This window comes from Methylobacterium sp. 092160098-2, assembly GCF_028920805.1.
GTDB lineage: Bacteria > Pseudomonadota > Alphaproteobacteria > Rhizobiales > Beijerinckiaceae > Methylobacterium > Methylobacterium fujisawaense.
In genome coordinates, this window is sequence record NZ_JAQPZJ010000001.1 from 1,472,904 (window position 1) to 1,530,111 (window position 57,208).

Here is a 57,208-nt window from a genome sequence, read left to right on the forward strand (position 1 = left end):
GATGAGGCTGGCGCCCGCCACGACCTGGTAGGTGTCGCGCAGGGCCTCGCTGAGCGCATAGAACCGTGTCCCCGGCAACCCGACGGCGCTGGCGCCGAACCTGTTGGCGCCTCTCGGATTCGCCAGTCCGAAGATCGCGCCCTGCCCCAGCCGGGCGCTCCGATCGAAATCCTGCTCGCCGTACGATCCGAAAAAGGCCGAGCGCCATTCCGGCGTCCAGTAATGCAGAAACGACGCGACCGCCGAGAAGGCCCGCGACTCCCGCAGCTGGCCGGTGAACGGGTCGATCGTCGCATCCGAGAAATACTGATTAAATTTCTGTCCATGATATCCGGCGCTGGCTTGCGTATAGCTCCCGGCGAAGGCCGAATATCCGGCATAGATCTGCGCGCCATTGCTGTAGGCACTTTGCAGGTAGAGGGCGTCACCCAGCGCGATGAACGGGGTGTTGATCTTCAGGCCGCCCTGGACCGCCCAGCCATACGCGGTGCTGGTGTGCGGGATGCTGAGGTTGGAGCCGGTGCCGATACCCGCGCCGTTCTGTACGTTGCCGACGTTCAGCTCGTGGACGGCGGCCGAGACCTGAGCCGAGCCCCAGGCCTGGTCGAGGCGCAGGGCGCCGACGATGTCGGGCACGCGCGAGCGCTCAATCGCGTCGACGAAGCTGTACCGCGAGGGTAGACCGTCGGTGTAGCCGATGAACACCGGCGCGGGTGCGCTGGTTTGCGCGAAGTTCGCGAGCGTCGCATTGTTCTGGAGACCCGCCGGATTGTTGGTCGGCGAGAAGATCGGGCTGCGACGGTAGACCGGATCTTCCGCCGAGACCGTGGCGGACAGGCCGTTGCCGAACGTCGCCGTGTAGGCGAGCAGGTTCGTCGAGGCGACGTCGGAGCCAGCGGTGGCACCGTAGATCTCGAAATCGTGGGCGTAGAAGTCAAAGAACGAGGATGCACGCCCGGCGGTCAGCCCTGCGAACTGGATGAACGCCTTGTCGGCATTCACGTGCTGCTGGTCGCGGCCGAACTGGTCGATGCCCAAGCCCGGAAAAGCGTTGCCGATGCGCTGCTGGGTCCCGGACGTGATGTAGCCCGTCCGCGCGATGGCATCGAGGCGCGCGAAGGCGCGGAGCGTGCCGTAGGCGGTCTGGGTGCGGGCATCGAGGTTGATGCGCATCTGGCCCTGAAATCCGGCCGTGTCGCCGAGGTTCGTGCCGAACTGCCGCCCGTAGCTGGTTCTGTAGCCGCCCTCGAAACGGGCGCGCCCCGAGAGCCGCAGGCAGGTGTCGGTGCCGGGGATGAAGAAGAAGCCGGGGCCGTATGCGCCGCAGACGCGGACATACGCGACGGGCACCGCCGTCCTGGCCGGCAGGTCGGCGGCCTCTGCGACACCCACCGTCGTGATCACCGCCACGGCCCCGAGAAATACCGATTCCAAATAGTTCATTGAGACCCCCCCCGATCCCTCAATATTTACGACACAACGAAAGAGTAATTATCTCCCCCTTGGGAAACACGGAGTCCAATCCGGGTCTCCGTTCACTGATTTCGTCCCAAGCCGAGCAGATACGTCGACAACACTGTGCGCGTGATCATATCTTGGCAACAATAAATCTCTCATTGGAGCAACAGTTTCGTTTTTGTTGTAGATCAGCAACATTTTATATTTTAATACTGAAGTCGTATTGGATTTTTACTTTGTTCATTCCGCAAAATAATCGAGTGTCTTCTTCTCGATGGACGCCATCTCATCGATGAAAGACACCGCAGAGGCGCGCGAAATCCCTCCGTCCGAGGCGGCTGCAAACGCCAGTTCTGGACACTCCGCGTCGCCGGAGCAGCCGCGACGGACCGGGCCGAAGGCCGCTACGGACCCGCAGCGCGGCGTGATTCCGGGGCGCCGATTCGGCGTGCGAGCGGCCCTCGTCCGGGCCGTCGATCAGGATTGAGAAGGGATCGCGGGCCCTGACCCGGCCCAGGGCACGGCCGGTTCATCCCGACACAGGGTCCCGGCTTCGCTCGCGGACGGGGCGGCGAGAGAGGGGATCGTGCGCCGATGGCGCGGCTCTCTCGACCCGGAATCCGCGGTCCCGCGAATCGCCGACGCAGGCGGACCCGCGCTCCGCGTCGGCGTCGAGAGGCGTGCGGCCTGGCCCCGAACAGGCGGCGGGACGGCCCGACGCCTCGGTTCGACGCATAGGGGAAGTTGCAAGCGAGATGGTGCCTGCGTGCGCCGGGACGGGCGCCGGAGGGCGGCCGAATTGCTTCGGCGCCGTTCTCGACAGGCGCGATTGTGGAGCTCGATCAGGCCGCGTGACGACGCGCCGCTTCGCGCGTCCAGAAGGGCGACCACAACGAAAAAGGCCCGGCCGAAGCCGAGCCTTGAGGTTCCTGAAGCACGGGGACCGTTGCCGAGACCGAAGCCCCGGCGCCGGTAAAGCGGCTTAGAAGTCGCGCTGGACGCGGAAGCGGAAGGTGGAGACGCTGTCCGACGTCGTGGTCCGCGGCACGAAGGTGCCGTTGTTGATGCCGGCGACGTTGGCGTAAGCGGTCGGGCTCTTGTCCTTGTCGATCACGCGGCCGTTCTTGACGCCGATCTGGGTGTAGAAGCCCTCGACACCGATATCGAGATCCTTCACCGGCGACCAGATGATGCTGCCGCCCGCCACGAACTGGTAGGTGTCGCGCAGCGCCTCGCTCAGGTTGTAGAAGCGCGTGCCCGGCGTTCCGACTGCGTTGGCGCCGAAGTTGATCAGGCCGAACGGGTTGGCGACCGCGTAGGCGATACCCTGAGCGGCGCGGGCCGCCCCCGAGAAGTTCATCTCACCGTACGACCCGAAGAAGGCCGAGCGCCACTCCGGCGACCAGTAGTGGAGGTACGCAGCCGTCGCGGAGAAGCTCGTCGACTGCTGCATCTGGCCCGTGAACGGGTTGAGCGTCGCGTCGTTGAAGAACTGATTGAACTTCTGGCCCTGGATCGTCGCCGCGTTCTGCGAGTACGAGCCGCTGAACGAGGAGTAACCGGTGTAGAGCTGAGCGCCGGAGCCGTAGGCACCTTGCAGGTAGAGGGCGTCGCCCGGCGCGATGAACGGCGTGTTGATCTTCAGGCCGCCCTGTACCGCCCAGCCGTACGAGTTGCTGGTGTGCGGGATGCTGATGTTCGAGCCGGTGCCGGTACCGGCGCCGTTGGCGACGTTGCCGACGTTCAGCTCGTGCACGGCGGCCGACAGCTGAGCCGAACCCCAGGCCTGGTCGAGACGCAGGGCGCCGACGACGTCGGGCATGCGCGAGCGCTGGATCACGTCGACGAAGCTGTAGCGGGTCGGCTGGCCGTTGGTGTAGCCGATAAACACTTCAGCCGGCGAGTTGGACTGAGCGAAGTTGGCGAGGTTGGCGTTGACCGTGGCGCCGGCCGGGTTGTTCGAGGCCGAGAAGATCGGGCTGCGGCGGAAGACCGGATCTTCGGCCGAGATCGTGGCGGACAGGCCGTTGCCGAGCGTCGCCGTGTAGGCGAGCAGGTTGGTCGAGGCGATGTCCGAACCCGCGGTGGCGCCGGCGAACTCGAAGTCGTGGGCGTAGAAGTCGAAGAACGACGAGGCGCGACCGGCCGTCATGCCGGCGAACTGGATGAACGCCTTGTCGACGTTCACGAACTGCTGGTCGCGGCCGAAGCTGTCGATGCCGAGGCCCGGGTAGGCCTGACCGATACGCTGCTGGGTGCCGGACGTACCGACGCCGGAATAGCCCGTGCGGGCGCCGGCATCGAGGCGGACGAAGGCGCGCAGCGTGCCGTAGGCGGTCTGGGTGCGGGCATCGAGGTTGATGCGCATCCGGCCCTGGTAGCCCGACGTATCGCCGCCGTTGGCATTCTGCCGTGAGTAGCTGGTCATGTAGCCGCCCTCGAACCGGGCGCGGCCCGAGATACGCAGGCAGGTGTCGGTGCCGGGAATGTAGAAGAAGCCGGCGCCGTACGCGCCGCAGACGCGGACGTACTCGATCGGAACCGCCTTCTTGACCGGGAGGTCGGCGGCATGAGCTGCGCCTACCGCCGCGAACGCAGCAGCAGACCCGAGCAATGAGCTCTTCAAGAGCTTCATAGACATCTCCAAAGCTTCGAGACCCAATGATGCGGACGTGCCCGGTTGTCCGGGTCTAGCCGCACGTTCTGTAGGTTTGGCCCGCGTCTTAGGTGGCAGGCTCCTGCGGGCTCTCGCTTGGCGATGCCCCCGTGCACGATCACCATGTGCGAACGGGTTTCGGCGAGCAACGAGGATTCGTGAGCGCCTTGGCAGTTCCAGAGTGATGTTGCGGTCCCGCAACATTCCCCGGGTGATTTAGTCGGCAACGGGTCGCGCAATGTGCACGAATGCTGTCCTGACAGGCCGATGTGCCGCGTCGACAGGCAGGACGCCGCCCGGCTCGGATCCCGGGCCGGGCGGCGCGTCAGCGTCTCGCGATTCGCCGGCGACGGGGCGCCGGCAGATTTTTCTCACATGGGCGGCGTCAGGCCGTCCTTGCCGACGGCGACCCGCCGGGCGGTGACGCGGCCGTCATCCCCGCGCGCAACGATCACGAAGACCTTGGCGCCGGGTGCGACGGCCGACGCGGTGGCAGGCTCGAAGCTGACGACCGGCGCCTGCGGCGGCACGAGGATCTGCAGGGACTGGCCCTGGCCGTAATCGACCGTGAGGGTCCGCTCCGCGCTGCCGCTGCTCGCCTTGACCGTCCCGTTGGTCATCGCGCTCTTCACGCGGGGCGCGTCCGGCGCGGTCGCATGCACGTCCGCCTTCACGGTGCCGTTCGTCATGGCGCTCTTCACCGGCGCCCCGGCCGCCGTGCGGTCGGGAATCATGTCCCAGTCGTAATGCCCCTCGCCGGTGCCGCGCATCGCCTCGGGGAACAGGACGACCTCGAGGGCCACCGGGGGCTCGCCCTTGGTGGCCGTGCCGATGAAGACGCCGTCCTTGATCGCGTCCAGGCTGGACGGGACGACCCAGGAAACCTTCGCGTCGGGGGCGAGCGCCACGGATTCCGACGCGCCGTCCAGGGTCTTCACGGTGAAGCCATCGCCGGAGACCGCTTCGACGGTGCCGCGCAGGCGCTCGATCTTCGGGGCCGCCTGCGCGCCGGTGACGACGGCCAACAGGCTCGCCAGGACGAGCGTCGGTAACTTTGTCATGTCGGGTCCTTTTCCTGCCGCCGGGATCGATGCGACCGGCGGGACGTGGGGCGGCTTGGGGCGAGGTCAGCCCCGGGGGGCCTGTGACATCGCACCCCGGATATCGCGCCCGGGCCCGGGGCGGTTACGTGTCCCCGACCTGCCCGAGCCGCCCCAGGAACGGGGCGGCCGCCGCCTCCGCGGCCGCCTCCACGGCCCGGTACCGGCGGACCACATCGGTTCCGAAGTCCGAGAGACGGGCGCCGCCTCCGGCCCGCCCGCCGGTCTGCGCCTCGACCACGGGCCGGCCGAAACCGGTGTTCATCGCCTCCACCAGCATCCACGCCCGCCGGTACGACATCCCGAGCGCGCGGCCGGCCGCCGCGATGGAGCCGTGCTCGGCGATCATCTCCAGAAGCCGCACCTTGCCGGGACCGAGGCGGTGCCCCGGCCCGAGATCGATGCGAATGCTCAGGCGCGGCCCTTCGCCTGCGGCGGAGGCTCGCCCCGGGACCCTATCGGCCGCCGCACTCAGGCGGGCAGCACCAGAAGGGCGAGACCGGCCGCGGCGAGGCCGGCGCCGAGGGTCGGCGCTGCCCGCGTCGCCCCGATCCGGGCCGCCGCGACGCCGAGGCCGATCCCGGCCGCGTGCAGGAGCGCGGTGGCTGCCAGGAAGCCGAGTCCGAAGGTCAGGCCTGTGGCGGTCTCCGGCATCTCGGTCCCGTGGGCGTAGCCGTGGAACACCGCGAAGACGCCGACCAAGCCGGCCAGGAGGGCGACCGGCGCGCGCAGGCCGATGATGGCGGCAAGGCCGAACACGACGATGGAGAGCGCGATCCCGACCTCGACATGGGGCAGCGCGAAACCGACCATGCCCAGGCCGGCCCCCACGCTCATCAGCGCCAGGAAGGACAGGGGCAGCGCCCAGAGTGCGCGTCCGCCGCGCAGGCTGGCGAGGAGTCCGACCGCCACCATCGCGAGCACATGGTCGGCGCCCATCAGCGGGTGGAGGAAGCCTGCCTCCGCGCCCGTCGCGGCTCCGTGGCCCGGATGGGCGAGCGCCGCCTGGGGCAGCAGGATGAGCGCGGCCGGCAGGAGCGCCAGGGACGCGGCGGGTCGGGAGGAGAGCAGACGCTTCATCGGAAATCCTTCGCTGAATCTGCGAAGATGTAGCGCCGTTCCACCGCGGCTGCGAGGGGCCGGCGGCCATCGCCGCGGGGCGCCTCCCCGGATCAGGCCGCCCCGGGTCGGCGCGTCAGAACGACATCGCCTCGTGGACCGCAGCCGGCTCGAACGGCTCCGTGAAGGCGACCCCGACGCCGTGCGCGAAGTGGCGCATCACCGTCGCAGCCTTGTGCCCCACCTGGATGGTCGCGCCGATCTCCAGTTCGTGGTCGACGAGCAGCGCCACCCCGGAGGCTGAAACGTTGAGCACATGCCCCAGGAAGGCCTGGCCGGAGGCCGTGGTGACCTGGACGATCTTCTGCTTTGGCACGATCCGCTTGTGGGCCCGGATCGGCTCCGGCTGCAGGTCCTGGGCGCGCGCCAGCGTCACGAACTGTCGGGCGAGGTCGGCGAGGATCGCGCGGCCACCCCGGACGCAGGCGACGAATTCCTGACCGGCCACTTGGGCGATGCGCGCTTCCAGAGTCCCGACATGGCGGATGCTGCAGGTCAGATCCTCGCCGATCGCCAACAGCGAGGAGGAGCGGAAGCGGATCCCCTCCGTCGAGACGTCGGCGGTCACGGCGTAGAAGTCGCGACGGCGCTGGTTCCAGCACAACGCAGGCAACATGACGACGTGCCGCCGGACCATCACACCTGCATCATCAATAGGAATACACAGGCTGTCTTTTGCGGCCCAAAATTTTTCCGGGTTGTTCAGGCGATCTATAAAATTGGATCCATCTCGGGCCCTGTACAATCCCTCTCGAGCCGGACCTTCGCATCGCGGACGCGGTCGGCGCCGGGCCTGCGGGGGGCGCCGATCGGATGCGGCGCCGGCCCGATCCGGGAGGCCCGGGCCAGATTGCCACGGAAAACCGAATACAAGATGCAGATTGGCCGCATGGCATGGATGCTGCCTGGGATTGTGCATGCCAGGAGGCTGCGCGACAGTGTCGCCCGTCTCCCGGATCGGCTGCGGCCGATCCGTGCCGCCCTCTCCGCCTGCATCCGGACTGGTCTCATGTTGCGTCTCGCCGCCTGCCTCCTTGCCGGTTTTACCCTCGCCGGGCCCGCCGCCGCGCAGACCCTGCGCTACGGCATGATGGAGGATCCGGACGCTCTCGACCCGACGCTCGCCCGCACCTTTGCGAGCCGGATGGTCTTCGCCGCCCTGTGTGACAAGCTCGTGGATATCGGGCCGGACCTGAAGCCGGTGCCGCAGCTCGCCACCTCCTGGGAGCTGTCGCCGGACGAGAAGGCGCTGACCCTGCACCTGCGTCCGGGCGTGCTGTTCCACGACGGCGAGAAGCTCGACGCGGCCGCGGCCAAGTACTCCATCGAGCGGCATAGGACGATGCCGGGCTCGCAGCGCCGGTCGGAGATCGCGCCGATCGACTCGGTGGACGTGGTCGACGACCTCACCGTCCGCATCAACCTGAAGCAGCCCTTCGCGCCGCTGCTCGCGCAGTTCACCGACCGGGCCGGCATGATGGTCTCGCCGAAGGCCGCCGAGCGGCTCGGCGACAAGTTCGCCTCCGCGCCGGTTTGCGCCGGGCCGTACAAGTTCGTCGAGCGGGTGCCGCAGGACCGGATCGTGGTCGAACGCTTCCCCGATTACTGGAACAAGGACGCGATCCACATCCAGCGGATCGAGTTCCGGCCGATCCCAGACGCCACGGTCCGGCTCACCAATCTGCGGGCCGGGCAACTCGACCTGCTGGAGCGGCTCGCCCCCACCGACGTTGCGCAGGTGAAGCGCGACGCCAAGCTGAAGCTCGAGTCCACCACCGAACTCGGCTTCCAGGAGATCCTGTTCAATCCCAACAAGGCCGGCTCGCCGGTGGCCGACCCGAAGGTTCGCGCCGCCTTCGAGGCCGCCATCGACCGCAACGCCATCAATCAGGTCGTCTACAACGGCGAGTTCCTGGCCGGGAACCAGTGGGTCAACCCGAAGAACCCGAACTACGTCGCCGAATACCCGATCCCGAAGCGGGACGTGGCCAAGGCCAAGGCCCTGCTCGCCGAGGCCGGCAAGCCGAACCCGCAGATCACGCTCACCGTCTACGCCAACAGCGAGTCGCCCCAGGTGGGCCAAGTGATCCAGGCGATGACCAAGGAAGCCGGGTTCGACGTGAAGATCCAGGCCGTGGACTTCACCACGGCGCTCGATGCCGCCGACAAGGGTAATTACGAGGCGCAGCTCTATTCCTGGAGCGGCCGGTCCGACCCGGACGGGAACACCTACAGCTTCCTCGCCTGCAAGGCGGCGCTGAACTATCCCAAATACTGCAGCCCGGAGGCCGACGCGGCCCTCCAGGCCGAACGCGGCACCATCGATCCGGCCAAGCGCAAGGCCGCCTGGAAGGCCCTGGCCGATCAGGTGCTGAAGGACCGGCCCGGCATCTACATTCTGCACCGCAAGCTGCTCTGGGCCTACAGCCAGAAGCTCTCGGGCTTCGTGCCCTATCCGGACGGGCTCGTGCGCTTCACCGGACTGAAGTTCAACTGATGCTGCGGCTCTGATGCTTCGATTTCTGGCCCGACGCCTCGCCCTGGCGATCCCGACCCTGATCCTGGCCTCGATGATCATCTTCGCCCTGCAGCAATTGCTGCCGGGGGACGTCGCCACCGCGCTGACCGGCGAGGAGCGCGACCCGCAGGTGATCGCCTTCATCCGCGAGAAGTACCACCTCGATGAGCCCCTGCCGGTACGCTACGCCTACTGGGCCGGCGGCGTGCTGCGGGGCGATCTCGGCGAGTCGATCCGGCTGCAGAAGCCGGTCTCCGAGCTGATCGTCGAGAAGTTGCCGGTCACCCTCGAACTCGCCTGTCTCGCCATGCTGGTGGCGCTGGCCATCGGCGTACCGATGGGCGTGCTCTCGGCGGTGAAGCGCGGGCAGGCCGCCGACACGATCGCCAACGGGATCGCCCTGTGGGGCCTCTCGGTGCCGAACTTCTGGCTCGGGATCCTGCTGATCCTTCTGTTCTCGGTGGAACTCGGCTGGCTGCCGGCCTCGGGCTACGTTTCGCCGTTCGAGAGCCTGTCGGACAACCTCGCCGCCATGGTGATGCCGGCCTTCGTGCTCGGCAACGCCATCGCGGCGGTGATGATGCGCCACACCCGCGCGGCGATGCTGGGCGTGCTCGGCTCCGACTACGTCCGCACGGCCCGCGCCAAGGGCGTCTCGCCCCTGCGGGTCACCCTGCGGCACGCGCTGCCGAACGCCGCGATCCCGATCATCACCCTGGGGGCGCTGGAATTCGGGCAGCTCCTGTCGGGGGCGGTGCTCACCGAGCAGGTGTTTTCCGTGCCAGGCTTCGGCAAGCTGATGGTCGATGCGGTGTTCAACCGGGATTTCGCCACGGTGCAGGGCGTCGTGATCTGCACGGCCGCCACCTACATCGCCCTCAACCTCGCCGCCGACCTGCTCTCGGCCGCCGTGAACCCGAAGCTCAGGCGGGCATGAGCGCAATGATTGCCCGCGCCTCGCTCTCGCAGTCTTCAGAGCTGCGACTTCGGGAGTTACAATTGAGTGCACAGAGTGAAGCGCGGGTCCCCTCTCCCGAGCGGGAGAGGGAGCGCGTCGCATCTCGCACTGGCCGGCCTGAAACCATCATGGGCTGCGCTGAAAAGCAGTGTGCGCGGATCGTACGCATCGCTGCCAACCCCGCGAGCCCCCGATGAGCACCGGCACCCCCATCGCCGAAGCCACCGGCCTCGCGGCCCCCGCGGGCACGCCGGCCCTCATCCAGGAACCCGGCACCCTCGCGGCCTTCTGGCGGCGCCTGCGGGCGCGCCCGAGCGCCGTCGCGGGCCTCATCATCGTTGGCCTGCTGATCCTCATGGCGGTCTTCGCCCCCTGGATCGCCCCCTACGATCCCACCGCCACCGACTGGGGCAACGTCCGCGGCGCGCCGAGCCTCGCGCACCCGTTCGGCGGCGACGAGGTCGGCCGCGACGTCCTCTCGCGGATCATCTTCGGCGCCCGCGCCTCCCTCGGCGCCGGCCTCGTGTCGGTGGCGCTGGCGGTGTCCCTCGGCCTGCCGCTGGGACTGCTCGCCGGCTACGCGGGCGGCTGGATCGACGGGGCGATCTCGCGCCTTACCGACGCGCTCCTGGCAATTCCCTTCCTGATCCTGGCGATCGCGCTCGCGGCCTTCCTGGGCCCCAGCCTCGTCAACGCGATGATCGCCATCGGCCTCTCGGCGACCTCGACCTTCATCCGGTTGACCCGGGCGCAGGTGCGCGCCGTGGCGGCGGAGGAGTTCGTGGAGGCGGCCCGGGCCATGGGCAACCCGCCCTGGCGGATCGCCCGGGTCCACATCCTGCCCAACATCGTGCCTGCGATCCTCGTCCAGGCGACGCTCACCATCGCGGCCGCCATCATCGCGGAGGCGAGCCTGTCGTTCCTGGGCCTCGGCCAGCAGCCTCCGGAACCCTCCTGGGGGGCGATGCTCAACACCGCCAAGAACTTCATGGACGAGGCGCCCTGGATGGCGATCTGGCCCGGCCTTTCGATCTTCCTCGCCGTCCTCGCCTTCAACCTGTTCGGCGACGGCCTGCGGGACGCCCTCGACCCGAGGCAGCGCACATGACAGCGCCCATGACCAAGCCTCTCCTCGACGTCCGCGACCTCGCGGTCGCCTTCGACACCGACGGCGGCGCGGTCCACGCCGTCAACGGCGTCTCCTACACCCTGCACGAGGGCGAGACCCTGGGGATCGTCGGCGAGTCGGGTTCCGGCAAGAGCGTGCACGTGCTCGCCATGCTGGGCCTGATCCCGCGCCCGCCCGGCCGCATCACCGGCGGGCAGGTGCTGTTCGAGGGGCGCGATCTCCTCGCCCTGAAGGAGCGGGAACTCCGAAAGGTTCGGGGCGGCGCGATCGGGTTCGTGTTCCAGGACCCGATGAGTTCGCTCAACCCCGGCATGACCGTAGCGGCGCAGATCATCGAGCCCCTGCGCATCCATCTGGGCCTCGACGCCCGCGCCGCCCGCGTCCGGGCGAAGGAACTGCTCGACCTCGTCCGCATCCCGAACGCGGGAGCGCGCCTCGACCAGTACCCGCACGAGTTCTCCGGCGGCCAGCGCCAGCGGGTGATGATCGCCATCGGCCTGAGCTGTCGCCCGAAGCTGCTGATCGCCGACGAGGCGACCACCGCCCTCGACGTCACCGTCCAGGCCGAGATCGTGGGCCTGGTGCAGGAGCTGAAGCGCGAGCTCGGCATGGCGATCATCTGGATCACACACGACCTCGGCGTGGTGGCCGGCATCAGCGACACCGTTCAGGTGATGTATGCCGGCCGGATCCTGGAGCGCGGCCCGGTGGACGACATCTTTTCGGATCCCCGCAACGCCTACACGCTGGGGCTTCTGCGCTCCCTGCCGGACCTCTCCGGCGGCCGGGCTGGGCGCCGTCGTCTGCACCAGATCGAGGGGGCGCCCCCGGACATGCGCCACCTGCCGCCGGGCGATCCCTTCGCGCCGCGCAACGCCTACGCGACGCCCCGGTGCCGGACCGAGATGCCGCCCCTGGCGCAGGCGCCCGGCGCCGCCCCCGGCCACCTCGTCGCCGCCTGGTACGACCTGCCGCAGCTTCTGAGCCGGGAGGCCGCGCGATGAGCCCGCAGGACTATCCGGTCGTCTCGGTGCGGGACCTGTCCAAGCACTATCCCCTGCGCTCGTGGTGGGGCGGCAAGGCCTCGGTGTTCCGCGCCGTCGAGGGGGTGAGCTTCGACATCCGTCCCGGCGAGACCCTGGGGCTCGTCGGCGAATCCGGCTCCGGCAAGTCCACGATCGGCCGGGCCGTGACGATGCTCAACCCGCCGACATCCGGCACGATCGCCTTCGAGGGCACCGACCTCGCCAAGCTCTCGGCGGGGGCGATGCGCAGAATGCGCGCCCGGATGCAGACCGTGTTCCAGGACCCCTACGCGGCCCTCAACCCGCGCATGACCGCTGGGGATTATGTCGCCGAAGCGTTCAAGCTGCACCGGCGGGACATGCGGGGCCCGGAGCGGCGTGAGGCCGTCGCGGCGCTGTTCCAGCGGGTCGGGCTCGATCCGCGGTTCATGGGGCGCTACCCGCACCAGTTCTCGGGCGGCCAGCGCCAGCGCATCTGCATCGCCCGGGCGATCGCCCTGAAGCCCAGCTTCATCGTCGCCGACGAGCCGATCGCGGCGCTCGACGTCTCGATCCAGGCTCAGGTGGTGAACCTGCTCCAGGACCTGCAGGACGAGATGGGGCTGTCCTACCTGTTCATCTCCCACGACCTCCGGATGGTCCGCTACCTCTGCCACCGGGTCGCGGTGCTCTGGCGCGGGCGGATCGTCGAGATGGCCGAGGCCGACGCCCTCTACGAGGATCCGCGCCATCCCTACACGCGCCGCCTGCTCGCGGCCGTGCCGGTGCCGCACCCGGCCGAGGAGCGCGCCCGGCTCGCCGCGCGGGACCTCGCCGGCCACGACCAGCCGCCGGACGGGTCGCTCATTGAAGTGGCGCCGGGGCATTGGGTGGCGATGCCCGAGGGTCAGGGCGCGTGACAAGCGCACTTTCTCTTTCCCACCCTCCTCCCTCATCCTGAGGTGCGAGTACAGCGAGCCTCGAAGGAGGGCTCCAGCGAGCCGCACGATCCCTGGAGCCCTCCTTCGAGGCCTCCGCTTCGCTCCGGCAACTCAGGCCGATTTTTGGATCAAGCAGCGTCGTCTCGTCGAGACGATCCATACAGCAGGACATCCCGTGAGAGACTTCTCCGCCCCCGGCCGCTCCCCGGTCTATGCCGCCAACGCCGCCGTCGCGACCTCGCACCCGCTCTCGACTCTCGCCGCCATCGAGGTGCTGCGCGCGGGCGGCAACGCCGTGGATGCCGGCATCGCGGCGGTCGCCGTGCAATGCGTGGTCGACCCGCTGATGACCGGCATCGGCGGCGACTGCTTCGCCCTCTACGCCCCCGCCGGCGCCACCAAGCCCCTCGCCCTGGACGGTTCGGGCCGCGCCCCGGCGGCCGCCACGCCCGACTGGTACGCCGAGCACGGCGTCGCCATCACGCCGACTTCGCCGCACGCCGTCACGGTGCCGGGTGCCGTCGCAGCCTGGGACCTGCTCGTCCGCGAGCACGGCACCCGCTCGCTGGGTGAGCTCCTCCAGCCGGCGATCCGTTACGCGGAGGACGGGTTCGTGATCCAGCAACGGGTCGGCTGGGACTGGCAGCGGGGCGCGGAGCGCGTCGCCGCCGATCCGCACGCCGCCGAGACCTACCTGCCCGGCGGGCAGGTGCCGGCCATCGGCAGCGTCCTGCGCCTGCCGAAGCTCGCGGCGACGCTCCGGCGCATCGCCCAGGAGGGCGCGCGCGGCTTCTACACGGGGCCGGTGGCCGAAGACATGGTGAGCCGGCTCAACGCGCTCGGCGGCCTGCACACCCTGGACGACTTCGCCGCTGCCCGGCCCGACATGGTGACACCCGTCTCAACCCGCTACCGGGGCTACGACGTCTACGAGTGCCCGCCCGCAGGCCAAGGCCTGGCGGCGCTGATGATGCTCAACGTGCTCACGCATTACGACGTCGGCGCCCTCTCGGACCTCGACCGGCTGCATCTCTTCGCCGAGACCTGCAAGCAGGGCTATCATCACCGCGACGTCCTGTTCGGCGACGCCGCCCTCGCCCAGGTGCCGATCGAGCACCTCCTCTCCGACGCCTGGAAGGCCGCCGCCCACGGGGCGATCGACATGGGCCGGGCCCGCGAGCCGGAGATCTATCCCGAGATCAGGCAGGAGATCGCCGAGGGCCGCGCCCACAAGGACACGGTCTATCTCTGCGTGGTCGATCGGGACGGCAACGCCCTGTCGCTGATCAACTCGATCTTCCAGGGCTTCGGCTCCGGCATCCTGGCACCCGAGAGCGGCGTCCTGCTGCACAATCGCGGCCTGTCGTTCCGCACGGAGGGCGGCCACCCGAACAGCGTCGGGCCCGGCAAGCGGCCGATGCACACGATCATCCCCGGCATGCTGATGAAGGACGGGCAGGCGGTCGCGCCGTTCGGCGTCATGGGCGGCCACTATCAGGCCATGGGCCATGTCGAGCTGCTCTCCGGGCTCATCGACCGGGGCCTCGACGTGCAGGAGGCGCTCGATGCCCCGCGCAGCTTCGCCTATGGCGGGACCCTGGAGGTCGAGGGCGGGATCTCCGACGCGGTGATGGCGGGGCTGATCGAGCGCGGCCACCCGGCGATCCGGGCGCCGCTGCCGCTCGGCGGCGGCCAGATCATCTGGATCGACCGCAAGGCCGGCACGCTGGCGGCCGGCTCGGACCCGCGCAAGGACGGGGCGGCGCTGGGGTATTGAGGGGCTTGGCCGGTGGGATGCTCAAGGCCTTCCCACCCACCGCCCTCATCCTGAGGTGCCCGCGTCAGCGGGCCTCGAAGGAGAGCTCCCGCAATCGCAACGGTATCCGGAGACCTCCTTCGAGGCCTCCGCTACGCTCCGGCACCTCAGGATGAGGTGATCGGATTGGACGCCCCGGGGACCGGAACGACAATCGTTCGGATCCCCGGAGGTTCGGATCAGTCGATATCCTCGACCGCCTCACCACCGCCGTAGACCCGCTGGGCGAGCGAGGCCTCCATGAACGGATCGAGATCGCCGTCGAGCACCTCGTCCGGATCGGTGGACTGGGTGCCGGTGCGCAGGTCCTTCACCAGCTGGTACGGCTGCAGCACGTAGGACCGGATCTGGTGACCCCAGCCGATATCGGTCTTGGACGCGGCCTCGGCGTTGGCCTTCTCTTCGCGCTTCTTCAGCTCCGCCTCGTAGAGGCGGGCGCGCAGCATGTTCCAGGCGGTCGCCCGGTTTTTGTGCTGCGAGCGCTCCTGCTGGCACGCCACCACGATCCCGGTGGGGTTGTGGGTGATGCGCACCGCCGAGTCGGTGGTGTTCACGTGCTGGCCACCGGCGCCCGACGACCGATAGGTGTCGATCCGGCAGTCGGATTCCTTGATCTCGATCTCGATCCGGTCGTCGATCACCGGATAGACCCAGACGCTGGCGAAGCTGGTGTGCCGCCGGGCGCTGGAATCGTAGGGCGAGATCCGCACCAGACGGTGCACGCCGGACTCGGTCTTGAGCCAGCCATAGGCGTTGTGGCCCTTGATCAGGAGCGTGGCGCCCTTGATCCCGGCCTCTTCGCCGTCGGTCATCTCGACGACCTCGACCTTGTACTTCCGACGCTCGGCCCAGCGGGCATACATGCGCTGAAGCATGTTGGCCCAGTCCTGGCTCTCAGTGCCGCCGGCCCCGGCATGGACCTCGAGATAGGTGTCGAATCCGTCGGCCTCGCCGGACAGCAGGGTCTCGACCTGCCGGCTCGCGGCCTCCTTCTCGACGGCCAGGATCGCCGCCTCGCCCTCGCGGATCGAGGATTCGTCACCCTCCATCTCGCCGAGTTCGATCAGCGTGGCGCCGTCCTCGAGATCGCGCTCGAGCTTCTTGATCGCCGTGACGGCCTCGTCGAGCTGCTGGCGCTCGCGCATGACCTTCTGGGCGGCCTCGGCATCGTTCCAGAGGTCGGGGTTCTCGGAAGCCGCGTTCAGCTCCGCGAGGCGTTTATCGACTGTATCCCAGTCAAAGATGCCTCCTCAGCAGCCCTATAGACTGCTTGGCGGCATCCGAGGCTTGCTCGATCTCGGCGCGCATCTGGTTTTTCGGGAATGGGGTTTGGGGAAAGAATGGAGGCTCGTCGGGTCGGGGTGATAGCCCCCGGGACCCGGCCTGTAAACGCTTCCGCGTCGCGTCGCATGCCGCCCGTGCGGCGCCCGACCGCAGGGAAGGAGGCGAGCCGGCAAGCCTCGGGCGCGTTGTCGGGCACGAACGACAGGGCCCAGGAGGCAAGCGGATGGCGGACGACGATCACGCGGCGACGTGGGCGGACTTCAACGAGGCCGTCAACATGACGCCCGCGGCGCTGAAGAAGCACCTCGACAGCGAGGCCAGCAAGGAGGTCGGCCAGAAGAAGGGCGGCGGCGAGTCCACCGGCCACGCGATGGGCCGGCGCATCCTGGCGATCAAGGATACGAAGAAGGCGGACCTGACGGACGACGATTACGCCGCCATGCGCAAGGTGGTGGGCTACGTCCACCGCCATCTCAAGCAGGGCGGAGAGGCCCGGAAGGACCCCGACTCACCGTGGCGGTTGTCGCTGATGAATTGGGGCCACGATCCGCACAAGGATTGAGGCTCCGGAACGCCCGGCGGCTCAGTAGCGCGGCGGCACGATGTAGGACGGAGCGATCACGTACTCCTTCGGCCGCTTGCGCGCGCCGAACCGGCCCTCGGTGATCTGGTCGTTGTAATAGTCGAAGCCCGTATAGCCGAAACCGCCGCCGTTCATCACCTCGGCGACCGGGACCGCGGGCTGCGCGAGATCGGGACGGCCCGGCGGCACCACCACCTGGCAGCACCCCTCGGTCTCGAGAACGGTGGGCCCGTTCGGCGCGGTGAACACGAAGGCGCGGGGCTGGTACGGCGCGGGCGGGTAAGCGACGTCGGAGGCCGAGGCGCCCTGCCCCGCCAGGAGGGCGAGCAGTCCGGCGGCGATCAGGGTCTTGGTGCTCACGCGATGCTCCGTCAGGGGGCCGGCCGGTCCGGCATCTGGCCTACAGTCTAGCTGATCGCGGGCGGCTTGTCCGGCCCATCCGAATCGACCGGTTACCGAAATGCCGGCGCGGATCAGCCGCGTGCGCGCAGGACCACCTGCGGGCTCGCCGGCACGGGCCGGCAATCCGTCGTGAAGGCGTTGACCGGCAACGGCTTCGAGTCGCACGCATACACGTCCGCCGGGCCGGGCGCGGGGATCGGATCCCGGGCGATGATCGGGTTCGGCGCACAGGCCGAGGCCGCGGCGGCGAGCAGCAGGGCGGCGATCAGGTTCAGGCGGCGCATGCGACACTCGGGACGCGGGAGGACCCCCGCACCTGACCCTGGCCATCGCGATCCGTCCTGACAAGCGCCGGCGCGGGGCGTCGGCGCCTTTGGCGGAGCCTGTCGCCCCGCGGCAACAATCCGCGCGGGGTCGGCTAGCCGGCCCGGACCATCGGCACGACGTTGTGCAGGGTCTTGTCGGTGCCGTCGAAGAACCGGCGGATGTTGCGCGCGGCCTGCCGGATGCGCTGCTCGTTCTCGACCAGCGCGATGCGGACATACTCGTCGCCGAATTCGCCGAATCCGATGCCGGGCGCCACCGCGACATCCGACTTCTCCAGCAGCAGCTTGGAGAATTCGAGGCTGCCCATCTCCCGGTAGCGCTCCGGGATCGGAACCCACGCGAACATCGAGGAGGCGGGCGACGGGATGGTCCAGCCGGCCTTGCCGAAGGATTCCACCAGCGCGTCGCGGCGCTTCCTGTAGATGCTGCGCATCTCGTGGATGCAGTCGTCCGGCCCGTTGAGGGCGGCGGTCGCGGCGACCTGGATCGGCGTGAAGGCGCCGTAATCGAGGTAGGACTTCACCCGGGTGAGCGCCGCGAGCAGGCGCTCGTTGCCCACCGCGAAGCCCATGCGCCAGCCGGCCATCGAGTAGGTCTTCGACAGCGAGGTGAACTCCACCGTGCAGTCGATGGCACCGGGCACCTGCAGGACCGAGGGCGGCGGGTTGTCGTCGAAATAGACCTCCGCGTAGGCGAGGTCCGACAGCAGGATCAGCTCGTGCTGCTTCGCGAAGGCCACGAGATCCCGGTAGAAGTCGAGGCTCGCCACGTAGGCGGTCGGGTTCGACGGGTAGCAGACGACCAGGGCGACCGGCTTCGGGATCGAGTGGCGCATGGCCCGCTCGAGGGCCGGGAACATCGCCGGGGTCGGCTCGGCCGGCACGGAGCGGATGACGCCGCCGGCCATCAGGAAGCCGAAGGCGTGGATCGGGTAGCTCGGGTTTGGCACCAGCACGACGTCGCCCGGGGCGGTGATCGCCTGAGCCATGTTGGCGAAGCCCTCCTTGGAGCCCAGCGTCGCCACCACCTGCGTGTCGGGGTTGAGGGTCACGCCAAACCGGCGCTGGTAGTAACCGGCCTGGGCCTTGCGCAGGCCCGCGATGCCCTTCGAGGCCGAGTAGCGGTCGGTGCGGGGCCGCCCGGCCGTCTCGCACAGCTTGGCGATCACGTGCTTGGGGGCGTCGAGGTCGGGATTGCCCATCCCGAGATCGATGATGTCGGCGCCCTGCGCGCGGGCGGCGGCCTTGATCCGGTTGACCTGCTCGAAGACGTAGGGCGGCAGTCGCTTGATGCGGTGGAAGTCGGTCATGGGCGTGTCCATCGGCGCGTCCCGAATCTGGCGTCTTTCGTCTGGGCCGGTCGCGCGAACCCCATGCTCTAGCAGAGTTGCGGGCCGCCGCCGACCCACAAATCGGTGCTCAAATCGGTGCTATTGCGGCGGCGCCGGGGCCGGCTTGATGGTGGCCGCAGCGCCCTGCCCGGCGCTCGCCGCCGCCCGGCCGCGGACCTCGTTGCGGCCGCGGGCGCTCTCCAGCTCCGCCTCCAGGGCCTTCTGGCCGGTGACCGACTTGGCCCGGACCGGGCGCTTCGGCGCGTCGACGCCCACCGGCATGAAGTCGGGCTGCGCCTTGCTGCGGGATTCCGCGACGAAATCCGGCGCGGCGACGGTCCGCGGCCCGTAGCCTGCATCGGAGGCCAGCGAGCGGACGACGTCGCCCGAGCAGGCCCCGAGCAGGCTGACCAGCAGCCCGAGGCCGGCCGTGCGGATCAGCGGCACGCTGCGGGACATGCGGGCGACAGGGTTCAAAATGGCACGATCCATCGTCACATGGGTTTGAAAAGAACGGCCGGATGTTTCGGCGACGTCCGCAACCGGGGTGGCGAAAGCTCTGGCTCGCTCCTTATTTTGTCGGAAACGAGGCCCGCGCGATCGGGTCGACAGACGAAACACAGGGAGGCACGTTTGACGAGTCCGCAGGCGCCGGATCGGACCGCCCCTCCGAAGTCGGTCTCGAACGGCGCGATGCCGGACGGCATGGCTGCTCCGATGCCGGATTTCGAGGCGCTGTCCCGCAATGCCGGACAGTTCGTCGAGGCGATGGGGCGCAATATCGCCCGCGCCCTCGGGCCCGAGGGACAGGGAGGCGCCCCCGGAAGCGAGATGAACGAGGCCGCCAAGGTCCTCGGACAGGTGGCCGAGACCTGGCTCGCCGACCCGAAGCGGAGCGCCGAGGCCCAGGCCCGCCTGTCGCAGGCCTTCCTGTCGCTCTGGGGCTCGACCTACCTGCGCCTGCAGGGCCAGCCCGCCGACCCGGTGGTTCTTCCGGAGCCCCGGGACGCGCGCTTCGCCCATGCCGAGTGGTCGACCAACCCGTATTTCGACTTCATCAAGCAGGCCTACCTGCTCGCCGCCCGCTGGGCCGAAAGCCTCGTGGACGAGGCCGAGGGGCTCGATGCGCACACGCGCCACAAGGCGCAATTCTACCTGCGCCAGCTCACCAGCATGCTCTCGCCGTCGAACTTCCTGCCGACCAACCCGGAGCTGATCCGCCATACCCTCCAGGAGAACGGCGCCAACCTCGTCCGCGGCCTGAAGATGTACGAGGAGGATCTACAGGCGGGCGGCGGACATCTGCGCGTGCGCCAGACCGACCCGAGCGGGTTCGAGGTCGGGCGCAACATGGCGGTCACCCCCGGCGAGGTAGTGTTCCGCAACGATCTGATCGAGCTGATCCAGTACGCGCCCGCCACCGAGACCGTGCTGCGGCGCCCGTTCCTGATGGTTCCGCCCTGGATCAACAAGTTCTACATCCTCGACCTCAATCCCCAGAAGAGCTTCCTGAAGTGGATGGTCGACCAGGGCCTGACGGTCTTCTGCATCTCGTGGGTGAATCCGGATTCCCGGCATGCCGACAAGGACTTCGAGTCCTACATGCGCGAGGGGATCGAGGCGGCCATCGACGCGATCGGGGTCGCCACCGGGGAGACCGAGGTCACGGCGGCCGGCTACTGCGTCGGCGGGACGCTGCTCGCCGTGACGCTGGCCATGCAGGCCGCCACCGGAAACCGGCGGATCAAGAGCGCGACGCTGCTCACCACGCAGGTCGACTTCACCCATGCCGGCGACCTGAAGGTCTTCGCCGACGAGGAGCAGATCCGGCAGGTCGAGGCCCGGATGGCCGAGCAGGGCTACCTGGAGGGCGCCCGGATGGCGAACGCCTTCAACATGCTCCGGCCGAACGACCTGATCTGGCCCTACATCGTCAACAACTACATCAAGGGCAAATCGCCCTCGGCTTTCGACCTGCTGTACTGGAATTCCGACGCCACGCGGATGCCAGCGGCCAATCATTCCTTCTATCTGCGCAACTGCTACCTCGACAACACGCTGGCGCAGGGACGGATGGTGCTCGGCAACGTCCGCCTCGACCTCAAGAAGGTGCAGGTCCCGATCTTCAACCTCGCAACCCGGGAGGATCATATCGCGCCGGCCCTCTCGGTCTTCGAGGGCTCGAAGGTGTTCGGCGGCAAGGTCGATTTCGTGCTGGCGGGATCGGGCCATATCGCCGGCGTGATCAACCCCCCGTCCAAGCCGAAATACGGCTACTGGACCGGCGGCCCGGTCAAGGGGACGCTGGAGGACTGGATCAGCGCCGCGGTCGAGACCAAGGGCTCGTGGTGGCCGTACTGGTTCCAGTGGATCGAGGCGCAGGCGCCGGAGCGGGTGCCGGCCCGGAAACCCGGCGGGGATGCGCTCCAATCCCTCGGCCCGGCGCCGGGGACCTACGTGCGCATGCGGGCCTGAGGCGCGCCATCCGCGGCGAACCGGAGCGGGGCACCGCCCGTCGCGGATCGCCCGGGGGAGCCGGGCGCCCCGCGCAGGCGCATCACCATTTCCGCACGAGGGGCGCGGGGGCGGGGGCGGGCGGCGCGCCGAACACGTAGCGGAAGCCCACCGAGACGATGTCGGCGCTGGAATCCACCACCCCCGCGAAGGCGATGTTGCCGACGTTGTAGTCGCGGCCGAGGCCCGCCAGGATCCGCGACCGGTCCAGGAAGAAGTGCGAATAGGCGAGGTTCAGCGTCAGCTGCCGGCTCCAGCGGTAGCTGGCGCCCACCGAGGCGATGTAGCGATCCCCGTCCGGCAGCCGCACCGAACGGTTCCGGAAGTCGATCGGCGAGGTCTCGTAGGCGAAGCCCGTGCGCAGCGTCAGGTTCGGCGAGGCGTCGTACTCGGCGCCGATCGCGTAGGTGAACCCGTCCTTGTAGTTGAGCGGCAGGGTGTTCACCGGCAGGCCGAGGGTCTTCGACACGATCCCGATGGTCCCGAGCCTCGACCAGTTGTCCCACTCGAAGCCGAGGTTCACCCGCGCCACCGGCGAGACCGCCTGGGTCAGGCCGACGCTCAGCTTGTCGGGGGTGTTCAGCCTCGCCCGGACCTGGCCGGCGAGCGGGGCCAGGGCGAGCAGCGGCACGCCGATCGAGCCGTCGATGTCGTGGTGCACCGAGGAGCGGTAGCCGATGCCCAGCACGGTCCCGTCGCGGGGCGTCAGCGTGGCGCCCGCGGTGAAGCCCACCCCCCAGGATTCCCCCTTGAGGAAGGAGCTCGGATAGGCGGTCGGCAGGAGGCCCGGGACCGGCAGCGCCTGCCGCAGGGTCAGGCGGAAATACTCGATGTTCGGCCCGGCCGCGATCGACAGCCATTCGTTGACCTTGAAGCCGATCACCGGGTTGATCGCCAGGGAGAAGATCCGCGACGAGCGTCCGTAGACCTCCCCGGCCCAGACCTGGTTGGGCTTGGTCACGAGCCCGAAGGGCGCGCCGGTCGAGAGGCCGAGCCACAGGCGGTCGTTCAGCTGGTACGAGGTCGCGCCCGCCGGCACGAGGGCGCCCTGACCGAGCTCGCCCGAGCCGCCCAGCCGCGCGAAGCCCGGATTGCTGCCCGGCGCCGGGCGGATCTCCGAGGACAGGCCGATATAGGTGAAGTTCTGCTCCGCGACGAAGCCCGGGTTCATCGTGATGGTCGCGGGGTTCCAGAACATCGACGACACGCCGCCCGATCCCGAGGCCGCACCCGCAAACGCCAGCCCCTGCGCCTGCGTGCTCTGCTCCCGCAGACCGAACGCCCCAGCCTGAACCTGCCCGGCACCGAGGATCATTGCCGTCGCCGCCAGCATTGCAGCGCGCACCGTTCCGCCCATCTCGTCCCCCAAGCGTTGTCGTTCTGGCGGGCGCCGAGGATTGTTAGAGCTTCATCAGGTGGCACCCTTTCGGGCATGGTGCCGGTTGCGGGGACTGAACCGCAATGACCAGGACGGCCTCAGGAGGCGAAAAGAAGATCCGTAGAGGCATCAGGATGCATTGTCTCATCGGGGCCGATGCCCGGCGAAGACCTGTTTTCGATAATTACGCACCCAACTTTTCCTCTTGCGCCGTGCCCTGAACAATAGATCCACTATCATCAGACCATGAACTTTTTTGCAGGCCTGTTGCTTGGCTGCGACACCCGGCGGGGCGCTGCGTGCGGACCGCCGGCCTTGCACCCGGGTCGAGGCCCGGCCATGGTCCCGGCGTCCGGCGCAGACCGGCACAGGGAAGGATGAGGAGTGCGGCCATGAAGCTCTTCCGGCACGGCCCGAGCGGCGACGAGAAGCCCGGCCTCGTGGATGCGAAAGGCGGCCTGCGCGACCTCTCGGGCATCGTGCGGGACATCGCCGGGCCGGCGCTGTCGCCCGATTCGCTGGCGCGCCTGCGCGCCCTCGATCCCGAGACCCTGCCGAATCTGCCGCCGGACGTGCGCCTCGGCCCCTGCGTGGGCGGCACCCGCAACGTCGTGGCCATCGGCCTGAACTTCGCCGACCATGCCGCCGAGACCGGCTCGCCGATCCCGGCCGAGCCGATCATCTTCAACAAGGCGCCGTCCAGCCTGTGCGGGCCGAACGACACGGTGATCATCCCCAAGGGGTCGCACAGCACCGACTGGGAGGTCGAACTCGCCGTGGTGATCGGGCGGCGCGCCAGCTACGTCCACGCCAACGAGGCGCTGAGCTACGTGGCGGGGGCCTGCATCTGCAACGACGTCTCCGAGCGCGAATGGCAGATGAACCGCGGTCCGACCTGGACCAAGGGCAAGAGCGCACCGACCTTCGGGCCGCTGGGCCCCTGGCTGGTGACGCTGGACGAGATTCCCGACCTGAAGAACCTCGCCATGAGCCTCGACGTGAACGGCGAGCGCCGTCAGACCGGCTCCACCGCCACGATGATCTTCGACGTTCCCCAGCTCGTCGCCTACACGTCGCACTTCATGCTGCTGGAGCCGGGCGACGTGATCACCACCGGCACCCCGCCGGGCGTCGGGCTCGGCATGAAGCCGCCGCGCTACCTCAAGGCCGGGGACGAGATGGTCCTGCGGATCGACCGGCTCGGCGAGCAGCGTCAGCAGGTCATCGCCTTCGACGACTGGACCGCCAAGGTCTCCGCCGGCGAGCCGACGGACTGACTGGCCGCGCCGCCGCCCGCATCCGGGCGGTGGTGCCGGTTCCAGGAACAGACACCGGTATCGGTGATCGTCCCGCGCTTCGGCCGGACAAGACTGCGACATCGGATTGTCCGCAGGCCCGCGCGCAGGGTCGGAACCCGAGCCGCCGACGCGCAAGGCGATCGAGATCCGGGCCGACACCGTCAAGCAGGCGGTGCGGGACGAGCCCGACCGGATCCGGTGGATCGCGGCGCAGCCCAATCGCCTCGCGCGCCTGGTCGGGGCCAGCGGCCGGATCCTTGGGGCCTCCGATCAGACTGGATCGCTGACCGGGCGGGCGTCCTGCCAGCCGGACGGTCTCACGAGCGGCGTCGAGCGGGACCGGCACGGGCACGGCCCTCCCCCGGATACCGGGCCGCGAGACGTCGCGCGGCCTCGGTTGGCACGGCCTCGAAGTCCAGACCGATCCGTCCGCGGGGAGTTCGGGCGCCCGGCCCGCTTGATTTCTGTCCGCCGATCCGGCTCAAACACCGGATGAGCGCGACTTCCCTTCCCGGTTCCCCGCAGCCCGACCTCGGCGACATCCGCCACGACTGGAGCGTCGCGGAGATCCGCGCGATCCACGACCTGCCGCTGATGGACCTCGTGTTCCGGGCGGCGCAGGTCCACCGCCGGCACAATGACCCGGCCGACATCCAGCGGGCGTCGCTCCTGTCCATCAAGACCGGCGGCTGCCCGGAGGATTGCGCCTATTGCCCGCAATCGGCCCACCACAAGGGCGCAGGCGTCGCCCGCGAGCGGCTGATGCCGGTGGAGACCGTGCTGGCCGAGGCCGCCGCCGCCAAGGCCGCGGGGGCCCAGCGCTTCTGCATGGGCGCCGCGTGGCGCCAGCCCAAGGACGGGCCCGAGTTCGACGCGGTTCTCGCCATGGTGCGTGGCGTGCGCGGCCTCGGCATGGAAGCCTGCGTGACGCTCGGCATGCTCACGCCCTCCCAGGCCGGACGGCTCGCCGAGGCCGGGCTGACCTCCTACAACCACAACCTCGACACCGGCCCGGATTTCTACGAGGACATCATCTCCACCCGGACCTACGACGAACGCCTGCAGACCCTCGCGAATGTCCGCGAGGCCGGGATCGGCGTGTGCTGCGGCGGCATCGTCGGGATGGGCGAGGGCGTCACCGACCGCGCCGCGATGCTCCAGGTGCTGTCCAACCACGCCCCCCATCCCGAGAGCGTGCCGATCAACGCCCTGGTGGCGGTGCCCGGTACTCCGCTGGAGGACCAGCCGGCGGTCGATCCGTTCGATCTCGTGCGCATGTGCGCCACGGCGCGGATCGTGATGCCGCGATCCCGGGTCCGTCTCAGCGCCGGCCGCAAGAGCCTCACCCGTGAGGCGCAGGTGCTGTGCTTCCTGGCGGGCGCGAACTCGATCTTCTACGGCGAGCGGCTGCTTACCACCGCCAATAACGGGCAGGACGACGACGCGGCCCTGCTGGCCGACCTCGGCATCCGGGTCGGCGAACCGGTCCGGGCCGCGGCGGAATAGGCCCACGGACGCCTTTCCGCTCGCGCCTTGCCGCTGGGACCTTGCCGCGCGCGCTGATGGGGTGGTGACGGCCGCCGCCCACGGCCGATCTCGTCAGCCCTCCGGCAGGACGATCCGGAAGCGCGCGCCGCTCAGCCCCTCGGCCTCGGAGGCATCGAGGGTGAGCGTGCCGCCGTTGATCCCGATCAGCTCGGCGGCGATCGGCAGGCCGAGCCCCGTGCCGCCGGAGCGCATGGAGCCCTGGAACGGCGCGAACAGGTTCTCCCGGGCGCGCGCCGGCAGGCCGGGGCCGTTGTCGGCGACCAGGATCGTGATCCGGCCCGGCGCCCCGCGGGAGGCCACGACGCGGACCGCAGCCTCCGGCACGGCGGCCCCGTCGAGCGCCTGCACGGCGTTGCGGACGAGGTTGGCCAGCGCCCGCGCCAGTTGCTCCGGGTCGGCCTGCACGCTCAGGTCGGCCGCCGCGACCTCCACGGAGACCGGATGCGCCGCCAGCGCGGCGAGATCCGGAAGCTCCGCGAAGATGGGCGCCAGCGGCGTGCTGGCCAGGAGCGGCGTCCGCTCGGAGACGCGCCCGTAAGCGAGCGTCGCCTCGCAGAAGCGGATCGCCCGGGCCAGCGTCCCCACGAGGCGCGGGGCCACACGCTGAACGGTCGGATCCTCGGTACCCTCCAGGCGATCGCCGAGAAGCTGCGCGCCGGTCAGCAGGTTGCGCAGCTCGTGGCTGATCTTGCTGACGGCGAGCCCGAGTTCGGCGAGCCGCCGCTTCTGGCGGAGCTGGTCGGCGAGGCTGCGCTGCATCCGCCCGAGCGCCCGCTCGGCCTGGCCGATCTCGTCGCTGCGGCGGGACGGGGCGATGATCCGCCCCGCATCCTCCGGATCGTCCGCGAAGACCGTGATGCTCGTGGCGAGCCGCCGAACCGGCCGCACGATGAGCACCTGCAGCACCACGAAGACGAGGCCCGCCGCGGCGGCCGCGATGATCAGCGAGGAGACCAGCAGGCGCAGGGCATAGTCGATCATGGCGGTGCGCAGCGGCGCCTCGTCGAGGAGGATCTCGACCCGGTCGAAGCCGATTCCCCCCTCCCCGATCACGCGGATCGGCTCGCGGACCGGCGCCACAAGGGTGCGCCACGCCCCCCGGATCGCCGACAGCGCTGTGACGTCGCGCAGATCGACGATGTCGGCGACCTGCTCGGGCATGGGCTCGATGGCGAGCAGGCGCTGGGCGCCACCGCCGCGAACCGCGATCGCCCGGGCATTCACCCCGGCCAGGAGCCGGCTCTCCAGCGCCTCGGAGACCGGCTCCCCGGTCCGGCCGTCGAGGACCAGGGCGGCGACCTGCGCGGCCGCCAGGCGGTCCGACATCCACTCGACCCGGTAATTGGCCACCGCCGGCACATAGGTCAGCACCTCGGCCACCACCACGAACGCGACGGTGACGAGGAACAGCCGCCCCGACAGGCCGAGGCGGGCCGTGCGCCGCTCCGGCAGATCGCGGCTCGGGGCGGACGCCGGCATCGCCGGTGCCGCGGCCTCATCGGACTCGACGGACACGCCGGTCACGCTCCGCGCGGGCATCGCGGATTCGGATCGGCGGAGGGCGGATTGAGAAAGCTCGAGCCGGGTCCGGCCTTCGCGGGATACATGTTCGCAAGCCACAGATTCGCAGGCGGCAATACAGGCTCTCGGCAGTGAGCACTATACGATATCCACCCGCAGGCGGTTGCATGTGCCCTCAGACACGGAAAAACACAGCCGGCGGAGGATTGCGTATCCCGGGCGTCGCTCTCAGCCGCGTCTGGCGCGCCGGCTCAGCAGCACGCTGACCAGGGCGAAGACGGCTAGCATCGCGAGGCCCGCCACCATCTTGGGCGTGACGAGGGCCCGCAGGGTCAGGGCGTCGTCGCAGCCGCCCGCCCCCGCCGCCAGGCAGGCCGCCTTGGCGGCTTCGTGGGCGGCGACGACGTCCTCGATGCCCGCTCCCGTGGTGGCGTACACGACGGCGCCGGGCAGCAGCCCCAGGAAGGTCGCGAGGACGAAGACCCGCATTTTCACCCCGAAGGCGGCGGGGGCGAGGTTGGTCACCCAGAACGGGAACAGGGGGAGGAGGCGCAGGACCGCGATATAGCCGAAGGCATCGCGCCGGAAGCCTTCGGCCAGCCCGGCGAGGCGCGTGCCGCCGATCCGCCGGAGCAGGTCGGCCCCCGGCCCCCGGCCGATGGCGAACACGAGGGCGGCGCCCGTGGTGGCCGCGCAGACCGCGGTGAGCGCGCCCGGCACGATGCCGAACAGGAAGCCGCAGACCATCGTCAGGATCAGCGTGGCCGGCACCGACACGACCACGGCCCCGACATAGAGGCAGTAGGCCGCGACCAAGGCGCGGAGATAGCCGGCCTCGACGAAGCCGCGCAGCCAGATCCGCGAGGCGAGGAGTCGGTCGAGGCTCAGGAGCTGGGCGGCGCCGGAGACCACGACGATCGCCGACACCGTCAGGAGCAGCACCAGCGGGAGCCAGCGCCGCAGCCGCTTCCAGCGTCCATCACGCCGCTCTTCGCCGACGGGCGCGTTCCCGGTCTCGATCACCCGGGCTTGCGCATCCGCAGGATCTTGAAGAACCCGCCCGGGAAGGTCGGCTTTAATCCCAGGACCTCGACGCCGTTGCGCCGGGCCCAGGCCTCGATCCGCGTCGCCTTGAAGTCCGACGACCAGCCGATCTTGGTGCAGAGCGGGGCCACGATCTCCTCGACCCGGGCGACCGGGCCGTCGCTCTGGCCGAAATGGTTGGCGAGCACGATGCCGCCGCCCGGCCGCACCACCCGCAGGAACTCGGACATCGCGGCCTCGGGATCCGGCACCAGGGTGATGAGGAACTGCGCCACCACGGCGTCGAAGCTCGCATCGGCGTAGCCCAGGTGGCAGACATCCATCACCTGCAGCCCCTTCACGTGGGACAGGTTCCGGCGCCGGACCTTGGCACGGGCGCGCTTGAGCATGTCCTCGGAGAGGTCGACGCCGCAGACGAAGCTCGATGTCGGATAGTAGCCCAGCGCCAGCCCGGTGCCGACGCCGGCCTCTAGGATCCGCGGCCCGTGCTCGGCCGCCGCCTCGACGGCGGCGCGGGCCGCGGGCTCGGTGAGCTTGTCGTAGACCACGTCATAGACGGGGGCCCAGCGGGCATAGGCCTTGCGCATCAGGGCCGTGCTCGGCCCGGCCATCTGCGGCTCGCTCAGCATCGTTCGAAGGTTCCAGAGGTTGAGATCAGGCGGCCTCGCGGGGCCGGGCCGACAACGCGTCGACACGCCGGATGGTGCCGCCACCCAGGACCCGGGCCCGGGGCCCGTCATCCGCGTAGATCGCGCAGGCCTGGCCCGGCGACACGCCGTCCTCGGGCTCGGTGAGAACGATCTCGGCCGTGCCGTCCGGCCCGACCGTGAGTGTCGCCGGGCGCGGCGGCCGGGTCGAGCGCACGCGCACCGCCACCGGCAGGTCGCGCACGGCCTCGGCCGGGCCCTCGCCGAGCCAGTTCAGGTCCGAGAGGCGGATCCGGGTCGTGGCCAGGGCTGTGCGTGGTCCGACCACCACCCGGGCCGCATCCGGCTCCAGGCGCACCACGTAGAGCGGTTCCGGCCCGGACAGGCCGAGGCCCTTCCGCTGCCCCACCGTGTAGTGGACGATGCCGTCGTGCCGGCCGAGGACGTGGCCGGCGAGGTCGACGATCTCGCCGGGCCGCGCCGCATCGGGGCGCAGGCGGGCGATCACGTCGCTGTAGCGGCCCTGCGGCACGAAGCAGATGTCCTGGCTGTCCGGCTTCTCGGCGAGCGACAGGCCGAGATCCTTCGCGAGCGCGCGGGTCTCGGTCTTCTCCAGCTCGCCCAGGGGAAAGCGCAGGAATGCCAGCTGCTCCGCCGTGGTGGCGTAGAGGAAGTAGCTCTGGTCCCGGGCCGGATCGAGGGCGCGGTGGAGCGCCCGGCCGCCGCCCGGCAGCGCCCGGCTCGCCACGTAATGGCCGGTGGCCAGCGCATCGGCGTTCAGGTCCCGGGCGAGGCCCAGCAGATCGCGGAACTTCACCGTGCGGTTGCACTCGACGCAGGGGATCGGCGTCTCGCCCGCGAGGTAGCTCTCGGCGAACTTTTCGATGACCGCGTCGCGGAAGCGGTCCTCGTAGTCGAGGACGTAATGCGGGATGCCGAGATGCTCCGCCGCAGCCCGTGCATCGTTGATGTCCTGGCCGGCGCAGCAGGCGCCCTTGCGGTGGCTCGCCGCGCCGTGGTCGTAGAGCTGGAGCGTCACGCCGACCACGTCGAAGCCCTGCCGCTTCAGCAGGCCAGCGACCACGGAGGAATCGACGCCGCCCGACATGGCGACGACGACGCGCGTCTCGTGGGGGGCTTTGGGAAGATCGAGGGCGTTCATCGCGAGGGTCCGCAGCCGCCGGCCCGGAAGCTTCCTGGCTGCACGGGCCGTCTATAGCGGGACTTCGCCCGGCTTTCCAGGGCGGCCAGCGCCGACACCCGGCAGATCCTGCCGATCGGGCGGCAGGTTCGATCAGGGCCGCGCCGCGCGCCGCGGAAGAGCACTATATTTTTCAGTCTCTTAGCGGGCCACCCCGGTGGCGCACAGCTTGCTGCGGGCGGCCCAGAGGAGTCCGGTATGGCGAGCGGTGCGGCGGATCGTTTGGATGTCACCACCTGGATTCCGTCCGCGCGGAGTGCGTCTGCCCCGCGGTCGGGCTGGGAGGCGGCGGGCGTGGCCGCCCGGGCCGGGGATTCGACGCAGGATCGCTTCGGCGCCGCCCTGACCGCCGCCCAGGCCCGCGACGACGCGGCGGAGACGCGCCCGCACGGCCGACCTGCGCGACCTCGCCGCGTCGGCCCGCACCCGACAGGCCGATCAGCGCGATCAGGCCCAGGCCGCCCGGGCGGCCGGCGACCGTGCGCAGGATTCGGCGCGACAGGCCGAGGCCCGCGCCGCGGACCGGACGGCCGACCGCGCCCGACAGGCGGAGGCGACGGCTCCGGCGGGGCGTACCGGCAAGGCCGACGCACCGCGCGCTGCCGCAGACTCACGCCCGGAAGCGCGGATGCCGGCCGCGGCGCGCGACACACAGACGGGCCAGGCGAAACCCGCCGCACGACAGGGCTCCGAGGCTGCCACGACCTCATCGGATCGCGCCTCCGCCACAGGCGACACGGCGGCTCCCGAGGCGGCGCAGGCCGAGACGACGGTGCAGGCTGAGACGACGGCGCCGCAGACGACGCCGCAGACGGCCGAGCCCGCCGCCCCGCCCGCCGGTTCGGACCCTGCCGCCTCGCTGCTGGCCCTCATCGCCGCGCTGACCGAGGGCGGCGCGGCGACCGGAACGGTCAAGACCGAGGCGCCCGCGGGCACCGGCGCGGCGACCGCGCAGGACGGCGGGACAGCGCTCCTCGGAACGGGCGCAGCCGTGGGCGCTCCCGGCAGCGGCGGGCCGGTCGGCAGCCCCGCGGGTGATGCCGTATCGGGCATCGCCGGCATCCCCTCCGGGGCGAAGGCGGCAGGCGCGGGCAACGAGCCGGGCTCGGTGGGGAAGAGCACCGTCCCGGTGGAGGGCCAGGCGGCCGGCGGCTCCGCGGTCGCGACATCGGACAAGGACGGCCAGGATTTCCTGACTGCCCTGGCCGATATGGGACAGGGCGCAGGTCCGCTCTCAGGCACGCCCCCGGCCCCGCAGGGCGGCCAGACGCCGCCGGTCCCGTCGAGCCCGGCCGTCGGCACGACGAAGGCCGCAGAGGGCACCGCTGCGCCGAACCAGACCGCCGCGCCGGTCCAGACCGATCCGCCCATCCCCATCGGCCAAGTGCCGATGACCATCGGCCTGCGCTCCCTGCGCGGATCGAACGAGTTCCAGATCCGGCTCGATCCGGCCGAACTCGGGCGCATCGACGTCAAGCTGGAGATCGACAAGGCGCATGGCCGGGTCATGACCCACCTCGTGGTCGACCGGCCCGAGACCCTGGCCCTGCTCCAGCGCGACGCCGGCCAGCTGCAACAGGCGCTGTCCCAGGCGGGATTCGACCCCTCGGGCGGCGGAATCAACCTGTCGCTGCGGGGCGACGGAAGCGCCCAGGGCGGCAGCGGCGGCCAGCAGGGGGATTCCCCCCGCAGCAACGGGGCGAACTGGTCCCAGGATCAGGCCGAGGCCTCCCAGGACATCGCCCCGATCCGCCTTCTGCGCGGCTACGGCGGCGTCGACATGAGAATCTAGGCGGCGCGCGCAAGCGCCCGCATCGCGAACCGACACAGACACAGCGCGCATCCAGGCCCGCGCCAGGGCGCAGCACCGGAGAGATCAGCATGACGAGCGGCATATCCAGCCTCACCAGCACGACGGCGACGAAGAGCGCGTCGTCGAGCAGCAGCAGCGGCAACTCCACCGAGATCGCCAGCAACTTCACGCAGTTCCTGACTCTGCTGACCACGCAGCTCAAGAATCAGAACCCCCTCGATCCGATGGACACCAATCAGTTCACCCAGCAGCTGGTCCAGTTCGCCGGCGTCGAGCAGCAGCTCAAATCGAACGACCGCCTCGACAGCATCCTGAGCGCGTCGCAATCGGCGAGTTCGGCCTCGGCCACGAGCTACATCGGCAAGACCGTGACGGCGGATGGAAGCGCGTCGCAGCTGTCCAAGGGCTCGGCCTCCTGGACACTGACGCCCGCCCGGGCCGCCTCCAAGGCGGTGATCTCGATCCTCGATTCCCAGAACAACGTCGTGGCCACGCAGAGCACGACGCTGACCGCCGGAAGCCAGGCCTACACGTGGAACGGCAAGACCTCCGCGGGCCTGACCGCGCCGGATGGGAACTATTCGATCAAGGTCTCGGCCACCGACGCCACCGGCGCCACCGTGGCGGTCGACACGAGCCTCACCGGCACCGTCGACGAGGTCGATCTCAGCGGGACGACACCGGTGCTGATCATCGGCTCCCAGAAAGTGCCGCTGTCCAGCGTGCAGACCATCGGGTTGTCCACAAGTGGCACTTAACGAATCACATCCGAGTGACTCGCTTCAACATCTCTTAAGCGGGCGCAAGTACCTTCAATGCTCGACAGGTCAGTCGAGTGTAGAGCGTATCATGACCGAACCGAGCCGCCCGAGAGTGAAGTACGTGATCGGGCCCGACGGCAGCCCCCTGACGATCGCGGATCTTCCGCCCCCGAGCACCCGTCGCTGGGTGATCCGGCGCAAGGCCGAGGTCGTGGCCGCGGTGCGCGGCGGCCTTCTCAGCCTGGAGGAGGCGTGCAAGCGCTACACGCTGACCACCGAGGAATTCCTCAGCTGGCAGTTCTCCATCGACCAGCACGGTCTCGCCGGCCTGCGGACGACGCGGATCCAGCATTACCGCCACTGATTATCCGACGCCTCTGTCGGGCGCCATCGTTCCGGGATGCTGCAGACGCCCCCGGAACCCCAACACGACCGAGGGTGCCGAAACCCGGCGCGTCGGCGGCTCTGGATGACGGGCTCCGCTTCGCAATCCTGGACTGACGCGATGGCCTCACTCCCGCAGCGACCACGTCGACGGCGCCGGTGGGGTGGATCGCCCGAATCCGAGAACCCACGAAGCCGCGTCCGGATTCCGGGCGCGGCTTCGTGCTGTTCCGGCGCCCGCCTTCGGAGCCCGGTTGCGCGGCATTAACGCCTCGCTAACCACGACCTGGGCAATTTCTGCCGAGCGGGCCGCCGGGGTCCGCCAGCGTTAGAGTGCAGCGAATCCTCCCGTGAAGCCGGTCCTCGATCTCGTCACGAAGTTCGGACCGGCCCGAATCGCCGCCATGGCGGCGGTGACGCTGACCCTCATCGGCTTCTTCGCGTTCATCATCCTGCGGGTCTCGCGCCCCGATATGGGCGTGCTGTTCTCCGACCTGTCGATGCAGGACTCGGCCTCCGTGGTCCGCGAGCTGGACAGCCGCGGAATCCGCTACGAGACCCGGGGCGATGCCGGGCAGACGATCCTGGCTCCCCGCCCCGACCTCGCCAAGCTGCGCATGGATCTGGCCGGCAAGGGGCTGCCGACCCAGGCCGGGGTCGGCTACGAGATCTTCGACAAGGGCGATGCGTTCTCGTCCACCAACTTCGTGCAGAACGTGAATCACCTGCGCGCCCTGGAGGGCGAGCTGGCCCGCTCGATCCGGGCGATCGGCCGGGTCCAGGCGGCCCGGGTCCACCTCGTCCTGCCGGAGCGCCGCCTGTTCGAGCGCGACCGGGAGAGCCCGAGCGCCGCCATCGTGCTGAAGCTGATGGGCGACCTCGACGCCGGGCAGGTTCGGGCGATCCGCCATCTCGTGGCCTCCGCGGTCGAAGGCCTCAAGCCCGACCGGGTCTCGATCGTCGACGAGCGCGGCCGGCTGCTGGCGGACGGCGCCCGGGACGCGGGGACCGACGTCGCCAGCGGCTTCGAGGACCGGCAGGCCGCCCTCGAACGGCGCCTGCGCGGCCAGATCGAGGACGTGGTCGCCGGGATCGTCGGCACCGGCCGGGCCCGCGTCCAGGTCAACGCCGAACTCGACCTCAACCGGATCGAAAGCCGCTCCGAGACCTTCGATCCCGAGAGCCGCGTCGTGCGCTCCGCCCAGACCCGCACCGAATCGGCGGTCACCGGCAATGCCGAGGGGCAGGTCAGCGTCGGCAACGAGCTGCCCGGCGCCAATGGCGGCGACAAGGCGCCCACGCCGAAGGACGCGACGAACAAGAACGAGGAGACCACGAACTACGAGATCTCCCGCGTGACGAAGACCGAGATCGCCGAGGGCGGCCGGATCAAGCGCCTGTCGGTCGCCGTCGTCCTCGACGGGGTGTACGCCACCGCGCCCGACGGAAAGCAGACCTACAGCCCGCGCACGCCCGCCGAGATCGAGCGGATCACCGCCCTGGTCCGCGGCGCGGTCGGCTTCGACAAGGCCCGCGGCGACCAGATCGAGGTGGTGAACCTGCGCTTCGCGGAGGCGCCGAGCGTGCCGCAATTCACCGAGCCCACGCTCATCCAGTCGCTGCTCGCCCCCACCAAGGAGGACGTGCTGCGGATGGCCGAACTCGCCGTCCTGGCGCTGCTCACCCTCATCGTCCTCCTCACGGTGGTCCGCCCCCTGGTGCGCCAGGTGCTCGCGCCGGTGCCTGAGGCGCCGGCTCTGGCCGCGGCCGGCATGGGCTTTCCCGGCGACGCCGTGGTTGCGGGTCCGAGCGGGACCGTGACGGTCATCGACCGCGACAATCCGACCGCGCGGCTGATGGAGTTCGCCAAGATCAACGGCCAGGTCCAGGCCGAGACGGTCCAGCGCGTGGTCGACATGGTCCGGGCGAGCCCGTCCGAGACCGTCGAGGTGCTGCGCACCTGGATCCAGGAAGAGTGAAGCGTAGGGCGTCGAGGGCAACACGATGGCGGCAGGTGCGGGACAGGGTTTGGCGAACACGCTGGCGACGGCGGGCGGCGATTCGTTCGCGGCGATGCCCGGTCCGCAGCGCGCCGCCGCGCTCCTGCTGATGCTCGGTGAGGAGGAAGGCGCGCCGATCTGGCAGGCGCTCGAAGAGGAGGAGATCAAGAAGGTCAGCGCCGCGATGGTCCAGCTCGGCACGCTGGAGGCGACGACCGTCGAGAAGCTGATCATCGAATTCGTGACGAAGCTCGGCAACAGCGGCGGCATCTCGTCGAATTTCGAGCGGACCGAGGCGCTGCTCCTCAAGATCTTCCCGAGCGATCAGGTCTCGCTGATCATGGCGGAGATCAAGGGCGCGTCGGGCAAGCGCGTCTGGGCCTCGATCGCCCAGGTCGACCCGGAGATCCTCGCCTCGTTCCTGCGCAACGAGTACCCGCAGACCGTGGCGGTGGTGCTGTCGCGGGTGCGGGCCGACTACGCCGCCAAGGTGCTCACCATCCTGCCCGAGGATTTCGCCATCGACTGCCTCAACCGGATGCTGCGCATGGAGACAGTGCAGAAGGAGGCGCTGCGCCACATCGAGGAGACCCTGCGGGTCGAGTTCGTCTCCACCATCGCCCAGACCCAGCGCCGCGACGCCCACGAGATGATGGCCGACGTGTTCAACGCCTTCGACCGGCAGACGGAAGGCCGCTTCCTCGCCGCCCTGGACCAGGCCAACCGCGGCTCGGCCAAGCGCATCCGCGAGCTGATGTTCACCTTCGAGGACCTGCTGAAGCTCGATCCCGGCAGCGTCCAGACGCTGATGCGCTCGGTCGACAACGACACCCTGTGCCGCGCCCTGAAGGGCGGCAACGAGAGGACCCGGGCCTTCTTCATGCAGCAGATGTCGACCCGGGCTGCCAAGAACCTCACCGACGAGATGGCCGCCCTCGGGCCGGTCCGGCTCAAGGAGGTCGACGAGGCCCAGGCGAAGATGACCGAGATCGCCAAGGACCTCGCCGAGAAGGGCGAGATCATGATCGCCAAGAATAGCGCCGAGGAGGAGCTGGTCTATTGAGCGCCCAATCCGCCCGGAGCGCCAAGCCGTTCCTGTTCGAGACCGATTTCCGCAGCGCCCGCCCGAGCGCCGAGGCCCAGCGCGCCGCCGAGGCCGCGCTCCGCGCCGAGGCCGAGGCGCATGCCCGCGGCCTGCAGGAGGGACGCGCCCAGGCCGAGGCGCAGGTCCAGGGGCGGCTCGCCGACGCCATGACCCGCCTGGCGCTCGCCGCCGCGGGCCTGATCGCCCAGGCCGACGCCCGCGACACCGAGCGCGAGGCGCAAGCGGTCGAGGTGGCCATGCTGATCGCCCGCAAGGTGGCGGGCGACGCCCTCGATGCCGCCCCGCTCGCCGGCATCGGCGAGGCGGCCCGGACGGCGCTCCAGCATCTGCGCGGCGTGCCGCACTTGGTGGTGCGGGTGCACGACAGCCTCGTCGAGGAGGTCGAGACCCTGGTGAAGCGCCTCGCCCGCGAGCGCGGCTACGAGGGCCGCCTCGTCGTCCTCGGCGACCCCGACATGGCGGCGGGCGACGCCCGCATCGAGTGGGCGGACGGCGGCATCGTCCGCGAGCGCGCCCGCATCGAGGCGGCGGTGCTGGACGCCCTCGGCCTGCCGACGAGCCTGTGAGGAGATCCTGATGTCCGACGATTTCAGCCTGCCCCAGCTCGGCGAGCACGACACCGACTACGCGGCGGGCTCGATCCGCGACGCGCCCACCACCCCGAAGACCGCCGCCGACCTGGAGCAGCTCTTCGACGTGCCCGTCATGGTCTCGGCGGTCCTGGGCTCGGCCCGGATGCCGATCGGCGACCTGCTGCGGCTGGCGCCCGGGGCGGTTCTCGAACTCGACCGGAAGGTCGGCGAGGCGATCGACGTGTTCGTCAACAACCGGCTGGTCGCCCGCGGCGAGGTCGTCCTCGTGGAGGATCGGCTCGGTGTGACGATGACCGAGATCGTCAAGGGTGAATGACCTGGGCGACCGAGAATGTGGCCCGGGCGCCGGCGACGGCCGCAGGCCAGTTCGGCGCGTAACCCGCGCCAGGATGTTTGAGAGGGACGAACCATGCGGCTTCTGATGATCGGGCGGCTCAATGGCGAGCTGATCACCGCCTCGAAGATTTGCATGCAGCGCGGCGCGTCGGTGACGCAGGCCGATGCCGTGCCGCAGGGCCTCAACGTCCTGCGCGCCCGGGGCGCCGACCTGATCATGATCGATGTCGGGCTGCCGATCCACGAGCTCGTCACCGCCCTGGAGGCGGAGCGGATCCGCACGCCGGTGGTCGCCTGCGGCGTGTCGGCGGACGCGTCGGCCGCCGTGGCGGCGATCCGGGCCGGCGCCAAGGAGTACATCCCCCTCCCCCCCGACCCGGAGATGATCGCCGCGGTGCTGGAGGCGGTCGCCACGGATCGCGCGGCCTTCGTCTGGCGCGACCCGTCCATGGAGCGGGTGGTCAAGCTCGCCGAGCAGGTCGCGCGCTCCGAAGCCTCGGTGCTGATCACCGGCGAGAGCGGCACCGGCAAGGAGGTGCTGGCCCGCCACGTCCACCAGAAGTCCAACCGGGCGGGCAAGCCCTTCGTGTCGGTGAACTGCGCGGCGATCCCCGAGGCGCTGCTCGAATCCGAGCTGTTCGGCCACGAGAAGGGGGCGTTCACGGGGGCGGTCGCCCGACGGATCGGCCGGTTCGAGGAGGCCAATGGCGGCACGCTGCTCCTCGACGAGATCTCCGAGATGGACGTGCGCCTGCAGGCGAAGCTGCTGCGGGCCCTCCAGGAGCGGGTGATCGATAGGGTCGGCGGCACGGCGCCGGTGCGGGTCGACATCCGCGTGCTCGCCACCTCGAACCGCAACCTCGCCGAGGAAGTCCGGAAGGGCACGTTCCGCGAGGACCTGCTCTACCGGCTCAACGTCGTCGCCCTGCGGCTGCCGCCCCTGCGGGAGCGTCCGGCCGACATCATCGAACTCGCCACTCACTTCGCCCGGAAATACGCCGCGGTGAACGGGATGCCGGTCCGCCCGCTCTCTCCGGAAGCCCGGACCCTGGTGCTGAAGAACCCGTGGCGCGGCAACGTCCGCGAGCTGGAGAATACCCTTCACCGGGCGGTGCTGCTCGCCTCGGGCGACACGATCGGCCCGGAGGCGATTCTCTCGCCCGACGGCGAGACTTTCGCGGCCGAGGGACCGGCCGCGCGCGCCGCGCAGGTCGCCGAGGCCGCCACCCGCGGGCTGGTGGGGCGGACCGTGGCGCAGGTCGAGTGCGACCTGATCCTCGACACCCTGGATCATTGCCTCGGCAACCGGACTCACGCCGCCCGGATCCTCGGCATCTCGATCCGGACCCTGCGCAACAAGCTCAACGAATACGTCTCGGCAGGGCTCGAAGTGGCCGAGCCCGGGAGCGTCCGGACGAGTGTCGCCTGCGGCTGACGCGCCAGGGGTCGCGGGACCGATCCCCGCTCAGGCGCGCTCCCGCTCGGCGGAAATCCGGCCCGGAATCGATGTGGATGGCGCTGTCTCGACGCGGTCGTGAACGGACCTAGCGCCGCCCGCTCTGCGCCGCCTTATGAGCCTCGGTCTGGGCCGCGAAGGCCGCGTCGAGCTTGCGCAGCGATTCGTAGCGGGCCACGTCGCCCTCCACGTCGCGGATCGTCTCCTCGACCAGGTGGCGCTGGAGGGCCACCCGCGGATCGTCGGCGGGCAGCGCCTCCCGCTCCTGCAGCCGGAGCACGGCCTGCCGCACCACCGTGTAGACCGCCTCGCGCTCCTCACGGGTCATCGACGGCTGGATCGCCTTCGCGACGAGATCGGAGAAATCCGACATGGCGTGTTAGCGTTCGCTCATTCTGGGACGCCCGAAAGGCCGGGCCGCCTCCCTCTACAGACCGCGCCGCCCCGGATCCAGATCCGGGAGCCGCGACCGCGGCTACATCCTCTGGTCGCGGATGCCTGCGAGCAGGAGCGCGGACGAACTCCAGATCACCAGGAAGCAGAAGAACGCCACCAGCAGGGTATGGCCCCGCTCGGGGTAGAGGCTGTCGGTGGGAAGGACCGGAGGCACGAAGGTGGCCAGGAAGATGTGCTGCTTGCTGGCAGAGACGCGGGCCCGGTCGAGGAGGGTGTGGGCTGATTCCTCGAGCTTCTCGGCGATGGTCCGTTCGACCAGCAGGCCCTCGTACTGGAGCAGAGCCTCGGTCAGGTTCTGCCCGCCCGCGCCGGCGGTGGCGCTGGTCATCTCGTCCTGGAGCGTCTTCATCTGCTGGTCGATGGCCGCGATGTTGGCCACCAGCGTCTGGATCGAGCGCGACCGCTCGTCCAGATTGGAGCCGCGCAGGACCTGCAGGTCGTTCTCGGCCTTCAGCTTGTCCTTCCGCAGGGACGTCAGGGCCGTCAGCGTTCCCTCCGCTGACTTGATCGGATCGATCACGCCCCACTGATTGCGGAAGGCCTGCAGCGCGAGATGCGCCTTGCGCAGGCGGTCCTGCGCGACCTTGGCGTCGGCCTCGGCCTGGGCGACCATGTCGGACTGCGCCCGCTTCGAGATGTCGTTGATCAGAGCCTCGGAGCGCAACACCACCGCGCGGGCGATGGTCAGGGCGTCCTCGGGCGTGAAGGCGCGCACGGACAGGCGGATCACGCCTGAGATCGAGTCGATATGCGCCTCGACGTGCTTGCGCCAGTATTTGGTGAGATCCTCGATCGGATCGGTCGGATCGAAGCGCGCCCAGAAGTCCGCCTCGGACCGCGAAAACATCTTGGAAATGCCGATGCTCTTCTCGAGAGCCTCGACCAGGGTCTGACTGTTGATGTAGTCGCGGACGATGAAGCTGTCCTGGCTGTTATGCTTCTGGATCAGGTTCGTGTACTGGCCGAGCGAGATGTTCTCCATCGGCTCGACATTGCCGCGCACCGCGAACTGGGCCTCCGCGACGTACTGGTTGGACGCGAAGGCGAACAGGTAGAGGCCGACCACCAGGGTGGGCAAAAGCACGAAGAAGCCGATCCGGCGGATGATCCGTGCGCCGTAGCTCGACGTGTCCTCCTGCCGCGGGCGCAGACCGGGCAGACGGGTCCAGTCCAGGCGCTCACGGACCGAGGCGACGAGCGCTCGTGCGGTGCGCTTCTCCGGCACCGGCCGGATCGTCTCCGCGCTCCGCCGCAACTCGGTCATCGTCGGTGCGGCGAACGTCACGATCTCGCCTTCGCGCGTGTCGTCCTTGACGTCGTCGAAGCTCATCCGCTCTTTGTTCCTGGGTCTGCGCCGGTTCCGCTGCCGCGGCGCCGGCCGAGGGGCGGCCCGTGCGCGATAACCGGAATCCCGTTCTTTTAGGCCCTTTTTATGGCACCCGGCTTGGCCGCTCCGCCCGTCGCTGCACCGCGGCGACAGGCACCGTAGCCCGCACCGGGTATCGCGTCCTACAGTCTCTGGATGATGACAGAACCCCATGTCCCGGGCGTGGATGGCCGCCCGACCGGCCGTTCGGCCAAGACCAAGCTCACCGAGATCGTCGTCGTCTGTTCCAAATGCGCCAAGCGGCAGGGTCTGCGCGGCCGAGACCTCCGTGCCCTGCTGAAAAAGGCCGGAAAGCAGGCCGTCCAGGACGGGGGAGCCGGCCGCCGGAGGAAGCTCTGTGTCGTGGAATCGGGCTGCCTCGGCCCCTGCCCCAAGCGCGCGGTGGCGGTCGCCACCGGCGCGAGCCTGGCTGCGGGCCGCGTTTTCCTGCTCGATCCCGCCGCCGGCCCGGCCGAAGCGCGTGCCGCCGTACTCGATCCCGTCCTGCCCCGCCGTGCAATCCCCGAATTCGGCCCCAATACCGCTCTAGCGGCGATACCATCCGACGAATCGCCGCCGGTCCGCTGACCGGCACAACCTGGAGCGCGCTCTTGCCCGCCTCTCGACGCGAGGCCCCCGCACCGTGACCGGCAACAACGTTTCCCGGAAGCGGCGGGCAGCCCACGCCGTGCTGCGTCGCCTCCCCTTGATCGGTACCCTGATCGGCCTCGGTCTCGCCGTCTGGCTCGTGGCGACCAACGATCTGGCCGCCGTGGCCACGGCCTTCGGGCGGATCGGCTTCGCGGGCTTCGCCGGCGTCACGCTGGTGCGGATCCTCGTGATCCTCCTCTGCGGCCTCGCCTGGGCGCGCATCCTCGACGGGCTGCCGCCCCCGGCCGGCCCGGCCTGTCTGATCCTGCGCTTCGTCCGCGAAGGCATCAACGTTCTGCTGCCCGTCGCCTCGGTGGGCGGAGACGTCCTCGGGGCACGCCTTCTCACCTTCTGGGGTGTTGCCGGGTCCCTGGCGGCGGCCTCGGTCCTGGCCGACCTGCTTTTCCAGGTCGGAACCCTCGCTTTGTTCGCCAGTCTCGGCGCGGGCCTCCTGAGCCGGGTCCAGGGCGCCGAAGCGGCTGCGCTCGCCAGCTGGACGCTGCGGACGCTGGCAGTGGCCGGTCTGGTGGTCGCGGCGTTCTTCGCCCTCCAGCGGATCGGCATCGTGCGGGTGATCGAGGATCGGCTCACCGCCCTCGGCCGGCGCTTCGTGCGCGAGACCGAGGCGCGCCCCGAGCCGCCCCGGCGGATCCAGGGGGCTCTGGACACGATCTGGGCGCCGAGCCGACGGGGCCACCTGGCCCAATCCTTCGTCCTGCACGCGCTGGCTTGGCTGCTCGGCACGGCAGAGGTCGCCGTCGTCCTCGCCTGCATCGGCGTGGATCATGTCGGCTTGGCCGACATCCTGGTGATCGAGGCGCTCAGCCAGGCGATCAAGGCCGCCGCTTTTCCGGTCCCGAGCGGCCTCGGTGTGCAGGAGGGCGGGCTCGTCCTGGTCTGCGGTCTGTTCGGCATCGATGCCGGCACCGCCCTCGCCCTTTCGCTCGCCCGCCGGGTGCCCGACGTGGTGCTCGGTCTGCCGGCGCTCCTCGTCTGGCAGAACCTCGAAGCGCGCCGGGCCGGGGTGCGTCCGGCCACACCCAGCTGCGACAATCCGTGACCCAGAATCGTCCCGTGCCGCCTCGCCCGGCGGCCCTTGTCCCGAAGCCGCGCCTGCAGCTGCTCGCCCTGGCCGGACTGGCCGGCGGTCTGCTCGCCACCGGCCCCGCCCTCGCGCAGAGCGTCACCCTCGATCTGGGCGCCGGCGGCACCACCGAGCGCGCCCTGCAGCTCGTGGCGCTGATCACCGTCCTGGCGGTGGCCCCGTCGGTGCTGGTCATGGCCACGGCCTTCACCCGCATCGTCGTGGTGCTGTCGATCCTGCGGTCGGCGCTGGGCACCCAGACGGCGCCACCGACCGCGGTGCTGGTCAGCCTGGCGCTGTTCCTGACCGCCTTCGTGATGGCCCCCACGGGCCGCGCGGCCTACAGCGCCGGCATCGAGCCGCTGGTCGCCGGCCGGATCACGCAGGCGCAGGCGTTCGAGCGCGCCTCGGCGCCGTTCAAGACCTTCATGCTGCGCAATGTGCGCGAGAAGGACCTGAAGCTGTTCCTCGACCTCGCCAAGGTGCCGGCGCCGAAGGGCCCGGAGGATGTCGGCCTGGAAATCGTGACCCCGGCCTTCATGATCTCGGAACTGCGCCGTGCCTTCGAGATCGGCTTCCTGCTGTTCATCCCGTTCCTGATCATCGACCTCGTGGTCGCGTCGGTCCTGATGGCCGTCGGCATGATGATGGTCCCACCGGCGACGGTCGCCCTGCCGTTCAAGCTGATCTTCTTCGTGCTGGTCGACGGCTGGACCCTGGTCGCCGGCTCGCTGGTCCAGAGCTACGGCGGATGACGGCAGCCGCGACCGGCCGTCGACGATCCGGGCGAATCCGGACGGCCTCCGCGGCGACACCGCAGGATCGCGCGATGGCGGGGATCGGTGCGCGGAGTCGCCTGACGGGCCGCGCGGCATCGGCCTAGACGCGGCCGGCCTGCGGCCCCTTCCGGGCGATCCCGCTCGACGTGCCGGCGCCCTGCAGGCCGCACAGGAACTCGCGCCGCTCGGCCTTCCGTTCGGGCGTGCAGACGCGACCGTCGTCGGTCGTCAGGAGGGCGTCCGGATCGACGGGCCGGCTCACCCGGGCGGCGCGCCGGGCGATCCGGCGCTGCTCTGCTGGCCGCCCGCCCCGCCTGCCTGCGGAGCCTCCTGGGACGCCTCGCCGCTCGCGCCGGGTGCGTCCGGCCCGCCGCGCGCGGGTGTGGCGGCGTCCGGGTAGCGCTTGCGATACTCGGCCAGGAACGCCGACAGGGTCTGGGCCTTCGTGGCGCGCGCGGCGATGTCCCGGAAGCCCGGCGCCCGGGTCGGGTCCATGCCGGTCAGGAGCGCGAAGGTGCGGGCGTCCGGGCTCGCCGCCATGGCCTCCGAGAACTTCGCCTTGAGCCGCTCCAGGCCGATGGCCTCGTGCGCGAGATCGTAGGCGATCGCGGCGCGGATCACGTCGGCGCGCGCCTGATCGTCCAGCGGCTGGCCGGACTGCCACGAATCGCCGAGCAGCGCCTCATGGGCCTCGCCGGCCTCGCGCCAGCGGCGTGCGCCCCAGTAGATGTCGGCGCGCAGCCGGTCGATATCCGGGCCGCTCTCGCCGTCGATCGTCTCCAGGGCGAGGTCGGTCCGGGTCAGGTCCGACAGGGCACGGGCGCGGATCAGGCCGCGGGCGCGCCTGAGCTCGCCCGGGAGCTCGGGCAGCTCGGTGGCGTCGAGGGCCTTGAGCGCCTCCATCGGCTTGTCGTCCATCAGCCGCACCGTCGCGAGCCGCGTCGCCACGGCGGACCGCGCCGGGCCGGTGAGGCGGTTGTCGATCTGGTACTTCAGGAGGTCGGCGGCGGAATCGAGGAGGTCGAGGCCCACGAGGCGGTCGGCCAGCCGGCGCACCACCGCGTCGCCGCGCCGCCCGATCGGGCTCAGCTCCCGGAAGTCGAAGAAGAGCGCCACGGCCTCGATCCCGGAGAGCTTGTCGCCCTTGTCGGTGAGGTACAGGTTCTCGAAGGCCATCTGCGCCTCCCGCGTCAGGGCCTCCGTGGTGGGGGCGTTGGGCGCGGAGGCATTGGCCCGGCGCACCACCGTGAAGGCGTCCCGCCACCGGCCCGCGTCGAGGTAGAGGCGGGCGAGGCCGGCGGTGATGCCGTCCTCGACCGGGCCGCCGTGCCAGGTCAGGGCGAGCCGCTCCAGCCGCTCCGTGGCGGCATCGAGGGCCAGCTTGCCGGAAGCCCGAGCCAGGAGCGCCCCCCTGAGGGCGGCCTCGCCCGAGACCGGCCGCACGGCTGAATCCTCCAGGCGGGCATAGGCGTCGAGGGCCGCCTCAGTCTGGCCGGTCGCCTCGGCCACGCGGGCGCGGACCAGGGCCAAGCGGTCCCGGATCCAGGGCGCCAGATGACGCTCTGCCTCGGCCCGGGCGGCGGCGGTCTCGGCATCGCCGTTCTCGATCGCCGATTCGGCCGCGCTCGCCCGGATCAGCTGCGCCACATCCGTGGGATAGCCGCTGGCCAGCGGCAGCACCTTGAGGAAGCCGGCTTCCGCCGCCTTCCAGTCGCCCGCACCCGCTGCCGCCATCGCCCGCCACAGGGCGGCCTCGCGATCATCGGCCAGGGGCGGCACGCTGAGGGCCTTCAGCGCCTCCGCGTTCCGGCCGATCCGCACCAGGGCCATGCCCCGCAGGATGGCCGTCTCGCGCTGGGAGGCCAGGAGGGGATCGTCGGCGGCCGCGATCTCGAGGACCGTGAGGCCCTCGTAGTCGAGGCCGTTGGCCAGATCCGCACGCGCCAAAGCGAGGCGGGCCGGACCGCGTTCGGATGGCGTCGCAGCGACGGCCGCGTCGAAGAGGCCGCGCAGGGTCTCGCGGACGTTGCCCATCCGGGCACGCTCCCAGGGCTCCTTCGCGATCGCAAGCGCACCCGCATCCGCGAGCACCGCTTCCGGCTTGCGGGCCGCCATGGAGGCGGCGAGACCGCCCTCACGGCCGATCGAGACGCTCTCGAGCTCGGGTCGCACGGCGAGATCGTCGGCGCCGGCCAGCACCGCGAGACCGTGCCGGCTCGGCAGGATCTCGAAATCGACGAAGCGGCGGCTCTTCGGGTTGCCGATCGGGCGCTGCGCGGCCGAGGTGACCACCGCGATCCGCTCGTTGTCGAGGGTGAGCCACGTCGCCGAACCGGGATGCGGCAGCGCCAGGGTGACGGCCATGCGGCCGGACGGATCGGGTTTGCGGACGGGATCGATCGTGTCGCTCGGACTCAGCGTCTCGCCCGCCGAGAGTTCCCAGGCGACTCCGCTGGCGGTGGTGACGGCGCTGAGATCGACGAGGCGTCCGGGCGGGACGGGAAACCGCATCACCGTGAGCGGGCCGCTCCGGGCGGGCGGCCCCATTGGCGCGAGCCCCTGGCTCGCCGGCGGCAGGGTCACCGGCTCGGCGGTCTCGAAGGCCAGGGTCGCGACGCCGCCGCGCTCGAACAGGACGGCCGGCGGCAGGGTTTGGAACGGGAAGACCAGGCCGCCGCCGGCACGGCGCTTCGGCGGTGCCTCGGGAGGCCGGGGCGGAGCGGCCGGCGCCGCCTGGCGCGGCGGGACCGGGATCGGGATCGGCGGCGACGCTGTCGCAGCGGCTGGCCCCGGCACGTCGACGGCGGTCGTCGCCGGCTCCGGCGGCTTGCGCCGGACCACGTCCACGATGATGGCGCCGTCCTCGCGCTCGGTGCCGATCGTGAAGCCGTCCTCGGGGGTGACGAGCAGGCTCGCCGAACTCGCGTCGATCTCCGTGGCCAGCTTGGCGATGCCCGGCCTCGGACGGCCGCGGGTCTCGCCCGTGTCGATGGTCCAGGCCCCCACCACCCGCACCCGCGTCGCCGGCCCCTCGGCGGTCACCGTTGAGACGGCCTCGGCGGGCAGGCGCAGCGACAGCCGCGTCAAGGTCGGAAGCCGCGCCAGTTCGAGCGACAGCGGCCGGCGCACGGGTTCCGGGATGCGCGCCCTGAGCGCCTCCTCGGCGGCACGGGCCCGGCGGGCGAGTTCGGCGATCACCTCCGGCGGGAGCGGCGGCGGCAGGCCGGACCAGCCCTCCGGCAGCAGGTCCACGAACACCCGCTCGCCGGCCGTCTGGACGTTGACCTGGTAAGGCCGCTGCAGGGCGAGCCGGAGGCCCGTCCCGTCAGGATCGCGGCGGACGCTGGCGACGAAAGCCGGCATGTCGTCGGCGAGGTGCTCGGGCCCGGCCGCGATCCGCTCGCCGTAGCCGACGAGGAGCACGCCGCCGGCGAGCTTGGTCTTGATCGCGACCGGCTTGTCGAAGGTGAACACGATCCGGCCGTAACCGCCGGCACCGTTGCCGCTCTCGCTGCCCTTCGCGCCGATCAGCCGTGCGGCCAGGACCGGGTCGATCGCCGCCAGAAGGGCAAGCAGCGCCAGCGACGCCGTCGTCAGCAGCCGCACGCCACGTCCTCGACCGACCCGGGGTCGCCCGCCCACCGATCCCATCGCCTCGCCGATCCGAACCCGGCGCGCGGCACTGGACGCGCCGCGGCGCGCGGCGCCACATCTCGGCGGGATCCTGCCGCGCTGCGGCTAACGCTGGCTTAACCGTAACCCGAAAAGGCGACGGGCCTCAGCCGCTGAGGGCGACGGCCCGGTCGAAGGCCTGGGGGAAACCCAACAGCGGCACCGAGACGGTGGCCGGTTCGGTGCCCCCCGCCTTCTGACCGGTCACGGTGAGCGCCTTGGCGGTGCGCATGCCGTCGAGGGCCAGCGTCGGGAAGCTGATCGCCACGATGCAGCCCTCGGCACTGCAGGTCGTGTAGGGCGCACCCTTGCCCAGGGTCTGCTCGTCGAGCTTGAAGGTCACGCCCGGCTCGATGGCGAGTCCGAAGGGCATGAGCACGATCCCCTCGGAGCGGCCGTTCGCCGGCGTCTGCAGCTCGATGCCGAATTTGCGCCGGCCGGTCTGCGAATCACCCTGCGCCTGGGCCACGATGCAGGTGACCTTCTCGTTCGGACGCGTGCAGGTCATCGTCCAGTCGCCGTAGCTCTCGCTGACGGTGCTGGCTCCGGTGGGCCACGCGGCGTGGACCGGCGCCGCCGCAGGCGTGGCGGCCGCCTCGGATTTCGCCGCCTCGGCGGGCTTGGCGGCCTCCGCGGGCTTGGCCGCCTTGTGGGGGACGGGCTTCGGCCGGGGCTTGGGACGGGCCTTGGCGGGTGCCTCGGCGGCCGGCGCGGCCTCGGGCTCGGCATCCTGTGCGCGCGCCGCCAGGATCGGGACCGCCGTGAGCAAGGTCGCGATCAGGCTGAGACGCAGATGCGCACGAAATGTCGGCATGGAATCACGATCCCCCGAAGCCATTGGACGGCAGAGCCGCCTAATGCCCTAGCCGGGGCGACGCAATCGTCCGGAGCATCGTCAGTGGGTCGGGGGCCGCCCTCAGAGCGGATTCGGGCCGCCGACGGCGCGGGCCAGGGCGCAGCGGCGCGCGAAGGCGGTCTCCGCTCCGTTGCGCAGGCCACGGGCGACCGCAAAGACGAGGGTGAGGAAGCCGGGATCACGGTCGGCGGTCTCGACGGCCGGGCCGGGGATCCGGGAGGTTATGAGCGCGAGCATGACGGACTCCAAGTGCGAGGGCCCGGGCGTTTCCACGCTCCCCAGTTCCTGCGGTCCTCTCGGTGACCTTGCTGCACTGCAATATGAGCCCTGCACGCGGAGCCTGCCATCCGTTCCAAGGCGGGGGGCGCATGCGTCGAGGTCATGGTTTCGACCGGGCGCGTGCAAGATGCCGTTAACGAAGGCGCGGATCCGCGCGGTTGACCGGCGACGGGCGAGCGGCCATTGAGCGCGCTTCCGGCGACTCGGCCCCTGGACCGCACCGGCACCGCTCCGGCGGCGCGGGCCTGTCGCTGCACTGTCACACGCGCGCCATAACCCGCCCGCGAGCCAGATGAGCGGACGCGCCCGGCATCCGCCAACGAGGATATCCCGCATGACCGATCAGCCGACCCGTCACCCGATCCACGGCCGGATCACCGGCCCCATCGTGATGATCGGCTTCGGCTCGATCGGCCGGGGCACCCTGCCGCTCATCGAGCGCCATTTCGAGTATGACCGGGCCCGCTTCACGGTGATCGACCCGGTCGACACGCATCGCGCCCTCGCCGAGAAGCACGGCCTGCGCTTCGAGAAGGTGGCGCTGACGCCGGAGAACTACCGCGACGTGCTCACCCCGCTCCTCACCGAAGGCGGCGGCCAGGGCTTCTGCGTGAACCTGTCGGTCGACACCTCCTCGCGGGCGATCATGGAGCTGTGCCGCGAACTCGGCGCCCTCTACATCGACACCGTGGCCGAGCCCTGGCCGGGCTTCTACTTCGACAAGACCAAGAGCCAGGGCGACCGCACCAATTACGCCCTGCGCGAGAACATCCTCGATGCCCGCGAGCAGAAGCCGGGCGGCACCACGGCGGTCTCCTGCTGCGGCGCCAATCCCGGCATGGTCTCGTGGTTCGTCAAGCAGGCGCTCCTGAATATCGCCCAGGATACCGGCCTGGAGCGGCCGGAGCCCAAGACCAAGGCCGAGTGGGCCGCCCTGATGAAGGATCTGGGCGTGAAGGGCGTCCACATCGCCGAGCGGGACACGCAGCGCGCCAAGAATCCGAAGCCGCGCGGCGTCTTCGTCAACACGTGGTCGGTCGAGGGCTTCGTCTCCGAGGGCAACCAGCCGGCCGAGCTCGGCTGGGGCACGCACGAGACCTGGAAGCCCGACAACGCCCGCGAGCAGGAGAAGGGCTCGCGCTGCGCGATCTATCTGCTGCAGCCGGGGGCCGACACGCGGGTGCGCACCTGGGTCCCGACCGCCGGCTCGCAGTTCGGCTTCCTCGTGACCCACAACGAGGCGATCTCGATCGCCGACTACTACACGGTGCGCGAGGGCGATAAGCCGGTCTTCCGGCCCACCTGCCACTACGCCTACCACCCGGCCGACGACGCCGTGCTGTCGCTCCACGAGATGTTCGGCAAGGCGGCCAAGGTGCAGGAGCAGCAGCACATCCTCGACGAGACCGAGATCGTCGACGGCATCGACGAGCTCGGCGTGCTCGTCTACGGCCACAAGAAGAACGCCTACTGGTACGGCTCGCAGCTCTCCATCGAGGAGACCCGCCGGGTCGCACCGTACCAGAACGCCACCGGCCTGCAGGTGACCTCGGCGGTACTGGCCGGCATGGTCTGGGCCCTGGAGAACCCGGAGGCCGGCATCGTCGAGGCCGACGAGATGGATTTCCGCCGCTGCCTGGAGGTCCAGACCCCGTATCTCGGTCCGGTCGTGGGCGTGTACACGGACTGGACGCCGCTCACCGATCGCCCGGGCCTGTTCCCGGAGGACATCGACACCAGCGATCCCTGGCAGTTCCGCAACGTGCTGGTGCACGGCTGAAGGCTCTGCCGCGCCCCGTCAGCCGGGGCGCGGATCCGCCGCCTGAACGGCAGCGCAATCCTGCACGCAAAAGGGGCCCCGTCCGGCCCCGTCGTCGTGCATTCGCCGCGCGGCAGCGGTCCGTGACCCGGATCCGCCGCCTGCGCCCGGGATGGCACCAGCCCGGACAGCGTCAGCCGGCTTGGCTACTCGGCCTGCCGCCGCGTCACCAGGGTGCGGCCCGGCTCGACCTCGTTCTTGTCCTGGTACAGCGGCACGATCGCCCGCAGCCAGCCGCGGACCTCGCGGCCGCCGTAATTGCGCTCGACCACGTCGTGGGTGAGGTAGGCCTGGAGGTTCACGGGCCCGAAATTGTAGCCGACGAGACCGCCCACCGCGATCTGCCCCTGCGGGCGGTAGCTCGCCACCCCGGTGGGAAGGTCCGTCGACCCGAACGCCACCGCGCCGACCTGCCACGCGCCGAACTTCTTCGTCATGGTCAGGTCGAGGTTCAGGTAGTCCGGGTACAGGGTGCCGCTGGGCGAGCGCGGGTCGAGGAAGACGCCGTAGAGCAGGTTCGCCGTGAGGTTCCAGCCCTGGCCGGTGTAGCTGACCGCGAAGCGGTGGGTCAGCGAGGCGGACTGGGTCAGGAAGCGCGTCTGGATCGGCAGGTAGCCGCCGAACAGGTAGCTGACACCCACATCCCCGCCGAGATCCCAGGCGAGCTGCGCGGCGAGCAATTGCTGGCCGACGCCGCTCTGGTAGGGCGCCCCTTGGCTGCTCGCGGCCGCGATCGGCTGGGTGAAGAAGAATTGCAGGCGCGCGCCCGCGACGTCCCAGGGCGTCGCCCACGCGAAGGTCGGCAGGTTGACGTTGGTCGCGGAATCCCGCGGGCGGGTGCCGCGCACGCCGAAGCTCGACAGGTTCACGAAATACAGGCCGACGGGAAGCTGATCGCCCACCGGCAGACCGACCGTCTGCCCCGGCTGCGCAGCGGAGGCCGCCCGGGCGCCCGTCGCCGTCGACGCGACGGAGATGGGAGCGGTGACGGCAAGAACCACCGCGGCGAACCCGCGTGACGTCAGGCTAAATCCGACCATGAGAACCCCGAACCAGGCCCCCGGGATGCGGGGCCGATCAGGGTTGGACGGGCGCTCGCTCCGACAACATCCCGCCGTTACGGCCAAGCCGTGCGCAACGGCACAGCCTCGACGGTGCGATCTCTTGGGACGGGACTAAATCACCGGTTCTCGACTTCCACGACGAAATCGCCGCGGTAGGTCGCGCCCTCCACCGGGTTCGAGACCCAGCGGCAGTGCCCGACCGCGAGGTCGTGGCCCGCGTGGAAATGCCCGGAGATCCACAGCGCCGGTCGCGCGGGATCGGAAAGGGCGTCGAGGGCCGTGCTGGCATAGAAGGCCGGCACCCACCAGGGAACGCCGGCCACGTCCCGGAACCGGTCCGCGGCCAACGGGCTCGCCGGGTGATGGGTCACCACGACGGTCGGACCGTCGTGCGGGATCTGCAGCGCCGCGTGCAGGGCGGCCCGCTCGATCCGGTGCTCCGCCATCGCGTCCGCGGGCTGCCAGGGACTGCCGTCGGCCTTGCGGATCGCGCCGAGATATTCCCGCGAGCCCGTCACAGGATCGGTCATGCGGGCGGCCGCGTAGGCCACCGGATCGGCGGGCCGGTCCGGGGCATCCGGGGCGAGCCAGCGCCCGGCGAGGTCCCAGTCGCTCCACAGGGTGGTGCCGACGAAGCGGACGCCGTCGATGACGCAGCTCTGCGCGCGCTGGAGCAGATGGATCCGGGCACCCAGCTCGTTGAGCCGCGTGACCTCGTCTTCCAGGGCGGCGAGCAGCTCCGGTGCGGTGCGCCGGTCCCCGGTCGGGGCATAGCGCTCGTGGTTGCCCGGCACCAGCACGATCGGCCGCCCCTGGGCGAGATGCAGCAGGGCCGCGAGCCCCCGTTCGGGATGCCCTTCGTGGAGGTCGCCGGGGCAGGCGAGCAGGTCGAACGGCTCTGCGGGCGGCGCGATCAGGTCGAGGCGGCGCCGCTCCAGGTGCAGATCCGAGATGGGGAAGATGCGCATGATGGTCGCTGCTGAGGGGCCGCTATCGTGCGGCTCTGCGCTCGGCCGCGGCCGCCTTGAGGATGTCGGCGGCCGAGTCGGCGTTGAGGATCGCGATCCCGGCCGCCACGACGAGGTCGGGCCAGGGGGATGGGTGGAGGGCCGTCACGAGGCCGGCGGCGATGATCGCCAGATTGGCGTAGGCGTCGTTGCGTGCCGAGAGATAGGCCGCCCGGGTCAGGCTGCCCGAGCCGGAGCGATGCCGGGCGAGCATCAGCGCGCAGGTGAGGTTGACGGCCAGTGCCCCGAGACCCGCGAGGGTCAGGGGCAGAGCGGCGGGGGCGGTGAAATCGGCGATCTTGCCGTAGGCCGCCCAGGCGCCCGCCAGCGCCGGCAGCAGCAGGATGCCCGCCATGGCGGTCCCGAGCCGGGCGCGGTTGCGCGCGCTCCAGCCGAGGCCCGCGAAGATCAGCAGGTTGATCGCGGCGTCCTCGAGGAAATCGAGGCTGTCGGCGATCAGCGCCACCGAGCCGATGGCGAGCGCCACCGCGATCTCGATGCTGAAATAGCCGAGGTTGAGCGCCGCCACGCGGGCGACGACCGGGCGCAGGGCGGGCCGCGCGGGCGGGGGCACATCATCGGCGATCACGGGACGCCTCTTCGCCGACGCGCACGGCTCTGTCGAGCGGCTGTTGAGAAAACCCTGTCGGCGGCTCAAGAAAGTTCGAGGCCCTTCAGCCTTTGTCCGGGTGGATTCGGCGCCGGGATCGTGCGACGCCGTTGCCGGAGCCGGCCGCACGAGACGAATGACCGGCCCGAACCGGAGGTCTGCCGCGTCATGCTGCCCGAACTGCGCGTGCTTTATTTCGAGGATCTCGAAGTCGGACTGTCGGAGACTCTGTCGAAGACCATCGCCTCGTCGGATGTGGTGGGTTTCGCCGAGATCACCGGCGACCGCAATCCGATCCACCTGTCCGAGCACTTCGCCGCGCGCACGCCCTTCGGCACCCGCATCGCCCACGGCCTGTACACGGCCGGGCTGATCTCGGCGGTGCTGGGCACGCGCCTGCCCGGACCGGGCGCCGTCTACATCTCCCAGACCCTGAACTTCCGCGCCCCGGTGCGGATCGGCGACGTCGTCGACGTCACCGTGACGGTGGCCGAACTCATGCCCGAGCGGCGGCGGGCGCGCCTCGCCTGCCGGTGCTCCGTCGGGGGCGAGACCGTCCTCGACGGCGAGGCGCTGGTGAAGGTGCCGACCAAGGCCGAGGCCGACCCGCTGGCGAGCCGCACCGAGCGCGCCCAGGGCTGAGGTGACCCCGGACCCGGAAGACCTCGGCGACCCGGACGATCCCCGCCTGGAGCCCTATACCCGGATGCGCGAGCGCGACCTCGTCGGCCGCGCCGGGCGCTTCATCGTCGAGGGCGAGGTGACGCTGCGGCTGCTCCTCGGCCGCCGCAGCCGGTTCCGCGCGGAATCGATCCTGATCGCCCCGGAGCGCTGGCCAAGCCTCGTCGCCGACGTCGCCGCCTGCCCGGAGCCGCCTCCGGTCTATTGCGCCAGCAAGGCGGTGATGAGCGCGGTCACCGGCTTCCCGATCCACCGGGGGGTCCTGGCCATCGGCCTGCGCGGCGCGGAACCCGCGGCGACCGCCCTCGTGCCGCCGCCGCCCGCCCCCGCGCTGGTGGTCGGCCTTGCCGGCCTGACCAATCACGACAATGTCGGCGCCGCCTTCCGCAACGCGGCCGCCTTCGGGGCCGACGCGGTGATCCTCGACGGAGAGAGCTGCGATCCGCTCTATCGCAAGAGCATCCGGGTTTCGGCCGGGGCCGCGCTGATCCAGCCTTTTGGGCGGCTCCCGGCGGGGCAAGACTGGCTGCGGCTGGCCGACGCCCTCGACCTCCAGCCGTTGGCCTTCAGCCCTGGGGCGACCGAGTCCCTGGATGCCGTCACCGCGCCGGCGCGGGCGCTCCTGATCCTCGGCACCGAGGGGCCGGGCCTCGACGCGGCGACTCTGGCCCAGGCGCGGCCGCTCCGCATCCCCATGGCCGCCGGATTCGATTCGCTCAACGTCGCCACGGCGGCGGGCATCGCCCTGTTCACCATCGCCCGCGGCCAGGGGCGCCTCGGTCCGACGTGAGCGCGCGGCGCCGGCGGGTCGGGGCCCGGAATCCGATCTCGGCATCGCCGCCCTGGCCGGGCGCCCGATGCAGGGGGCGGTCGGCAGCGGGACCTTCGGGCGGAGGCCGGCCCCGGCATGGATGGTATCGACGCCTGGGCCGGTGCTGAGGCGCAGGATGTCCGCCGACCGGCGGCTCCCGGATGATGGCCGCGTCTCGGCCCGCGCAGGTCCGCGGCCTGCGGGCCGGCCCGCCCTCGGACGCCTCGGTGGCCGGGACAACGGCGGCCTTGCGCAAATCTTGCGAATGCGTGTCCCTGGTATGATCGTATACAGCGTTCTGCGCGCGACAAACGGCTGCAATTGCCGCGCGATGATGCCAAGCTAGCTTGGCCACATGGGTGTCGGGATTCTGTGAGGAGTCGGGGACGTTGCTTCAGTCTGGGGATGGGTTGCGAGCGCTGACCGGGCGCCGGGTGGCCGTGGTCGGGGCCGGGCCAGGTGGGCTTGCCTCTGCCCTGCTCCTGGCGCGGGCCGGGATCCATGTCACCATCTTCGAGAAGGATTCCCAAGTCGGCGGCCGGACGAAAACCGTTGAGGCGCCCGGCGGATACCGCTTCGATATCGGACCGACGTTCTTCCTCTATCCGCAGATTCTGGCGGACATTTTCGCGAGCTGCGGGGAGCGGCTGGAAGACCACGTCAAGCTCGAGCGGCTCGACCCGCAGTACCACCTCGTTTTCGAGGGGCAGGACGGCATTTCGGGGACGATCAGCGCCACGGGCGATGTCGGGCGCCTGGAGCAGGAGATCGCCCGCCTCGCGCCGGACGACGCCAAAAACGTCAAAGCCTTCTTCGCCGAGAACCGCACCAAGCTGAACTATTTCAAGCCGGTCCTCGAACAGGCCTTCCACACGTTGCGCAGCATGGCGAGCCCGGCGATGCTGGCTGCCCTGCCCTACCTGCATCCGGGCCGGAGCGTCGACCGCGACCTCAAGCGCCACTTCGCCGACCCGCGGGTGCGCCTCGCCTTCTCGTTCCAGACCAAATACCTCGGGATGTCGCCGTTCCGGTGCCCGAGCCTGTTCACCATCCTGTCGTTCCTCGAATACGAGCACGGGGTCTACCACCCCGTGGGCGGCTGCGGGGCCGTCTCGGAGGCCATGGCGGGCTTGGCCGGCCGCATGGGCGTCGATCTCCGGCTGAACAGCACGGTCGAGCGGGTGCTGTTCGACGGCAAGCGCGCCTGCGGCCTGGTGGCGGACGGCGAAACCTTCAACGCCGACGCGGTGATGATCAACGGCGACTTCGCCAAGGTCGTCCGCGCCCTCATCCCGGAGCGGCACCGGCCGCGCTGGCGCGACGCCAAGATCCAGAAGGCCCGGCTCTCCTGCTCGACCTTCATGCTGTATCTCGGCCTCGAGGGGAAAATGCCCGACAGCCTCGGGCACCACACGATCCTCCTGGCCGACGGCTACGAGAAAAACATCCGCGAGATCACCGAGGGCACGCTGCCGATGCAGCCCTCCCTGTACGTGCAGCACGCGGGCTACACGGACGGCGGCATGGCGCCCCCCGGGCATACGGCTCTCTACGTTCTGGTACCGGTGCCGAACCTCAAGGCGGGGATCGACTGGTCGACGCTGCGGGAGACCTACCGCGCGCTGATCCTGGAGCGTCTGAAGCTCCTCGGAATCGACGATCTCGAATCCCGCATCCGCTACGAGCGGATCATCGATCCGACCCAGTGGGAGGAGGATTTCGCCGTCCATGAGGGCGCCACCTTCAACCTCGCCCACGACCTGATGCAGATGCTGTATTTCCGCCCGCACAACCGCTTCGGACCGGGGCTGTACATCGTCGGCGGCGGCACGCATCCGGGCTCCGGCCTGCCGGTAATCTACGAGGGTGCCCGCATCTCGGCGCGGTTGCTGATCGAGGAACTGGCCGGCGCCCGCGCCGCCGCCACGGCGGGCATTCCCGATACGGCGCCCTTGGCGACCTCCGGCGAGGCCTCGTGAGCGCGGCGACGGATCGGAGGAGACACGGCCGCGGGCCGACAGGCCGCGTGACGATCGCCCTGTCGGCTTGGCTCTGCGCCGCAGCCCTGCCCGTCTCGGCCGCCGCCGTTCAGGTCGAGGTCGACGGGATCGAGCCGGGCGGCGGTCAGGTGCGCGTGGCGCTCTGTCAGGGCGGTCTTTCGGAGACGTCGTGCCTGCGGGGCGACGACTCGCCGGCGACGGCCGACCGGGCTCTGTTCACCTTCCGGGACGTTCCGCCGGGGACCTACGCGGTGGCGGCCTATCAGGACGCCAACGGCAACGGACGCCTCGACCGGACCGGCCTCGGCCTGCCGCTGGAGCCCTATGGCTTCTCGGGCGCCGTCGGGCGCCGGGCGCGGCCCGATTTCGCCGAGGCGGCCTTCGCCCTGCGGGAACCGGGCGCCGCCCTGCGGGTGCGCCTTGGCCGTGCCCTTCCGAGACGGTGAGACGATGGAGGGCCCCCTCGTCAGCCTCGTGGACGTCGGCCTCGACCTCCGCGGGCGACGGGTCCTGGACCGGGTCGATCTTGAGCTCGGGGCCGGCGAGACCCTCGCGCTGCTCGGGCCGAACGGGGCCGGCAAGTCCTCGCTGATGCGCCTCGTCGCGGGGCGGTTGTGTCCGAGCGCGGGGTCGGTGCGCGTGGCTGAGGCGGACCCCTATCGCGCGGGACGCGCGCGCCGCGCCATCGGCTGGGTGCCGCAGGAGATCGCCCTCTATCCCCGGCTGACCGTCTCGGAGAATCTCGGCGTCTTCGGGCAGCTCGCGGGGGTTGCCCGACGCGACCGGAAGGCCGCCGTGGAGGCCGCCCTGACCATGGCCGACATCGCCGACGTGGCCCGACGCCCGGTGGGCGTCCTGTCGGGGGGATACCGGCGCCGGGTCAACATCGCGGCGAGCCTGATGAACCGGCCCCGGCTGGTCCTCCTCGACGAGCCGACCAGCGGCGTCGACCTCGCCGCCCGGGCCGCCATCCACGCGGTGCTCGACCGCCTGAAGGCCGCCGGCACCGCGATCCTGATCGCCACGCACGATTTCGCCGAAGCGGAGCGCCTCGCCTCCCGGGTTGCGTTCCTGGCCCAGGGTCGGGTCGTGCGCGCCGGCCGGCTCGCCGATCTGCTCGCGCAATTGCGCACGGGCGCCCCCGAGCGGGAGCTGAGCCTCGCCGTCCCGGCGACGGGACCGGCCGAGGGTGTGCTACGCCGGGCCGGGTTCGCGCCCGCCGAGGCGGGAGGCCTCGTCTGGCGGTCCGTCGAGCGCTCCGGCCTCGACGGCGCGGCCCTGCTGGGCGCGCTGCGCGCCCAGGGCGTTCCCGTGGCCGAGATCCGGGTTCGGGCGCCACGGCTGGAGACGCTCTACCTCGACGCCCTCCGGCCGCGGGAGCTGACGGATCCCGCGGCCACGCCGCTCCGGGTCGGTGCAGCCGGATGATCGCCGCCGCCTTCCGCGTGATGCTCCTGACCCTCCTGCGCGACCGGGCCGCGCTGGTGATGGCCTTCGTGCTGCCGACGGTGATCTTCTCGATCTTCGCGGCCATCTTCTCCGGGGCGATCGGCGACCGGATCCGCATTCATCTCGGACTGGCCGATCTGGCCCACACCGCCGCCACCGAGCGCCTCGCCGACGCCCTCGCGGCCGATCCCTCGCTGCGCGTGACGCGCCTGCCCGCCACCGACATTGCCGCCGTGGCGCAGGCGGTTCGTGCGGGCGAGGTCGACGTGGCGCTGGTCCTGCGCGGCGACCTGATCGCCGCGCCTGCGGAAGCCGCATCCGGGTCTGTCGATCAACCGGTGGTGCTGGTGGAGAACCCCGCCAAGGCGTTGGCGACGCCGATTGCCCTGGGCCAGCTCCA

The 57,208-nt window shown here is 70.5% G+C and carries 53 protein-coding genes (2 of these 53 only partly in view); 28 read left to right on the forward strand and 25 right to left on the reverse strand.

Translation table 11 applies throughout. The features are described 5' to 3' along the window. The 6 genes from PQI07_RS06895 to PQI07_RS06920 all read right to left on the reverse strand — a co-directional run. Positions 1-1,443: the 5' portion of a porin gene (locus PQI07_RS06895; RefSeq protein ID WP_043385590.1), read on the reverse strand. Its footprint begins 204 nt before the window's first position; 1,443 of the gene's 1,647 nt are visible here — the first part of the coding sequence; it begins with the start codon at positions 1,441-1,443; the stop codon falls past the left edge of the window. A 997-nt stretch (positions 1,444-2,440) separates the two neighbouring features. After that, positions 2,441-4,093, reverse strand: a complete 1,653-nt coding sequence (locus PQI07_RS06900; RefSeq protein WP_043357381.1) for a porin — start codon at positions 4,091-4,093, stop codon at positions 2,441-2,443. A gap of 392 nt (positions 4,094-4,485) precedes the next feature. After that, positions 4,486-5,175: a hypothetical protein gene (locus tag PQI07_RS06905; RefSeq protein WP_043385596.1), complete on the reverse strand. Its 690-nt coding sequence runs from the start codon at positions 5,173-5,175 to the stop codon at positions 4,486-4,488. Positions 5,176-5,299: 124 nt separating this feature from the next. Beyond that, complete coding sequence (locus PQI07_RS06910) at positions 5,300-5,623, reverse strand: winged helix-turn-helix domain-containing protein (RefSeq protein ID WP_274927688.1); 324 nt, start codon at positions 5,621-5,623, stop codon at positions 5,300-5,302. A gap of 62 nt (positions 5,624-5,685) precedes the next feature. Continuing rightward, the gene (locus PQI07_RS06915) at positions 5,686-6,294 is read right to left on the reverse strand and encodes a HupE/UreJ family protein (protein ID WP_051045111.1); all 609 of its coding nucleotides are present in this window, start codon (positions 6,292-6,294) and stop codon (positions 5,686-5,688) included. Positions 6,295-6,409: 115 nt separating this feature from the next. Beyond that, a complete protein-coding gene (locus PQI07_RS06920; RefSeq protein ID WP_078947135.1) occupies positions 6,410-6,949 on the reverse strand; it encodes a PilZ domain-containing protein in 540 nt (179 codons plus the stop codon). A 393-nt stretch (positions 6,950-7,342) separates the two neighbouring features. On the opposite strand from PQI07_RS06920, the gene PQI07_RS06925 reads away from it, so the two are divergent. From PQI07_RS06925 to ggt, 6 genes are all read left to right on the forward strand, one after another. Further along, positions 7,343-8,830 (forward strand): ABC transporter substrate-binding protein, encoded by a 1,488-nt coding sequence (locus PQI07_RS06925; protein WP_179697647.1) that lies wholly within the window; start codon positions 7,343-7,345, stop codon positions 8,828-8,830. Between the two features lie 13 nt (positions 8,831-8,843). Then, positions 8,844-9,788: an ABC transporter permease gene (locus tag PQI07_RS06930; protein ID WP_043385603.1), complete on the forward strand. Its 945-nt coding sequence runs from the start codon at positions 8,844-8,846 to the stop codon at positions 9,786-9,788. 214 nt (positions 9,789-10,002) lie between these two features. After that, positions 10,003-10,917: an ABC transporter permease gene (locus PQI07_RS06935; protein WP_043760181.1), complete on the forward strand. Its 915-nt coding sequence runs from the start codon at positions 10,003-10,005 to the stop codon at positions 10,915-10,917. Next, entirely contained in the window at positions 10,914-11,942 is a 1,029-nt protein-coding gene (locus tag PQI07_RS06940; RefSeq protein WP_043385608.1) for an ABC transporter ATP-binding protein, read from the forward strand. Before PQI07_RS06935 ends, PQI07_RS06940 begins: the two co-directional genes overlap by 4 nt. Next, a complete protein-coding gene (locus PQI07_RS06945; protein WP_043357401.1) occupies positions 11,939-12,862 on the forward strand; it encodes an ABC transporter ATP-binding protein in 924 nt (307 codons plus the stop codon). The genes PQI07_RS06940 and PQI07_RS06945 overlap by 4 nt, the downstream gene beginning before the upstream one ends. A 196-nt stretch (positions 12,863-13,058) precedes the next feature. Further along, positions 13,059-14,660 (forward strand): gamma-glutamyltransferase, encoded by a 1,602-nt coding sequence (ggt, locus tag PQI07_RS06950; RefSeq protein WP_274926336.1) that lies wholly within the window; start codon positions 13,059-13,061, stop codon positions 14,658-14,660. Positions 14,661-14,878: 218 nt separating this feature from the next. Here ggt and prfB read toward each other — a convergent pair. Next, positions 14,879-16,007 (reverse strand): peptide chain release factor 2 gene (gene prfB / locus PQI07_RS06955; RefSeq protein ID WP_100794053.1). Its coding sequence is split into 2 segments (ribosomal slippage): positions 14,879-15,937 and positions 15,939-16,007, totalling 1,128 coding nucleotides; the frame shifts between segments, so codons are not numbered across the junction. Positions 16,008-16,206: 199 nt separating this feature from the next. On the opposite strand from prfB, the gene PQI07_RS06960 reads away from it, so the two are divergent. Beyond that, positions 16,207-16,545, forward strand: a complete 339-nt coding sequence (locus PQI07_RS06960) for a DUF3140 domain-containing protein (RefSeq protein ID WP_043385613.1) — start codon at positions 16,207-16,209, stop codon at positions 16,543-16,545. A 21-nt stretch (positions 16,546-16,566) separates the two neighbouring features. Here PQI07_RS06960 and PQI07_RS06965 read toward each other — a convergent pair whose 3' ends face one another. The 4 genes from PQI07_RS06965 to PQI07_RS06980 all read right to left on the reverse strand — a co-directional run bounded on the left by PQI07_RS06965 (position 16,567) and on the right by PQI07_RS06980 (position 19,102). Next, positions 16,567-16,926, reverse strand: coding sequence for a hypothetical protein (locus PQI07_RS06965; protein WP_274926337.1), 360 nt, complete (start codon positions 16,924-16,926; stop codon positions 16,567-16,569). Between the two features lie 113 nt (positions 16,927-17,039). After that, positions 17,040-17,252, reverse strand: a complete 213-nt coding sequence (locus PQI07_RS06970; protein WP_020090818.1) for a hypothetical protein — start codon at positions 17,250-17,252, stop codon at positions 17,040-17,042. A 134-nt stretch (positions 17,253-17,386) separates the two neighbouring features. Then, positions 17,387-18,604, reverse strand: a complete 1,218-nt coding sequence (locus tag PQI07_RS06975) for an LL-diaminopimelate aminotransferase (protein ID WP_043357422.1) — start codon at positions 18,602-18,604, stop codon at positions 17,387-17,389. Between the two features lie 120 nt (positions 18,605-18,724). After that, on the reverse strand, positions 18,725-19,102 hold the full coding sequence (locus PQI07_RS06980) for a hypothetical protein (protein ID WP_236952783.1): 378 nt from the start codon (positions 19,100-19,102) through the stop codon (positions 18,725-18,727). Positions 19,103-19,318: 216 nt separating this feature from the next. Between PQI07_RS06980 and PQI07_RS06985 the strand changes: the two genes are divergently transcribed. Next, positions 19,319-21,100: a PHA/PHB synthase family protein gene (locus PQI07_RS06985; protein WP_274927689.1), complete on the forward strand. Its 1,782-nt coding sequence runs from the start codon at positions 19,319-19,321 to the stop codon at positions 21,098-21,100. A gap of 82 nt (positions 21,101-21,182) precedes the next feature. Here PQI07_RS06985 and PQI07_RS06990 read toward each other — a convergent pair whose 3' ends face one another. Next, positions 21,183-22,496 (reverse strand): OmpP1/FadL family transporter, encoded by a 1,314-nt coding sequence (locus tag PQI07_RS06990; protein ID WP_274927690.1) that lies wholly within the window; start codon positions 22,494-22,496, stop codon positions 21,183-21,185. Between the two features lie 413 nt (positions 22,497-22,909). Here PQI07_RS06990 and PQI07_RS06995 point away from each other — a divergent pair, with 413 nt between their 5' ends. Together PQI07_RS06995 and bioB are read left to right on the forward strand one after the other, a co-directional pair. Next, a complete protein-coding gene (locus PQI07_RS06995) occupies positions 22,910-23,794 on the forward strand; it encodes a fumarylacetoacetate hydrolase family protein (RefSeq protein WP_274926338.1) in 885 nt (294 codons plus the stop codon). 513 nt (positions 23,795-24,307) lie between these two features. Further along, positions 24,308-25,321 (forward strand): biotin synthase BioB, encoded by a 1,014-nt coding sequence (bioB, locus tag PQI07_RS07000; protein WP_043386070.1) that lies wholly within the window; start codon positions 24,308-24,310, stop codon positions 25,319-25,321. Positions 25,322-25,414: 93 nt separating this feature from the next. On the opposite strand, the gene PQI07_RS07005 is transcribed toward bioB, so the two are convergent. The 4 genes from PQI07_RS07005 to mnmA all read right to left on the reverse strand — a co-directional run bounded on the left by PQI07_RS07005 (position 25,415) and on the right by mnmA (position 29,737). After that, positions 25,415-26,902, reverse strand: coding sequence for a sensor histidine kinase (locus PQI07_RS07005; protein ID WP_043357428.1), 1,488 nt, complete (start codon positions 26,900-26,902; stop codon positions 25,415-25,417). Positions 26,903-27,112: 210 nt separating this feature from the next. Further along, a complete protein-coding gene (locus tag PQI07_RS07010; RefSeq protein ID WP_053610826.1) occupies positions 27,113-27,907 on the reverse strand; it encodes a TVP38/TMEM64 family protein in 795 nt (264 codons plus the stop codon). Beyond that, positions 27,904-28,557, reverse strand: coding sequence for a class I SAM-dependent methyltransferase (locus PQI07_RS07015; RefSeq protein WP_043357432.1), 654 nt, complete (start codon positions 28,555-28,557; stop codon positions 27,904-27,906). The genes PQI07_RS07010 and PQI07_RS07015 overlap by 4 nt, the downstream gene beginning before the upstream one ends. Before the next feature lie 25 nt (positions 28,558-28,582). After that, entirely contained in the window at positions 28,583-29,737 is a 1,155-nt protein-coding gene (gene mnmA, locus PQI07_RS07020) for a tRNA 2-thiouridine(34) synthase MnmA (protein WP_043357434.1), read from the reverse strand. A gap of 667 nt (positions 29,738-30,404) precedes the next feature. On the opposite strand from mnmA, the gene PQI07_RS07025 reads away from it, so the two are divergent. The 8 genes from PQI07_RS07025 to flbD all read left to right on the forward strand — a co-directional run bounded on the left by PQI07_RS07025 (position 30,405) and on the right by flbD (position 38,203). After that, positions 30,405-31,568: a flagellar hook-length control protein FliK gene (locus tag PQI07_RS07025; protein ID WP_274926339.1), complete on the forward strand. Its 1,164-nt coding sequence runs from the start codon at positions 30,405-30,407 to the stop codon at positions 31,566-31,568. An 89-nt stretch (positions 31,569-31,657) separates the two neighbouring features. Next, complete coding sequence (locus PQI07_RS07030; protein ID WP_043386058.1) at positions 31,658-32,347, forward strand: flagellar hook assembly protein FlgD; 690 nt, start codon at positions 31,658-31,660, stop codon at positions 32,345-32,347. Between the two features lie 91 nt (positions 32,348-32,438). Further along, positions 32,439-32,714: a CtrA inhibitor SciP gene (sciP, locus tag PQI07_RS07035; RefSeq protein WP_007569077.1), complete on the forward strand. Its 276-nt coding sequence runs from the start codon at positions 32,439-32,441 to the stop codon at positions 32,712-32,714. Between the two features lie 370 nt (positions 32,715-33,084). Further along, positions 33,085-34,713 carry a flagellar basal-body MS-ring/collar protein FliF gene (gene fliF / locus PQI07_RS07040; RefSeq protein WP_043347402.1) on the forward strand — a complete coding sequence of 543 codons (1,629 nt, stop codon included), beginning with the start codon at positions 33,085-33,087 and terminating at the stop codon, positions 34,711-34,713. Between the two features lie 25 nt (positions 34,714-34,738). Next, on the forward strand, positions 34,739-35,797 hold the full coding sequence (locus PQI07_RS07045; protein WP_043347401.1) for a flagellar motor switch protein FliG: 1,059 nt from the start codon (positions 34,739-34,741) through the stop codon (positions 35,795-35,797). Then, complete coding sequence (locus PQI07_RS07050; protein WP_043347399.1) at positions 35,794-36,405, forward strand: FliH/SctL family protein; 612 nt, start codon at positions 35,794-35,796, stop codon at positions 36,403-36,405. Before PQI07_RS07045 ends, PQI07_RS07050 begins: the two co-directional genes overlap by 4 nt. 10 nt (positions 36,406-36,415) lie before the next feature. Further along, complete coding sequence (gene fliN, locus PQI07_RS07055) at positions 36,416-36,748, forward strand: flagellar motor switch protein FliN (RefSeq protein ID WP_012321962.1); 333 nt, start codon at positions 36,416-36,418, stop codon at positions 36,746-36,748. Positions 36,749-36,841: 93 nt separating this feature from the next. Next, entirely contained in the window at positions 36,842-38,203 is a 1,362-nt protein-coding gene (flbD, locus tag PQI07_RS07060; RefSeq protein ID WP_274926340.1) for a sigma-54-dependent transcriptional regulator FlbD, read from the forward strand. 109 nt (positions 38,204-38,312) lie between these two features. Here the strand turns inward: flbD and PQI07_RS07065 are convergent, their stop codons facing one another. Together PQI07_RS07065 and PQI07_RS07070 are read right to left on the reverse strand one after the other, a co-directional pair. Continuing rightward, positions 38,313-38,597: a hypothetical protein gene (locus PQI07_RS07065; protein WP_043347393.1), complete on the reverse strand. Its 285-nt coding sequence runs from the start codon at positions 38,595-38,597 to the stop codon at positions 38,313-38,315. Positions 38,598-38,699: 102 nt separating this feature from the next. Continuing rightward, complete coding sequence (locus PQI07_RS07070; RefSeq protein WP_043386053.1) at positions 38,700-40,010, reverse strand: KpsE/RkpR family capsule polysaccharide export protein; 1,311 nt, start codon at positions 40,008-40,010, stop codon at positions 38,700-38,702. A gap of 192 nt (positions 40,011-40,202) precedes the next feature. Between PQI07_RS07070 and PQI07_RS07075 the strand changes: the two genes are divergently transcribed. The 3 genes from PQI07_RS07075 to fliP are packed head-to-tail and all read left to right on the forward strand — an operon-like array spanning position 40,203 to position 42,536. After that, on the forward strand, positions 40,203-40,634 hold the full coding sequence (locus PQI07_RS07075) for a hypothetical protein (protein WP_053610823.1): 432 nt from the start codon (positions 40,203-40,205) through the stop codon (positions 40,632-40,634). A gap of 55 nt (positions 40,635-40,689) precedes the next feature. Then, complete coding sequence (locus PQI07_RS07080; protein ID WP_274926341.1) at positions 40,690-41,757, forward strand: flippase-like domain-containing protein; 1,068 nt, start codon at positions 40,690-40,692, stop codon at positions 41,755-41,757. Beyond that, complete coding sequence (gene fliP / locus PQI07_RS07085; protein ID WP_446720942.1) at positions 41,754-42,536, forward strand: flagellar type III secretion system pore protein FliP; 783 nt, start codon at positions 41,754-41,756, stop codon at positions 42,534-42,536. The genes PQI07_RS07080 and fliP overlap by 4 nt, the downstream gene beginning before the upstream one ends. Before the next feature lie 124 nt (positions 42,537-42,660). Here fliP and PQI07_RS07090 read toward each other — a convergent pair whose 3' ends face one another. From PQI07_RS07090 to PQI07_RS07105, 4 genes are all read right to left on the reverse strand, one after another. Beyond that, positions 42,661-42,822, reverse strand: coding sequence for a hypothetical protein (locus PQI07_RS07090; protein WP_274926342.1), 162 nt, complete (start codon positions 42,820-42,822; stop codon positions 42,661-42,663). Next, complete coding sequence (locus PQI07_RS07095) at positions 42,819-46,211, reverse strand: hypothetical protein (protein ID WP_274926343.1); 3,393 nt, start codon at positions 46,209-46,211, stop codon at positions 42,819-42,821. The genes PQI07_RS07090 and PQI07_RS07095 overlap by 4 nt, the downstream gene beginning before the upstream one ends. A gap of 127 nt (positions 46,212-46,338) precedes the next feature. Continuing rightward, a complete protein-coding gene (locus PQI07_RS07100; RefSeq protein ID WP_274926344.1) occupies positions 46,339-47,046 on the reverse strand; it encodes an invasion associated locus B family protein in 708 nt (235 codons plus the stop codon). Between the two features lie 102 nt (positions 47,047-47,148). After that, positions 47,149-47,325: a hypothetical protein gene (locus PQI07_RS07105; RefSeq protein WP_164706345.1), complete on the reverse strand. Its 177-nt coding sequence runs from the start codon at positions 47,323-47,325 to the stop codon at positions 47,149-47,151. A gap of 376 nt (positions 47,326-47,701) precedes the next feature. On the opposite strand from PQI07_RS07105, the gene PQI07_RS07110 reads away from it, so the two are divergent. Next, on the forward strand, positions 47,702-49,147 hold the full coding sequence (locus PQI07_RS07110; protein WP_043350149.1) for a homospermidine synthase: 1,446 nt from the start codon (positions 47,702-47,704) through the stop codon (positions 49,145-49,147). Positions 49,148-49,332: 185 nt separating this feature from the next. On the opposite strand, the gene PQI07_RS07115 is transcribed toward PQI07_RS07110, so the two are convergent. The 3 genes from PQI07_RS07115 to PQI07_RS07125 form a co-directional block, all read right to left on the reverse strand. Next, a complete protein-coding gene (locus tag PQI07_RS07115; protein WP_043350152.1) occupies positions 49,333-50,226 on the reverse strand; it encodes a transporter in 894 nt (297 codons plus the stop codon). Between the two features lie 140 nt (positions 50,227-50,366). Further along, the gene (locus PQI07_RS07120; protein ID WP_274926345.1) at positions 50,367-51,218 is read right to left on the reverse strand and encodes a metallophosphoesterase; all 852 of its coding nucleotides are present in this window, start codon (positions 51,216-51,218) and stop codon (positions 50,367-50,369) included. A gap of 22 nt (positions 51,219-51,240) precedes the next feature. Then, entirely contained in the window at positions 51,241-51,846 is a 606-nt protein-coding gene (locus PQI07_RS07125; protein ID WP_179697637.1) for a cation efflux transmembrane domain-containing protein, read from the reverse strand. 189 nt (positions 51,847-52,035) lie between these two features. Between PQI07_RS07125 and croR the strand changes: the two genes are divergently transcribed. From croR to PQI07_RS07155, 6 genes are all read left to right on the forward strand, one after another. Next, the gene (gene croR / locus PQI07_RS07130) at positions 52,036-52,509 is read left to right on the forward strand and encodes a 3-hydroxybutyryl-CoA dehydratase (RefSeq protein WP_043350156.1); all 474 of its coding nucleotides are present in this window, start codon (positions 52,036-52,038) and stop codon (positions 52,507-52,509) included. 1 nt (position 52,510) lies between these two features. Then, complete coding sequence (locus PQI07_RS07135) at positions 52,511-53,338, forward strand: TrmH family RNA methyltransferase (RefSeq protein ID WP_274926346.1); 828 nt, start codon at positions 52,511-52,513, stop codon at positions 53,336-53,338. 410 nt (positions 53,339-53,748) lie between these two features. After that, entirely contained in the window at positions 53,749-55,338 is a 1,590-nt protein-coding gene (gene crtI / locus PQI07_RS07140) for a phytoene desaturase family protein (RefSeq protein WP_274926347.1), read from the forward strand. A 47-nt stretch (positions 55,339-55,385) separates the two neighbouring features. Next, positions 55,386-55,805, forward strand: a complete 420-nt coding sequence (locus tag PQI07_RS07145) for a DUF2141 domain-containing protein (protein ID WP_043350167.1) — start codon at positions 55,386-55,388, stop codon at positions 55,803-55,805. A gap of 4 nt (positions 55,806-55,809) precedes the next feature. Then, a complete protein-coding gene (locus PQI07_RS07150) occupies positions 55,810-56,787 on the forward strand; it encodes an ABC transporter ATP-binding protein (protein WP_043350168.1) in 978 nt (325 codons plus the stop codon). After that, positions 56,784-57,208, forward strand: the 5' portion of a protein-coding gene (locus tag PQI07_RS07155) for an ABC transporter permease (protein WP_043386036.1). It continues 784 nt past the right edge of the window; the window shows 425 of its 1,209 coding nt (coding positions 1-425); its start codon is at positions 56,784-56,786; its stop codon lies beyond the right edge, outside the window. Before PQI07_RS07150 ends, PQI07_RS07155 begins: the two co-directional genes overlap by 4 nt.

Coding starts and splice junctions, on each gene's coding strand:
- PQI07_RS06900 (WP_043357381.1), bottom strand. CDS start 4,093: ATGAAGCTCTTGAAGAGCTCATTGCTCGGGTCTGCTGCTGCGTTCGCG.
- PQI07_RS06905 (WP_043385596.1), bottom strand. CDS start 5,175: ATGACAAAGTTACCGACGCTCGTCCTGGCGAGCCTGTTGGCCGTCGTC.
- PQI07_RS06915 (WP_051045111.1), bottom strand. CDS start 6,294: ATGAAGCGTCTGCTCTCCTCCCGACCCGCCGCGTCCCTGGCGCTCCTG.
- PQI07_RS06920 (WP_078947135.1), bottom strand. CDS start 6,949: ATGTTGCCTGCGTTGTGCTGGAACCAGCGCCGTCGCGACTTCTACGCC.
- PQI07_RS06925 (WP_179697647.1), top strand. CDS start 7,343: ATGTTGCGTCTCGCCGCCTGCCTCCTTGCCGGTTTTACCCTCGCCGGG.
- PQI07_RS06930 (WP_043385603.1), top strand. CDS start 8,844: ATGCTTCGATTTCTGGCCCGACGCCTCGCCCTGGCGATCCCGACCCTG.
- PQI07_RS06935 (WP_043760181.1), top strand. CDS start 10,003: ATGAGCACCGGCACCCCCATCGCCGAAGCCACCGGCCTCGCGGCCCCC.
- PQI07_RS06940 (WP_043385608.1), top strand. CDS start 10,914: ATGACAGCGCCCATGACCAAGCCTCTCCTCGACGTCCGCGACCTCGCG.
- PQI07_RS06945 (WP_043357401.1), top strand. CDS start 11,939: ATGAGCCCGCAGGACTATCCGGTCGTCTCGGTGCGGGACCTGTCCAAG.
- PQI07_RS06960 (WP_043385613.1), top strand. CDS start 16,207: ATGGCGGACGACGATCACGCGGCGACGTGGGCGGACTTCAACGAGGCC.
- PQI07_RS06970 (WP_020090818.1), bottom strand. CDS start 17,252: ATGCGCCGCCTGAACCTGATCGCCGCCCTGCTGCTCGCCGCCGCGGCC.
- PQI07_RS06975 (WP_043357422.1), bottom strand. CDS start 18,604: ATGACCGACTTCCACCGCATCAAGCGACTGCCGCCCTACGTCTTCGAG.
- PQI07_RS06985 (WP_274927689.1), top strand. CDS start 19,319: ATGCCGGACGGCATGGCTGCTCCGATGCCGGATTTCGAGGCGCTGTCC.
- PQI07_RS06990 (WP_274927690.1), bottom strand. CDS start 22,496: ATGGGCGGAACGGTGCGCGCTGCAATGCTGGCGGCGACGGCAATGATC.
- PQI07_RS06995 (WP_274926338.1), top strand. CDS start 22,910: ATGAAGCTCTTCCGGCACGGCCCGAGCGGCGACGAGAAGCCCGGCCTC.
- bioB (WP_043386070.1), top strand. CDS start 24,308: ATGAGCGCGACTTCCCTTCCCGGTTCCCCGCAGCCCGACCTCGGCGAC.
- PQI07_RS07005 (WP_043357428.1), bottom strand. CDS start 26,902: ATGCCCGCGCGGAGCGTGACCGGCGTGTCCGTCGAGTCCGATGAGGCC.
- PQI07_RS07015 (WP_043357432.1), bottom strand. CDS start 28,557: ATGCTGAGCGAGCCGCAGATGGCCGGGCCGAGCACGGCCCTGATGCGC.
- mnmA (WP_043357434.1), bottom strand. CDS start 29,737: ATGAACGCCCTCGATCTTCCCAAAGCCCCCCACGAGACGCGCGTCGTC.
- PQI07_RS07025 (WP_274926339.1), top strand. CDS start 30,405: ATGCCGGCCGCGGCGCGCGACACACAGACGGGCCAGGCGAAACCCGCC.
- PQI07_RS07030 (WP_043386058.1), top strand. CDS start 31,658: ATGACGAGCGGCATATCCAGCCTCACCAGCACGACGGCGACGAAGAGC.
- sciP (WP_007569077.1), top strand. CDS start 32,439: ATGACCGAACCGAGCCGCCCGAGAGTGAAGTACGTGATCGGGCCCGAC.
- PQI07_RS07045 (WP_043347401.1), top strand. CDS start 34,739: ATGGCGGCAGGTGCGGGACAGGGTTTGGCGAACACGCTGGCGACGGCG.
- fliN (WP_012321962.1), top strand. CDS start 36,416: ATGTCCGACGATTTCAGCCTGCCCCAGCTCGGCGAGCACGACACCGAC.
- flbD (WP_274926340.1), top strand. CDS start 36,842: ATGCGGCTTCTGATGATCGGGCGGCTCAATGGCGAGCTGATCACCGCC.
- PQI07_RS07065 (WP_043347393.1), bottom strand. CDS start 38,597: ATGTCGGATTTCTCCGATCTCGTCGCGAAGGCGATCCAGCCGTCGATG.
- PQI07_RS07070 (WP_043386053.1), bottom strand. CDS start 40,010: ATGAGCTTCGACGACGTCAAGGACGACACGCGCGAAGGCGAGATCGTG.
- PQI07_RS07075 (WP_053610823.1), top strand. CDS start 40,203: ATGATGACAGAACCCCATGTCCCGGGCGTGGATGGCCGCCCGACCGGC.
- PQI07_RS07095 (WP_274926343.1), bottom strand. CDS start 46,211: ATGGGATCGGTGGGCGGGCGACCCCGGGTCGGTCGAGGACGTGGCGTG.
- PQI07_RS07100 (WP_274926344.1), bottom strand. CDS start 47,046: ATGCCGACATTTCGTGCGCATCTGCGTCTCAGCCTGATCGCGACCTTG.
- PQI07_RS07105 (WP_164706345.1), bottom strand. CDS start 47,325: ATGCTCGCGCTCATAACCTCCCGGATCCCCGGCCCGGCCGTCGAGACC.
- PQI07_RS07110 (WP_043350149.1), top strand. CDS start 47,702: ATGACCGATCAGCCGACCCGTCACCCGATCCACGGCCGGATCACCGGC.
- PQI07_RS07115 (WP_043350152.1), bottom strand. CDS start 50,226: ATGGTCGGATTTAGCCTGACGTCACGCGGGTTCGCCGCGGTGGTTCTT.
- PQI07_RS07120 (WP_274926345.1), bottom strand. CDS start 51,218: ATGCGCATCTTCCCCATCTCGGATCTGCACCTGGAGCGGCGCCGCCTC.
- croR (WP_043350156.1), top strand. CDS start 52,036: ATGCTGCCCGAACTGCGCGTGCTTTATTTCGAGGATCTCGAAGTCGGA.
- PQI07_RS07150 (WP_043350168.1), top strand. CDS start 55,810: ATGGAGGGCCCCCTCGTCAGCCTCGTGGACGTCGGCCTCGACCTCCGC.